This window comes from Cupriavidus oxalaticus (assembly GCF_038900635.1).
Taxonomy (GTDB): domain Bacteria; phylum Pseudomonadota; class Gammaproteobacteria; order Burkholderiales; family Burkholderiaceae; genus Cupriavidus; species Cupriavidus oxalaticus_B.
In genome coordinates this window covers 1-57,671 of the sequence record NZ_JAYMRX010000019.1, presented here as the reverse complement: position 1 = coordinate 57,671, position 57,671 = coordinate 1, and the positions used below count along the sequence as shown (strand labels likewise).

The following is a 57,671-nucleotide window of genomic DNA, read 5'->3' as shown; positions in this document are numbered from 1 at the left end:
GGGGAATCTCGCGCTCGCATTGTTCACGCTGTCGCTCGGCACCGCTGGTGTGTTGTCGATGATGCCCGTCTTCTGGACGTATCCGAGCAGCGTGCTGACAGGCACGGCCGCCGCTGCCGGCATCGCGATGATCAATTCGATCGGCAATCTCGCCGGCTTCGTCAGCCCGTCGATCATCGGATGGATGAAGGACGTGACGCATAGCACGAACGCCGGTCTGGTCGTCGTCGCGGCGGCGCTGTTCGTCGGCGCGGCGCTAACGCTGACACAGCGCGCGACGTCGGCATCGGCATCGGCGGCGGCGGCGGAGCCGAGCCGGGCTTGAAGTGGCTCTTTCGTTGATACGTGATCGAAGGTCATCATGTCAGACACAGCTTATTCCACCATTCCCCTCGGGGACATGCGTAGAACGTTGTTCGCGTCACTCGGCGATATCGTCGGCGCGCGCAACGTGCTCACCAGCGATGCGCAAACGCGCCGCTACCGCACTGGCTACCGTTTCGGAACGGGCCGCGTGCTGGCAGTCGTGCGCCCCGGCACGCTGGTCGAACAATGGCAGGTGCTCGCCGCATGCGTCGCCGCGCGCACGATCGTAATCACACAGGCGTCGAATACCGGACTAACCGGGGGTTCGACGCCCGATGGCGACGACTACGACCGCGACGTTGTCATCGTCAGCACGACACGCATCCGCCGCGTGCATCTGATCGGCGACGGGCATCAGGTGGTCTGCATCGGCGGCACGACGCTCGATCAACTCGAACGCACGCTGAAGCCGCTCGGACGGGAGCCGCATTCGGTGATCGGCTCGTCGTGCATCGGCGCGTCTGTACTGGGCGGCATCAGCAACAATTCGGGCGGGTCGCTGGTGCATCGCGGACCGGCTTATACGGAGATGGCGGTGTTTGCCGCCGTCGATGCATCGGGCACGCTGCGGCTCATCAACCATCTGGGTATCGAACTGGGCGGCACGCCGGAAGAGATTCTGTCGCGCGTGGAAAACGGCACGTTCACCGAAGCGGACATTCGCAACGGCGTGGCGGCTTCGGATCATGATTACGCGAACCATGTCCGCGATGTCGATGCGCCCACGCCCGCGCGCTTCAACGCCGATCCACGGCGCCTTTTCGAAGCCTCCGGCTGCGCTGGCAAGCTGATGGTGTTCGCTGTGCGCCTCGACACATTCGCGGCGGACCAGGGTGCGAAGGTGTTCTACATCGGTACGAACGATTCGTGCGTGCTGACCGAGATCCGACGTCACGCGCTCGCGAATTTCGAGCACCTGCCGATTGCGGGCGAATATCTGCATCGCGATGCTTTCGATGTTGCGCGCAAGTATGGCAAGGATCTGTTCGTCATCATCGACAGGTTCGGCACGGACCGGCTGCCGATGTTCTTCAATCTGAAAACGCGCTGCGATGCGTTGTTCGACCGCCTCGGTTTCATGCCAAAGCATCTGTCCGATCGCGTGCTGCAATGGATTAGCGAGTGTTTGCCGGATCATCTGCCTGGGCGGCTAAAGGCATACCGCGAGGAGTACGAGCATCATCTGATGCTGAAGGTGCCGGCAGCAGGCATCGACGAAGCGCGCGCTTTCCTGTCGAAACGTTTCGCGCAATCCGGCGGCGCGTATTTCGAATGCACCGAAGAAGAAGGCCGCAAGGCATTTCTGCACCGCTTCGCGGCAGCAAGCGCGGCCGTTCGATACCGCGCGGTCCATCATCGCGAGGTCGAGGATATCGTTGCGCTCGATATCGCGCTACGACGCAACGACCGCGACTGGTTCGAGCGGCTGCCGCATAAGATCGAACGTGCGATCGTGCTGAAGCTGTATTACGGGCACTTCCTGTGTCATGTCTTTCACCAGGACTACATCGTCGCCAAGGGCAACAACTGCCTTGCACTAGAACACGAGATGCTTGAGTTGCTCGACATTCGCGGCGCCGAGTATCCCGCCGAGCACAACGTGGGACATCTGTACGAGGCCAAGCCGCAGCTCGCCGCGTTCTACGAGAGGCTCGACCCATGCAATTGCTTCAATCCCGGCATCGGAAAGACTTCGAAGTTCGCTGCCTATCGCGACTGCACAGTTGAAGCATGATGGCAATCGTTCGGGATACGTTCAGAATACCGATATTGACGCAGTAGCTGCGAAAGCTTCCCACCCGAGGATCGATACCTAAATGTCGGCAATGAAGGTCGATAACTCGTCGACCAACTCCATGGGACGATTGACGCTTGTACCCGGGAAGCCGTCGTTGCAGTCGCACGAACTCGAACTGCGGCTTCGGGTCGGTAGTCGCCTCTGGCGCCGGCATGCCCCTGCCCAGGTCGGACCGAGGGCCGAGACCGACCAGAAGCTGCATTCCATCTGCCTCTAGACATGCCTTGCCGGTTAGCCGGCAAACACTGTATATTTATACAGTTGTCGTCGCATCCCCAAAAAGCTGGCTCCCTGAAGTCGAGCCGTGCGGCGCCCGCGCTTTCTCTCGCTACCTCCAAAGGCAATCATGTTCGTGGACCGCACCGAAATCATCAACGCCGCCAAGGCATTGCGCGCCAGCCAGGAAGAGTCCAGGTACAGCAAGCTCGTCGCGCTCGCGAACAAGCAACTCAAGGCAATGCAAACGGCAATCCAGAGGGGCAAGGAAGAATTCGAGACCAGACTGGTACTCGACATCAACGAAGACAATCCGGAAGCAGCGCTGGAACCTCGCGCGCAACGACTAGCCGACGACCTCAGAGCGCAGGGCTACACCGCAACGGTGACCACGTTCGCCGAGGTCAGCACCGACCGCAAGAACTGGACGCCGAATATCACGGTCGTCATCGGTCTGGGCGACATGGTTTCCGGAGACGACAAGGCGATAGCGAAAAGCACGGTGACCGACGAGACGGAAGTCGCGCTTGCTGGCGAAGCTGCCAGTGAAATGGCCTGACTGCAGGCTGGCAATCCGCGATAAGACTGGCATCACGGGGCTTCGCGCAGGGTCGCGTGCGTGATGGCTTTCACAACAAGGGAAGCGTGCACGCGATCTACCAGCGGCATCCGACAAGGATACCGTGGCGTATAGGGACGCAATAGCCTGCATCTTGATCAAACGAGGATTGTCACCACGCATGGCTGATCTCACTGCGCGGATCATGCTCGCGCAGTGAGCGGTCGGAAGCGGTCATGCTAGCACTCCTGTTTGTCATGCTTCGCGTGCTCAGTCCCGGCAGTAGCCTTCGCCCGTGCGAACCGTCAAACAGTTCTTCTTGCCGACGAGCCATTTCATGCCGGTCTCGGCGCCATCGGTGGCGCGAATGATCTCCCTGGTCCCGTCGCGGTCGAATTCGATTCCGCCATCGGCATATCGGCCTTCGAACTTGCGGGGACCATCGAGATTCTGCACGGTGACGTCGTACTTGCCATGGCCGCCGGCCAACTCGAGGAACGTGCCTTCCGGGCCGGTCCACTTGCCGAGCCATTCGTCAGCGCGCGGCGCGCTGGCGGTAGCTGGTGTGTTTTCCGCGTTCTTCCTAGAGGACGAGTGGCGGTCCGAGCATCCGGCCACGGACACGATGGAAACCAGCAATGCGGCGAGGGAGAGATGGGATGTCTTCATCAGTCGGTTGACACGGGAATGCATGCGCGGATTTTCGCACGGCGGTCGAACCGGCTCTGTCCCGCCCCGCTGACCGCCCGCCGTGCGGCCATGGACCGGTCAAACGCCATTTCTTGTGCCTGTTGGATAGCCCATCGAGCGCGTTCTTGTCCCTGTCATCTGTCACTTGCGAAAAAGGAAAGGGAAACGACATGACCCGCTTGTTGCCCCCGCGGGCGCCAACACTCCACGGGCCCGCCAATCCATCCGCATGTCTGCCTTGCCCATGATCTCGCGCCTCATCGCCGCCGTTGGGGGGCTAGCCGTGCTCTACACTTCAGGCTGGCAAAGGCAGTGATCTAGGTGGAGCCAGGTCGCGCGAGTGCTTCGGCTCTTGTTTTGCCCTTACTTCTTCTCGTTCATGTGTTGCAGGTTTTCGAGCGCTTGCTTTTCCGCCGCTCCGGTCATGGCGGTCTGGCGGTTCTGTTCGCTCATGTAGCAAGCATCGCGGCTGACGCCTTGGGCTTGGCAGTTCGCCATGCGTTGGGCGGGCGTGGAGCACGCGGCGAGCGTCACACAGGCGATGGCAATGATGGTGGCGGCTTTTTTCATTTTGTCGTCTCCGGTTGATGGAGAGACGATTCTAACCCCGGGCCGCGCATGATTTTTGTAGCACGGCAGTTCTTTCACCATGGCAAAGGATCAGGCGGCGGTGAGCTATTCCCGATGTTCTGAAATGCGAACAACGGGCTTCAGCCCCAATCGTCATCCCGGTCTTCGTTGCCGCCGCTCTGGCTGGTGTCGGCGTCAGTCTTCACCAGAGGTTTCACAAGCTGGCCAACACGGGCCTGACACAAGAGCAATTCGATTCTGTCGCGCTCGCTGGAGAGTTGAAGGACGAAAGGCGCTTGCCAGGAATCTGGACCCGCACGCATTCCAAGTTCCTTATTAGCCTCTCCATAGAGGTCCAGTTGATCTCTCCCGCCTTGGTGCACTCTCCGCCAACTTCGCCCCTGCCAAGGTTGGCAACTTGGCCCGTTGTTGCACGTTCCCTCCCTGGATCTCCGGTCTAGAATTGCTGATGAGACATCATCACAGCCTGTCCGATCAGCCATGCATGATGGGTCGTCAGCAAGTGGCCAAACGTAGCAGTCAGGGGGAGCGATGCGGTCGGCAGTGAGATCCGGCATGCGCCTTGGACGCTATGCAATCGCGGCTGTAATAGTAGTCGTCGGCCTGATCATCTTCGGGCTCTTGGCAGACATTCTGGTCGAATGGCTGTGGTTTTCCTCGATCGGCTACGCCAGCGTTTTCCGGGTCGTCCTTTCCGCTCAGGTGCTGGTGTTTATTGCCGTGTTTGCGATCTCGGCGGGCACCATATGGTTGGCAGGTTTGCTGGCGCATCAGTATGCGGGCAGCCCTCGCGTCCTGGCATCGCACGGCATTCCTTCCGGAAGGCCGCAATTCATTGGCGAGCCCGGCGACCTCATGGCGCGCATTCCCTGGAGTGCCAGCATTGCCAGCGCTGCTGTAATCCTCGGACTGGTCATCGCCGGGAGCGAAATCCCGCAGTGGGACATGGCGCTTCGCTTCCTGCATCAAGTGCCCTTCGGCGAGCGGGACCCGATCTTCGGCAAGGACATCGGCTTCTATCTCTTCTCGTTGCCCGTCTATATTGCGCTGAAGAACTGGCTGCAACTACTGCTGCTCTGCAGCGCGGCCATTTGGGGCGTGATCTATGGGGTGCGCGGCGACATCGCGCTCGCGCCGCCGACCCCGCGGCTCTCTGCCGCCGCTGCGGTTCACGGCTCTGTACTCCTTGGCCTGTTCTTCGTGCTGAAGGCCTGGTCCTACTGGCTCGATCGCTATCTGCTGCTTTACGGCGATAACGGCGTCGTAATTGGCGCCAGCTATACCGACATACACGTCGAGCTGCCGGTCCTGTGGCTACTTATGGGCCTTGCCATTGCCGCAGCCTTCGGATCGTTGGCCAATGTACGTCTGCGCGACTATCGAGTCCCCGCCGTCGCGGCCCTCCTGGTGTTTGGCGCCTCGTTTTTGCTTGCCCTGATCTTCCCGGCGCTGTTCCAGCGCTTCTATGTCAAGCCAAGCGAGTTGGAACTGGAGGCACCTTATATCGCCCACAATATCGCACTGACCCGGAGGGCCTACGGCCTTGAACAAATCACGGTCAAGGCGTTCCCGGTCGAGCAGGGGCTGAATCTCGCCTCGATCCAGTCCAATCGCGCGACCATCGATAATGTCCGCCTGTGGGATGTGGGGCCGCTGCTGGATACCTATGCACAGTTGCAGGAGATCAGGACCTACTACAAATTCCTCTCGCTGGACATCGACCGCTACCGGCTTGAAAACGGCTACCGACAGGTGATGCTGTCCGCCCGTGAGCTGGAGCAATCGAAGCTTCCTGCGAATGCCAAGACTTGGGTAAACCTGCACCTGCTGTTCACCCACGGCAGCGGCATCGTGATGTCGCCGGTCAACGAGAAATCGACGGAAGGCCTGCCTTCCCTCTATCTGCGCGATATTCCACCGGTCGCCAGTGGCGGCCCGGTCATCCAGGAACCGCGCATCTACTTCGGTGAAGGCCGTCACGACTATGTCGTCGTGAATGGCAGTGTGCCGGAGTTCGACTACCCGACCGGAAAAAACAATACCTACACGGTCTACAAGGGGCGCGACGGCATTGCCATCGGCGGCATTGCGCAGCGCACCCTCTTCGCCTGGCAGCTCGGCGATCCCAACATACTGCTTACCGGATACGTCACGGACAAAAGCCGGATCCTGATCCACCGTAACATCCAGGACCGGGTGCACACAATCGCCCCATTTCTGAGCCTGGACCAGGATCCATATATCGTCGCGAGCGACGGGCGACTTTACTGGATGCAGGATGCCTATACCACCAGCCGCTGGTTTCCCTACGCCCAGCCAGGTTTCGGCGCCGATTCCAACTACATCCGCAATGCGGTCAAGGTGGTGATCGATGCGTATGACGGCACCGTCGATCTCTATGCCAGTGATCCAGCCGACCCGATCCTGCGAACGTACCAGCGCATCTTCCCCGGATTGTTCAAGCCTCTGGCAGACATGCCGCCGGACCTGCAGCAGCATATCCGCTATCCCGAGGACCTGTTCCGGATCCAGGCGAAGCTCTACGGCGCCTACCACATGGACGCGCCCGAAGTGTTCTATAACCGCGAGGATCTTTGGCAGTTCCCGCGGGCGTTGGCCGGCATCGACAGCGGAAACGCCCCCGGCACGCCAATGTCACTCATGGCGCCTTACTACATGATCATGCGGCTCCCTGGTGAACTTCACGCCGAGTTCATCCTGATGCTGCCAATGGTGCCCAGTCAACGCGACAATATGATCGCCTGGCTGGCGGCACGTTGTGATCCGCCTGAGTATGGCAAGCTTGTCGTCTACGCTTTCCCCAAGGAAAAACTGGTCTACGGTCCCTTCCAGATCGAGGCGCGCATCCAGCAGAACACCGAGATCTCGCAACAGATCTCGCTGTGGAACCCAATGGGTTCCCGCGTCATCCGCGGCCACCTTCTGGTGGTGCCGATCGGGAATTCAATCCTGTATTTGTCTCCGCTCTACCTGCGCGCGGCGTCCGGCCAGTTGCCCGAACTGAAACGGGTAATCGGTGCCTATGGTGACCGTGTGGTGATGGAGAATACGTTGGACGAAACCATCGCGGCGCTCTTCAAGGAGGCCGGCCCCATGGCTTCACCTGCCGGTGGTTCGGCGGACGCGCGCGCCCGAGACGCTCTCGCACACTATGGCCGCGCCATCGAGCGCCTGAAGGCAGGCGACTGGAGCGGCTTCGGCTCAGAACTCGATGCACTCAAACCGCTGCTCGAAGAGCTTGGTGCCGGCCGCCCCGAGGATCGAAGGTGACTTCCTTCTGGCAGGCCAAAGTCCCTTCGCGGCCATGAAGCGTCATTCGCAGCGCCTTGATGCCGGCTCGTCGAGCGTCCGCTCCGCATTTCAATGCGGTCGTACCACCAAATCCTCCTCTGGCATTTGTGGAGATTTCGAGGTCACCCGACGGCGACACCGCTCTAATTGGCGTAGACACTTGCAGAACGAGACCGAGATCTCGCTTGAGGACGCCCGCCTACAATTGGCCGTGACCTCGGGCTATGGGGGAAGCCAGAGGCGATCGAGCAAGTCAGTCGAGCCGGGCTGCCAAAACAAGGCCGACAAGTGGCCATGAGACGATCTATCGTAGTCTCTACGTACAGGGTCGCCGTGGCAGGATTTTGTGCGCTTAACATGGCTCCCATGGGCTACATACACGATTGGGATTTATATCGAAGACGGATAAAGGACTGTCATGAACGACGAGAAAGGCAGTGTAGGCGGGTTACTCGACAACTACCGACTGCAATGGCAAGTGATGACGCTATACGAGCGCTTCGAGCAAGTCGTTGCCCACATCCTGAGCGTGATTGTGGCAGTCATCATTCTCGCCGCACTCTGGCAACTTGTCAGGACGATCATCGACCTGTTGTGGTCCGGTACTTTCACTCCGCTGAGCGACGGGACATTCCAATCGTTGTTCGGCATGGTCATGACACTGTTGATCGCCATGGAGTTCAAGCATTCCATCACCAAGGTCATGGTGCGCCACGAGCATATCGTTCAGGTGAAGACGGTCATTCTTATTGCCCTTCTGGCCATTGCGCGCAAATTCATCATCCTGGACTCTTCGGCCGGACCGCTGTACATCGGCGCTCTCGCGTTTTCGCTGGTCGCCCTCGGGATCGTCTACTGGCTAATGCGCCAGCGAGACGATGCTCTGGATGCGTTTCACTCAGACGACGCAATGCGAAAGCGGTCCACCGATAAAGGCGAATTGTGACTCAGTGGCGCGAAAGCGTCTCAGTCATTGCGCGTGCCGCAACAGCGCTCGCTACGACTCGCCGGACGAAGGCCGGCGTGATTACGGCTTCCCAAGATAAAGATAGAACGCATAGTGGCCAGCGGCGGCCCGCCCATAGGCAAAGTATAGTGGCCCTACGGGCGTGTCCAGAGCCACGAACAGTGATCCGGACTTGAGAAGGCCGGTCGGGCTCCCCGGAACAAGAGGCGCCCCCATCCTGCCGGCTTCGAGCGAGACACCTCCATAGATGCCTTCGAGCAGCGATTGCCTTGCCAGTTTGTAGTAGTACACGGCCCGTGCAAATTCGAGGTTGCCGCCCATCAGCGCGCCCGTGCTGTAGCCGGATTGCTGCAGGAGCCCGCCCCACTGGAACAGGTCGTAGCGGGGCAACGGATTGCCGCCGACATTGCTGCCAGCCTTGAATGCGAAATTCAGACTGTGCGGACCCTGCGACCAGACGTATGATCCATCGACTTCAGCCTTGACGTAGTTCTGATCCGCGCCGAGACCCCGGTCTGAGGCGAATACGTGCAAGGCTGCGGCATAGCCGGCGCGCGGGAAGCTCGCGCTGTCCAATTGGTCGACGAGAACCCGGGCTTCAAGCGCGCCCCGGCTGACGTGATCCCGTCCAGGCGACAACACAGGAGGACCAGTATTCAGCGAGGCATTCTCGCTACCCATGACTACGCCAATTCTGGCCTCGCCGTACTTCGTGAACTGGCGCCCCATGTCGAATGCCACATCGAAGCGCCGCAGGTCATAGCTGGCAATCCGGTTCGTGTCCTGAAATACGTTGACTCTGCGGCGCTCCAGCTCGACCCTGGGCGCTACAAAGATCGACTGCCGTGAATTCACGGGCTGATAGAACTCGCTGATAAGCCGAGCGGTCTGCCCGCCTTGAATATCCGTACGCCATTCTGCGCCAAGAGAATTGATCCAGGTGCGACGATGGCTTGCCACGACGCTGAAGTAGGAGTCGCCGCGAAAGTCCGTACTCAGGCCGACACCAAAGCGAAGGTAATCGGGGCCGTAAGACTTCTCGATGGCGTCAACGGCCAGTATCCGCTTGCCTGATTCTTCAAGGATGCGATAGTTGACCTGCTCGAAATCTCCATTGCCGAACAGGCGGCGCATGTCTTCGTCAAGTTGAAACTCGCGGATCGGTTCACCTGGCTTTGTTTTCATGGTGGCCGTCACGAATGCCGGATTGACACGTCCTGGTGAAGCCAGGCGGATCTCGTCGACCGGTCGCTGGTCCGGCAAGCCGATCTCGCACTGGCGCTGTCGCAAAGCTGCGTACACATCGGGTGACAGGCTGAGGCGCGCCAGCTTTTCCTTCTGCTTCCAGACCCCCGCCTCGCCATATGGGATAGCCTTGGATAGATGATCGAAGTCGGTTGCCGGAAAATCGCCCAGCTCCGGCTCGATCAGTATGTCTGCGGCTTGCAGAAGTGCCAGCGACTTGCGAATGTTCTGGGCCGTCATGATACTCAGCATCTGGCCGGCCACGCTGATCACCGATCCCAGTTGCTCACGCGGCATCAGTGGCGTCCCCAGATTGACGGCAATGATGACGTCGGCGCCCATCGCACGTGCCGCGTCTACCGGAAGGCCGTCGGTCAGTCCTCCGTCCACAAGCAGGCGATCCTCGTACTCGAGCGGCGCCACGATGCCGGGATCAGACATGCTCGCGCGCACGACATGCGCGAGTTCGCCTTGGCTGAATACCACCGCGCTGCCAGCCGCCAGATCTGTTGCCACGGCTCGGTACTGGATAGGCAGTGCATTGAAATCGCGATAGCCGGGCGCGCGCACAATCGTTCGCAGGACCCGCTCCATCTGAACGCCGGCGACTATCCCCGCGGCAAAACCAGGCTGCCGTCCTTCAGCCCAATTTCCGAGCTGACAAGGTTGGTGCGGTCTTCCAGCTTGCGCCGGATGGCAAGGTCTCTGCGCGGGGGACGATCTTTGAACAACTCACTGGTCGACAGCTCGCCGGCCAAAGTTTCCATTTCGCCGGTGGAGACGCCCGTTGCATAAGCAGCGCCGACCACCGCGCCCATGCTAGCACCCGCAATACAGTCAACCGGCACGCGTAATGCCTCGAGTGCCTTCAACACACCGATGTGGGCCGCACCCCGGGCACCGCCCGGACAGGACAAGACAGATGCGAGGTCGGCCGGGCGAACGGGAGATGTCCGCCGGCTGTGCATTCGCTGAGCGGGGCAGCGGAATCATGCCAAGCAAGGCGACCAGCACAATGCCCGCCCTGGACACACGTTCGCTATGACGCCATGTATGCATAGGTGGAGGGCGAAGCCAGAAAAAGGGCGGCTTGGCGGACTGTGTCGTCATGACAGCGGCTTTACGATGTCAAGCTCTTGCACGAAATGCCTTCTTGCATGCTGTTGCTTTCATCCCTCCTTTCCTTGCGCATCGTTATCAACCTTCGGCCACGGTTCGTCGAGCCTTGCTGCGTTCTGACAATATCGACAACAACTCGCGAGCGTGGTGGACTAAGAAATTTTTGGCGCACGTTACCTGTACAGGAAACCTCGCACTATCGGCGGACCTACACTACACTGGAAGACGCTCCGCTATCGCGAACTCCTTCTGATAGGACATACAAACGTCTCGGTTGATTGGGGTGTTCATGGCAATGTGAGCAGGTCCGCGCCGCGAAATAACAGGCACTTAACAAAGTACAGTTTGGGGATCCCCTTGTCATCCTCCAACAAGCTAACGACCTGGACAATTCTGGCTCCCCTGGCCGGCTGGGTGATCCTGATCGCGGGGATGCTTTCCGCTCAGGGATGGCTGCAGTGGTTGGCCGCGATTGCCTTGGCCGGCTCGGTTTTCGCAGCCGTTCACCATGCAGAGATGGTTGCCCACAGGGTGGGCGAGCCGTTTGGCACGCTGGTGCTGGCCGTAGCGATTACCGTCATTGAGGTGGCGCTGATTGTTTCAATGATGGTGTCGGCTGGACCAGAGAAGGCAGCACTGGCACGCGACACGGTGTTCGCCGCAGTCATGCTGGTGTGCAATGGCATTGTGGGCGTGTGCCTGTTTATGGGCGCGCTGCGACACCGCGAGCAGGTCTTTCAGGCGCCCGGCGCAAACGTTGCTCTGGCGGTGCTGGCCGCACTTGCCGTGCTGACCATGGTGCTGCCGAATTACACCACCGCCACGCCGGGACCTGAATTTTCCCGGTCGCAACTGGCATTCGCCGGCGTGAGTTCACTGGTGTTGTACTGCTGCTTCATCTTTGTGCAGACAATACGTCACAGGGATTACTTCCTGATCAAAGACAGCTCGGATGAAAGCGAGCACGCCCCGCCGCCAACCGCTGGTGTTGCACTGATCAGTGCAGTGATGCTGATCGTTTGCCTCGTGGCAGTGGTAGGGCTTGCCAAGCAGTTGTCGCCGACCGTGGAGACTGGGGTGGCGCTGATGGGTGCGCCAGAGGCTACGGTCGGCATCGTGATCGCATTGCTGGTACTCCTGCCAGAGGGACTGGCTGCCGTGCGCGCGGCAACGGCCAATCGTCTTCAGACCAGCCTGAATCTGGCGCTCGGCTCCGTTCTGGCCTGCATCGGCCTCACCATACCCAGTGTCGCGGCAGTATCGGCGGTCATCGATCGCCCGCTGGCGCTCGGACTTGAGCCGAAGGAAACCGTGCTGCTGGCACTGACATTGGTTGTCAGCACGCTCACGCTGGGCATGGGTCGGACGAATATCCTGCAAGGTGTTGTGCACCTGATCGTGCTGGCGGCTTACCTCTTCCTGGCGTTCGCACCCTGAGGCGTAGCCACGGCGCGGTCGAGCCGTGATCGGATGTTCCGGGAAGACCCGCAGGCTACGCCTTCGGCGGTGCGGGGGTTGTGCCCGTATCCGCTCTCTCCTCCCGCACGAAAACAGCAAGGTACAGCGTGGGCAGAAACACCAACGTCAGCATCGTGGCGACCAGCAGACCGCCCATGATGGAAAAGGCCATGGGCCCCCAGAACACCGTCGGCGCGATGGGAATCAGTCCAAGTACGGTCGAAATGGCGGTCAGCATCAGCGGCCGCAGCCGGGAGCGGCTGGCCTGGAGTACGGCATCCCGCACTCCCAGGCCTTCCTGGCGATCAGTTTCGATCTGCACCACCAGGATCACTGCATTCTTTGCGATCATGCCCAACAGTGACAGTATCCCGAGGATCGCCACGAATCCGAGCGGGCGGCCGGAAACCAGCAGCGCGAGCACCACGCCAACAATGCCAAGGGGCAGAAGAACCAGGACGATTGCCAGCCGCCGGAAGCTGCGCAATGCGACCATCAGCACGGTCAGCATCAACAACAACATTAACGGTAGGACCGCAAACACGGACGCGCTGGACTTTGTGCTTTCTTCCGCGATTCCCCCAAGCTCAACCTTATAGGCCTTTGGCAAGCGTTCTGCGATTGCCGTGATCTTCGGGCCTACGGCCGCTACTACTGTGTCCGGCAGCACACCATGGCGAATATCGGCCCGCACAGTGAGCGTGAGGACACGATTCCTGCGCCAGACCAGCGGATACTCTTGTTCGAACTCGAACGTGGCGAACTGACCCAACGGCACCGTACGTCCACCAGGAATCGGCACGCGCAAGTCGCGCAACGCAGATATCGTCGCGCGCTCGGGCTCTGTGGCGCGCGCCACCACGTTGATGAGATAGATATCGTCGCGGACCTGCGTGACTTGTGTTCCCGTGACGGTCGCATGGAGCACGCTGGCCAGCGTCGCCGAACTGACGCCAAGACGCCCCGCCTGGTCCTGGTCGACCCTGACGCGCAACTGTCGCGCCGGCTCCAGCCAATCGTAGTTGAGGTGCCGCACGTTGGGGTCTGAAGCGATGACCTGTGCCACATTCTGGGCGATCTTGACCAGTTCGTCCTTGTCGGGCCCGCTCACACGCCATTGCAGCGGCCAGCCAACCGGTGGCCCGAGTTCCAGGGGGGACACTCTGGCCACCACCTCGGGGAACTGTTCCGCCAGCATTGCCTCTAGCCGTCCCTGAACTCTGGTGCGGGCATCGACGCCCTTCGTGATGATCACAAACTGAGCAAAGAACGGATTCGGCAATTGCACATTGAGCGGGAGGTAAAAGCGCAGTGCACCGCGTCCGACATAGGTACTCCAGTGGTCGATGTCGGGGTCACTCGCGAGGACCCGCTCCATTGATCGGGCCACTTCGTCGCTGGCCAGGATCGAAGCATTCTGCCGAAGGGTCAGGTCCACCATGAGGTCCGGCCGATCAGAGGCTGGAAAAAACTGGTTCGGCACAAACCGCATGAGGAGGATTGCAGCAATAAATACGGCGGCGGTCAGGCCGAAGACAAGTCCTCGAGCGCGCAGTGCCGCCACGAGGAGCGTTGTGAAGCCCCGCGAAAAGCGTCCCGGCTCCGGCGCTTCGCGCGAGGACTGTGCAGGCGCCTTGAGGGTTGCGATGCCGATAAGAGGCGCGAAGATGACAGCAACAAGCCACGACGAGATCAACGCGATCGTGACGACCGCAAAGATAGAAAAGGTGTATTCGCTTGCCGAACTTTTGGCAAAGCCGATCGGCACGAAACCGGCGATCGTGATGAGCGTGCCAGCCAGCATCGGGGCTGCCAGGGTGCGATAGGCAAAGGTGGCTGCCTGCTCCATCGTGTCGCCGATGGCAAGCCGGCGAATCATCGCGTCTACGGTGGTCATCGCGTCATCCACCAGCAGGGTCAGGGCGATGATCAGGGCACCCAAGGAAATCCGTTGCAGATCAATCCCCGTGATCTGCATCACTGCAAAGACGATCGCCAGCGTGAGTGGAATGGCGCAGGCAACCACGGCGCCGGGACGAACGCCAAGGCTAAGAAAGCTAACGACGAGGATGATCAGAATGGCTTGCCAGAGCGAATCGATGAAGTCCCCGATGGCAGTGTCGACGGTTTCTGCCTGGTCGGCGATCAGGGTCGGTTCGATGCCGTGGGGAAGATTTGCGCGGATAGCAGCCATCTCTCGCCGTATGTTGTTGCCTAGCGCCAGGATGTCCCCACCGTCCCGCATGGCGATGGCAAGCCCGATTGCCGGTTTGCCGTTGACTCTGAACAACGGCTGCGGAGGGTCATCGTAGGCGCGACGGACCTGAGCAATATCACCGAGGCGGATATTGCGGCCTCCAACGACAAAGTTGACAGCACGGATGTCGCGTTCGTTGTCAAATGCCCCCGAGACCCGCAGGAACACACGCTCCCTGCCGGCTTGCAGCACGCCGGCGGGGCGGACGACGTTCTGCGCCTGAAGGGCAGCAATCAGGGCACTGTAGTCAAGGCCAAGTCCGGCAAGGCGCTCTGTGGAAAATTCGATATAGATCTGCTCATCCTGAGCACCCAGCACTTCGATCTTGGAGACGTCGCGTACGTTGAGCAATTGCGACCGAGCAACTTCGACGTAATCACGCAGTTCCCGCTGCGAGAATCCTTCCGCTGTAAAACCGAAGATAATTCCATAGGTGTCGCCGAAGTCGTCGTTGAAGGCCGGTCCCATTACGCCTGCCGGCAACGTGCCGCGGATGTCGCCAATGTTCTTGCGCACCTGATACCAAAGATCGGCAATCTTGGACGGTGGTGTCGCCCCTTCGAGGTCGACGAAGATCGTCGTGGCGCCCGCCGTTGTGTAGCTCCTGAGCTTGTCGAGATGCGGCGTCTCCTGAAGCTTGCGCTCGATGCGCTCCGTCACCTGCAACAAGGTTTCCTCGACCGTCGCCCCCGGCCATGCCGCAGTCACGACCATGGTGCGAATGGTGAATGCAGGATCTTCGGCACGGCCGAGGCTACGGAATGCGTAGATTCCGGCGGCCACCGAAACAATCATCAGGAAGACAACCAGCGAACGGTTTCGAATCGACCATTCCGAAAGGTTCGGGCCGATCATTGCCGGGCCTCGAGAAGGCGCACCTGCTGTCCAGGCCGCAGTGCCTGAACCCCTGCTGTCACGACCACATCGCCAGGCTTGACGCCGGTAGCAAGAATCCAGTCCGGGGCGAACTCCTTCACCTCCACCGTCTGCATCGCCACCGTAGACGTCTTTGGGTCCACTACCCATACGGCAGCCTTCCGATCCGTGCGAACCAGTGCAGACGCCGGAATGACGAAGCCCTCCCCCGCACTTCGATTCATCCGGGCCGTGACAGTACTGCCCAGGCGCATGGCGCCCGGCGGGTCCACGAGGCGCAAGTGCACCCGAAACGTACCGGTCACCGGATCCGCTCGCGGAGAAATCTCTCGCACGCGGGCGGTCGCCTGGACCTTGGGGTCAATGGTCAGGGAGACCGTGAATTCAGAGTCCGGCGGCATGCTGTCCTTAAGCATGGCCGAGAAGTCGAATACTGCATCGCGCCCGCTGTCCGTGGCTAGCTCGACGATCTTCTGTCCGGCCCTGACTACCTCGCCTGGCTCGGCGTCGACTGCCGTCACGACGCCGGGCGCATCAGCCACGAGGCGCGTGTAGCTTAGGCGATTGCGGGCAAGATCGACCTGGGATCGCGCTGCGTCCATGGCCGAATCCGCTGTCTTCATCAGCGCCTCGGCCTGTTCGTATTGCAAGCGCGACACGGCATTCTTGGCGACGAGATCGCGCATGCGCGCGTAAGCTCCCCTGGCCTCGACTTGCTGGGCAGTCGCGCCGGCCAGTTGCGCCTGGGCCTGCTGCAGCGAACTTTGCTCGTTAAGGGAATCCAGCCTCGCGACCAACTGGCCCCGACGAATCTTGTCTCCCACGCTTACGCCGCGTTCGATCATTCGACCGTCGATCCGGAATGACATGCGGACCTCGCTGCGGGCCTGCACCGTCCCCGTAATCGCGACCGTCTCTGGAGCGGATTGCCTGTCAACCGTAATGACTCGGACGGGGCGGACCTCCGGGACTGTCGGTACTTTTTCACCTTTGCACGCTGTCAAAAGTGACAGTGTTGCTATTGCGAGCAATATGCCGGCGGTCGAAGCGCAGCGTCGCATTTTCCTTGCGAGACCTGGTTGCACTTTTCACCTCCAGCATCCTGAAAAGGACTGTGAGTTGACTCGCGGCCCGCACAGGATGCCCACACGCGCATCCGCCTTTTTGCGCGTTACGCAGCTAGTTGGGCACTTTGCGGGAAAGCCAGCGTCCGTCGCTTTGCTTGCAGAACCAGCCTGTCCAGTTCCCGCTTTTTTGGGCACGTTGCAATCGGATGTTGAGCTGTCGGCAGGACTGCCCCTGATCGGTCGTTGACTTAATAGGCGTAAGTTTCCCCTTGATCTCCGTACGGGAGCCGGTTGCAGGGTAGCTCCATGGCACCGCCGTGCGGTCCGCCCCGTCATCCAGAACCCCATTGACGGCCCGCAAGAGTTCGTCCTTTTCGGTCTTGTTCATGCTTCCGATCACGGTGCCACTCAGGGGATGCTCGAAGTAGGCATCAACGGGTGTGGTCACACCACTCAAGGTTGCACAGAGAGCAAGCGCTGTCAGCAAATTTCTTGAGGTCATATCTGGATCCTTTGCCAACAGTCCTGTGAACGTGGGCTTTCCGTCCACGATCGGCTGTCGGGTCCGCTTTGCCATATGAGCATAGGCCACAAATCCCTGAAAGTACTGCGCTCAGCGCTTGCCACCCACGAGGGAATCAACGTACCCAAACGCGTCGAACTCACCAGTGCGCAGGGAAATGATTCGCCACTAATGTGCTTTGTCGCGTACCAGGTTGGCAGGACGCCACGACAATGGCTAGGATCTGGAACCGCTGAGACATCCACGCCGCCGCCACATGCGAGCGGCAGGCTGAGAGTCTGCGTTTGATCCGTATCGACGCCCTTCGTGGTGTCACAGTCATGTTCAGTGCGTCGCACGCCCGGAATCGCCACCGCGCTGCGCAACTTGCGCGATCCGTCTCCTTAAGCCCTCTAGCTCTTCCCACAAGGCACATGCCAGCCGGTTTTGTTCAAGTGCGATGGCGCGCAAGCTATCGGGATCCGTAGGAAGATCTGAGGCGACCAAGGCGCCAGGTCTGGCGCCTTGGTCGCCGATCACAGTGCTGTGCAATCCGGATAACGGCTCGGCGTCCCTATTCCTGGATACTGGCGAGTCGCCGCCTTTGCTCCGCCATTTCGAGACGCTACACCCGAAGCGGCGCCCGAACCAACGGGAAAACGCGCTCAACGATGAGAACCCCACAAGCGTCGCGACTTCCGACAGAGACCGATTACTACTGGCAAGGTATCCCTTGACCAGATCCTCTCGTACGTCATCAACAATGGACAGATAGGTCTCGCCTTGGTGTGCAAGGCGGCTAGATATGGTCCTGCGACAAACGCCCAGATGCTGCGCCACGCGATCCAGTGAACAGGTGCCTGACGGAAGTTGCATGATGACTAGCTTCCGTACCTGGTCAGAAATCGTGGCATTGGACTGAGCGAGCAGCGTATCGAGATGCCGGCGCACTTGCTGCGCCATGACCGGGTCGTAAGCCGGGATGCCAACCTCGATATCGGACGCCCGGCAAACCAGGCCGTCGAAATCCTGCTTGAACTGAACAGAAGCGCCGAACACCTTCTCGTACATGGCAACGCTTGAGGGGGCGGCATGTGTGAAGCAAACGGCTCTGGGCCGCCAGGCGGTGCCGAGAATAGTCGTCAGCGTCCGATGCAGCACCCCAAGCACCAACTGCATCGCCTGCCGAACGGTGCCAGCAAAGCCATCCAGCACGTCCTCTCGGATGATGACAGCGCCTTCCGTCTCCTCAATCCGCATGTGAAGCGCCTCGTTTTGCAACCGCAGGTAGCGGCCCGCGGAGTCGAGCGCTTTGCGCAGCGTGGGCTGCTCCTGCATCACAAAGGCAAGAGGCCCAAGGTTGGAGAGCTCACGGGTCTGCGCCATGCGCAGGCCAAAGTCCTCGATGCCCGCTGCCTCGGCGGATGCTTCCAGAAGGTGGGCAACGGCCTCGGCGGGGATCATCACATCGGAGGTCAGTACAGACGAATCAATCCTGGCATCCCTCAGGAGCCGATAGGGATCGATATCGACGGATCTTGCCACCTTGAGGTAATCGGTCAGGGCAGAACTGCGAACGAGATAGGCCATATGGTTTTCCCTTGCTGCCTAATTTGTAAATAAAAACGCCTGGAAGGTCAAATCGATCCGTCGACGGTCTCCGATACTTGGACCCAAGGCGCCATGACGCGGCGCCGGTTCAAAACTGTCAGGAGACAAACGATGAGCGACAAGGCCGTACCTACCCCAATCTGCGACCAACTGCGCAAGACGGGCAACTGGAATGCGGCATGGGATCCGATCGCGGAACTGGATCCCGTCTGGACGGAAAAATTCATGGCAATGGGCGCGCACACGATGACGTCGGGCGTCCTGGAGCCGAAGGTGCTCGAGTTCCTCGCGATTGCGGTGGACGCGTCATGCACCCACATGTACGCACCGGGCACGCGGCGTCACATCCGCAGGGCGCTTGAACTCGGGGCCACTCGGGAAGAGATCGCCGCCGTGCTGCAGGCGGTCAGTGTTCTGGGGATTCACTCCAGCAGCCTGGGTGCTCCGATTCTCCTCGAAGAGCTGGCCGCGCTGGAACGGGAACAGCCCGTCGCCGAGCGGGCCGCAGCCTGATCAACCTTCCCCAATCACTTAATCAAGGACTTTACCCATGCAATTCCTCGACGACTCCCTGCTGCCCGAGAACCAGGAAAAACTCGTGATCCAGGTAGCGCCGTATGGTCCGCAATGGATCCCCGGCGACTCGGACGATATCCCGGTCACCATGGACGAGCAGGTCCAGAAGGCGGTGGACTGCTACAACGCCGGCGCCACCGTGCTGCACGTCCATGTGCGCGAGGCGGACGGCAAGGGCAGCAAACGGCTGTCGAAATTCAATGAATTGCTCGCTCTCCTGCGCGAGGCCGTTCCCAAGATGGTATTGCAGGTCGGTGGTTCGATCTCATTCGCACCCGAAGATGAGGGCCAAGCCGCCAAGTGGCTGAATGACGACACGCGTCATATGTTGGCTGAACTGGACCCCCGTCCGGACCAGGTGACGGTGGCAATCAATACCAGCCAGATGAATGTGATGGAGTTGATGACCGAAGCGGACATCGCCGGCACCTCGCTCCTGAATCCCGCGCTGCAGGCGGCCTATCGCGACATGATCTCGCCGTCCAACCCCTCATGGCACGTCGAGCACCTCAAGCGGCTGGTCGAAAACGGCATTCAACCGCAGTTCATGCTAGGCAACGTGACGCAACTGGAAACACTCGAGCGCCTGATCCGCAAGGGCCTCTACACCGGACCACTGAATCTGAACTACGTGGCGATCGGTGGCGGTGCGGCCGGGTTGCATCCGGCCGACATGCTCGAGTTCGCGCGTCGTACCCCGGATGGCGCTGTCCTCACCATCGAAACCCTGAACCGCAATGTGGTGCCGATGAACACGATGGCAATCGCGCTTGGCCTGCATGTGCGTGTCGGCATCGAAGACACGCTGTTCGGCCCTGACGGCAAGCGCGCGACCTCGGTCCAGCAGATCGAGCAAATGGTACGCATTGCCCGCGAACTGAACCGCGACATTGCTACCGGAGAGGATGCGCGCCGCATCTACCAAATCGGTACCCAGTGGAAATCCGCGGAAGAGACGCTGAACGCCTTGGGCATGGTCCCCAACCGTGCGCCGGCGCAGCGCGGTGTTCCCTTGCGCAAGGCGGCCTGACACGTGTGTCCCCGGACGGCGCGCGGCAGCGTACCGCATGCCGTCCGCCTGTGACGACAGTTCCTAGAAGTGGAGACATCCAATGCTGTGGAAGAAAAGCCCTTCAGCCGTTCTGGCGACCCTGTTGACCATCCACCTGCTTGCGCACATCGATCGCAACATGTTGCTGGGATTCTCGCCCCAGATCATCAAGGACCTGGCGATCAACAACGCGCAATATGGCTTCCTGGTCGGCGCGGTGTGGGTGCTGAGCTTCGGTGGCATGGCGATGATCATGGGAACGCTTGCGGATCGCTTCAGCCGTACGCGGATCATCGCGGCCGGCGTGCTGATCTGGAGCGGCTGCACCTGGGCTTCCGGGCATGCACAGAGCTTCGAGCAAATGGCCATTGCACGCTTCTTCGTTGCTAGCGGCGAAGCGGCGCTCGTGCCAGCCGCGGTGAGCCTGCTTGCCGAGCTTTTCCCGGAGAAGCGGCGTGGCACGGCGATGGGCCTGTTCTTCATGGGCATTCCTCTCGGTATCGGTTGCAGCTTCTTGCTGGCCGGCACGCTTGGTGCCACCCACGGCTGGCGCGACACCTTTTACATTCTGGGCATGATCGGCGTCGCCATCGCCGTACCGCTGGCATGGCTCAAGGAAGATCGTGGAGAGGCCACGCCGCAGGAACGTGGCGCCCCTGCCATGCAACAAGTCCGGGCTGTCCTTGAACTGATCAGGGGCCACCGCGCGCTGCGATTCACCATTGTTGGCTTCGTGCTGATTCACATCGCGTTCGCAAGCCTCTCTTTCATGCAACTGTGGCTAGTGAATGAGCGCGGCATGGAAGCCAACGGCATTGCCACGCGCATCGGTGCGCTGCAACTGTTGTTCGGCACACTCGGCGCGGTGGCAGGCGGCGTACTCAGTGACCGCGTGGCCCATCGGATCCGTGGTGGACACGCAAGTTTTATCGCGTTGCTCGTCGTATTGTGCGCGCCGCTCGTTGTTGCCTATCGTCTTGCGCCCGCCGGCTCTGCTCTGTTCTATGTCGGCATGTGCGTTGCGTTCTTTCTGCCGCTGGCCGTTTATGGGCCTGCCAACGCGGCCATTGCGAGCATGACGCCGCAGAATATGCGCTCAACGATCTCCGGCTTCACGATGCTGTGCATCAATGTCTTCGCGCTTGCAATTGGCACCGTGGTCGTTGGTGCGGCGACGGACTATCTCATCGCCAATGGGGTGACTGTGCCGTTGACAAGGGTGCTGCTGACCACCGACGCGCTGGCCATTTCTTCTGCACTGTTCTTCGCACTGGCTGCACGCATGTCGTGCAAGCAGCCGCCCATCGACATGCCCTCCCTGCAAACGGCGAAGTAAGGAATCATGATGCAACACCAAAGACAACATCTAGCGGGTCGCGTGGCCCTGGTCACCGGCGCCGGTCGGGGTATGGGCGGCGCGATCGCGCTCGACCTCGCGCGGGCAGGCGCGGACCTGGTCATCTGCGACATCGACATGCCCGCACTCGAGCAGACGCACGCGCAAGTCGAGGCCGCCGGTGCACGGTGCCTGTCGCTGCGCTGCGACGTGTCCTCGAGTATTGAAGTCGACAACATGTTCGCCGCTATCGTCGAGCGATTCGGCACATTGCACATCCTGGTCAATAACGCCGCGCTGGTGCCCAACCGGCCGGTTGACACCGAGCGTCGCAACAAGCACTACGCCTATGTCACGTCCCCAGTACCGCGGCAATCGCTCGGCTTCACCAGTGCGATGAGTGACCAGGAATGGCATCGCTATTGGGACGTCAATGTGCACGGCCTTTTCTACTGCACCCGCGAAGCACTCAAGCTGATGGAGCCGCAGCGGGATGGCAGGATCATCAACATAGCGTCGATTGCCGGCATTTCTGCAATGAGCGCGCACAGCCCCCATTACAGCGCCACCAAGGGGGCTGTCATCGGCTTCACCAAGTCGGTCGCCGCCGAAGTGGCGGGTGCCAACATCTTTGTCAATGCGATGGCGCCTGGCGGAGTGGCAACACCGGATTTGACCGCCTACATCGAAAGCATAGGCGATGAGAAGCGGAATCAACTCTGGCAAGCCTGTCCTGCGGGTCGTCTAGGCACGATGCAGGAATACGCATCGACAGTGACCTACCTGGCCGGCGACCACTACCTGGTCGGCCAGGTGATCAGCCCAAATGGTGGTGTCGTGATCTGACGACGCGCACCCGATGCCGCGGCCAGCGACATTGAAACACGACCCGCGGATAAGTCGTCAGGGCCAGATTACGCCGGAATTGCATTGAGTTTCGAGCGTGGCCCGAACACTTGCGCAGGCCAGGATCGGTCAGCAGCGCGGTTTCAACATTCAAGTATACGGAAGACGAGTTGACCTATGAACGGTTTGATGATGCGCAAGCAGTTGTTGATTTCCTCACTGATCATGCATGCCGATCGGCACCACGGCGACACCGAGATCGTGTCGCGCCGGGTTGAGGGCGACCTCCACCGCTACACGTTCCGCGACTGCCACCGTCGCGCTCGGCAATTGGCCAATGCGCTGACCAGCCTGGGGGTCAAGGCCTCCGACCGCATCGGTACGCTGGCATGGAACGGCTATCGTCATATGGAGTTGTACTACGGCGTCTCTGGCATGGGTGCGGTGATGCATACCATCAACCCTCGCCTGCACGAGGACCAGGTCGTCTATATCGCCGATCATGCCGAAGACCAGTACATCTTCTTCGACCTGACCTTCCTGCCGCTGGTCCAGGCCATCGCAAAACGCTGCAAGACCGTCAAGGCCTTTGTGGCGATGACGGATCGCGCGCATATGCCAGAGGATTGCGGCATTGCGAACCTGCTGTGCTATGAAGACCTGCTCGAGCGGAGTTCGGCTGCCTATACCTGGCCGGACTTCGACGAGGACATCGCCAGCACGCTGTGCTACACGTCGGGCACGACCGGCAATCCGAAGGGTGTCCTGTATACCCATCGCTCCACGTTGCTGCATACCTTTGCCGCAGCGCTTCCCGATGCATTGAACTGCTCGTCACGGGACGTGATTCTGCCGGTGGTGCCGATGTTCCATGTCAATGCCTGGGGCATTCCGTATATCGCGTGCATGGTTGGCGCCAAGCTGGTGTTTCCCGGTCCCGCGCTGGACGGGAAATCGCTTTATGACTTGTTCGAGGCCGAACAGGTCACACTATCCGCTGGTGTGCCAACGGTCTGGCAAGGTCTGCTGAGCCACGTCGAACAGAACGGACGCGAGTTTTCGACCATGAGGCGCACTGTCATTGGCGGCGCGGCCTGCCCGCCGACCATGCTGAACAAGTTTCAGGAGGACTATGGGATCCAGGTGCTGCATGCATGGGGGATGACCGAGCTGAGTCCGCTTGGTACGGTCTGCGCATTAAAGGCCAAGCAGTTGGCTATGCCCCCAGAAGCCCGCCAGGCAGTACAGTCCAAACAGGGGCGCGCAGTGTTTGGCGTCGACATGAAGATCGTCGGCCAGGACGGCGCCGAATTGCCTTGGGACGGCGAGACTTCCGGAGACCTGTTGGTGCGCGGGCCATGGGTGGTCCGCAATTACTTCAGGAATGAAGACCGCAACCCGCTGCAGCTCGATGGCGAAGCGCGTGGCTGGTTCCCGACCGGAGATGTTGCCACCATCGATGCCGATGGCTTCATGCAAATTACCGATCGCAGCAAGGACGTGATCAAGTCAGGAGGCGAATGGATAGGTTCGATTGAACTGGAGAACATCGCCATGGCCCATCCGGAAGTAACGCAGGCGGCGTGCATCGCGGCGAAGCATGCCAAATGGGATGAGCGCCCCCTGCTGATCGTTGTCAAGAAACCAGAAGCTGAGCTGACGAGTGCGCAGTTGCGCGCATTCTATGATGGCAAAGTCGCAAGATGGTGGATCCCGGACGACGTAGTCTTCGTCGATGCCGTCCCGTTGGGCGCCACGGGCAAGATCTTGAAAAACCGCTTGAGAGAGCAGTTCGGTGATCACCTGCTTGGCCAACGTCAGCATTGAGCGAAATCGGACATGGCTGGCTTCCGCCAAGCGGTCACGAGTCTGGACAAAGGTCAGCATCCGATCTGCAAAAATCCCGATGCATCTGAGGCGCCTGTTTGATTTCATCGTTCATTACTGATGCAGAGCGGGCGTGATCATTTCTTGTTGGAATAGCGTCTTGGGGGTGACCCGCTCTGTCTCGGCGAGGGAAGTTTTGTTCTAGTAGTGTCCGGCGGTGGGCCGCTATGAACTGGAGCAATCTTGTTGAGCACGTAATGTCCCTGTATTGAGGAGCATACCTTGGCCTACCTGTTGCGTAGCGCGAGCCTTGCCATTTACGTCGAGGTTGCTCGATCCGTTGGGTTGAATCCCCATCAGCAGCTCAGCGACGCGCGGCTTGGCGCCCATGCTCTACTTAATGCGGAAGTCATGCTTCCCGCGGAAGCAGTGAGCAATCTACTCGAAGCCTCCGCGCGCGCGTCAGGGTATGTCGATTTTGGGTTGCGGATGGCGGATTCCCGCCAGCAATCAAAGTTGGGCCCATTGGCCCTTGCACTGAGAGAGGTGCCCACTTTACGTAAGGCGATCGGTCGGTTGGCACGATACTCCAGATTGCACAATGAAGCCCTACGTGGGGGTACCTTCGCCAGCATCCCGGCGGGGAACGACGGCTCTGAACTTGGAAGCGGTCGTTGCGATCAGGCGGGCTCGAAGGGCCGTTCAGGGTCGGACAGCGACCTCGCGCCTCCCGGATTTAAGGAACCAACCCATCAACCGCACGGATCCTGCCTGACCCGATGCACGGCAATCCCCTCTATCGGATCCAGCGGCTCGCGCCAAGGGGCACGCTCCAGCGCGCATCGCGTGTCCTAGTACCCGGCCATCCAGCGACGCTCGATTCCGCAAGTGGAGAAGTCGATATCGCGGAGAATGTCGTTGCCGTCGAGTTGCGGCGCATCCAGCTCTACCACGTGCATGGTCGTCCCACATCCCCAGCCGAGCAATTCCTGCACGGCAGCCTGCTCGAGTTCGCTTTCCGGAAGGTGCTTGCCCAGTTCGCGGATGACGTGCCGCAGGCGGTGGATCTGCCGTTGGCGCTCCAGATGGGACTCCGCCCGGCTGGAATACTGGAAATCCCGCAGCCGGCTCATTACCTGCCAGATGGAATCGAGCTCCGGGCCGCTAACGGGCCAAAGCTGCACGGCGAAGATCAGCGAGCTGCGGCGCGGGCGGTCATCGAGAATCGCTTCCAGCGGAGTGTTGGAATAGATGCCGCCGTCCCAGTATGGCTCGCCCTCGACCTGTACGGAAGGGAACCCAGGAGGGAACGCCGCCGAGGCCATCACGTGATCGACGATCAGCGGCGCGGCGCGGTTTGTGAAGTAGCGCATGCGGCCGCTGCGGACACTGACCGTGCCGACCGTCAGCCTTGTCTGTCTGGCGTTCACGTAGTCGAAGTCAACCAGTGCGGCCAGGGTCGCGCGCAGCGGCGAAGTGGAGTAAAACGCCGCCCTGGCGAGGCCGACAGTGGCGCCTACGCCCGGCCACCAGGCATCGGGCTTGGCGTGAAGAACGACGGAATGCCCTAAGTTGTGATTTTCACCACCGGCAGCCAGTCTTCGAATTGGCGAAAGCTGCTGCTCCCCTGAGCGGCGCCGCGACACGCAACGCTATCCCAGAACTGCTTGAGCCGGGGAAGCCGCTCCTCTGGCGGATTGCCAGCGATGATGGCCACGTTGATCGCCCCGATCGAGGTGCCGATCACCCACTCCGGCTCGAGACCCGCCTCATGCAGGGCCTGATAGACACCCACCTGGTACGCGCCATGCGCGCCACCACCTTGCAGTACCAGCACGACCTGGCCCCGTAGCTCCGCGATCGGCGCTTCAGCTTGCGCGGGGCTGGCGCCTGGTGTCTTCTCGTCCAACGCTGTCCCCCTTTCGTGGCACACAAGCGCCATTTGTGGCCAGTATCGCCCTGGCGCGTCAGGGCTGGGAATCCGGGGCCGATAATCGCCACTTCGACCGCACCACAGCGTGCTTCTCACCAGAGTGGCGTTTCAAATACCGGAGCCCTTGCCCTTGATGACACAGCCGATGGCGCAGGCAAGCTCTCCGGATCTACACAGAAGCCGGCGGCGCCGCGACGATCGGCGATGACTATGCTAGATGGAAGCGGCGAGCCGGACGGCCAGCCCCGTGTTCCCATCCCATTACAAGGAGACAACCATGAACCAGCGCTTGAGTGAAGAAGGCATGGATCTGGTCTTTCGCGAGGCACGCACGCACAACGCATGGCTGAACCAGCCCGTGAGCGACGAGACCCTGCGACAGCTCTATGACTTGATGAAATGGGGCCCAACCAGCGCCAACTGCTCTCCCGCGCGCATTCTGTTCCTGCGTACCCCTGAGGCCAAACAGCGCCTGTTGCCCGCGTTGGCGCCGGGCAATGTGGAGAAGACCATGGCCGCGCCGGTCACCGCCATCATCGCGTATGACATCAAGTTCTATGAACTTCTGCCCAAGCTGTTTCCGCATGCGGACGCACGCTCATGGTTCACTGACACACCGGAACTCGCACTCACCACCGCGAGGCGGAACAGCTCCCTGCAGGGCGCGTACTTCATAATTGCCGCACGTTCGCTGGGGCTCGACTGCGGGCCGATGTCCGGCTTCGATAATGCCAAGGTCGATCACGAATTCTTTCCCTCGGACCCGAAGGAGAATGCCTTTCAGCTCGAATATTTCCCGGACAGCCACGTGAAATCGAACTTCCTGTGCAATCTGGGCTATGGCGACCCAGCCAAGCTGTTTCCGCGCAGCCCTCGCCTGGAATTCGACGAGGCATGCAAATTGCTTTGAAGGAGGTTATATCGTACGCTTGGCGCGCGCGAACGCACGACCGCGGTTGAGTCGGTTCACCAAGCATCAACGCCCTTGGTCGGTTGATGCGCCGGGCACGGGTTGACCTATGCTCTTCCCGGCCATAACGGGTCACTGATCCAGCAAAACCTTTCGGCGTTGGAGAACGTCGGCTTTCGCCCACCCATCTGACGTTCGAAGTCGCGTCCATTCATGGTCCAGAAACCGAGCTGGACTCCGGCGGACCACACACGCCTGCTTGAGTTCTTGATCGCCCACCTTGGCGCAGATAACGTCCGCCAGCCACTAAAAGAAACCAACCACCGACTTAGAATTCCCGGACCAATTCTTCGGCTTGCGCCCAGGCGCCAAAACCATCGGCCGGCGAGAGATGTCCGACTTCGCCGCCATCGACGAAGCGGCTGCCCCAGGCCTGCGCCAGACCACGAACTCTCTCGAAGCCTCCAATAGGGTCATTGCGGCTGGCAACCACGATACTCGGAAATGGCAGGGGCTCTCGGGGTACCGGCGTCCAGCCGTTGTTGGCGAGCGTCTGCGGATCCGAGTAGCCAGCAGGCAGAGGTGTATCGAAATCGGCGGGTGCCGCAAGCAGGGCACCCTGGACTTTACGCGTTACCTGACCAGCCCAATGGACAGTAATCAGACAGCCAACACTATGCGCCACCAGAACGATGGGGCTGTCAATGCCACTCACGACGCGCTCCAGGTTGGCCACCCTGGCGCTGCGCAGCCGCTGATCCTGATAGATTTGCGGCACGATATACACCGCCCTGCCCTGTTCGCGCAGGCGCTCGGCCAGCAATGTCTGCCAGTGGTCCGGCATATGGTCACGAAGGCCCGGGACAATCACGACTGCAGGCAATGTTGCAGAATTCATTGGGTTCAGGCTCCTTTATTAAGATTTAGTGCTTGAGAATTTCCTGCAGGCCGAGACCAGCCTCCCGGCGGTTTCGTGCAAGACAAGCAGGTGCTTAAAAGATATGGCGGATGCCGATCGCGGCGCCAAACATGGAGGACTGCCCGTTGGCTAGCGCATATGAATTTCCCAACGCCAGGCTCGAAGGGAACCCGCTCGCTGCAGAATCAAGGGTCAGGCCAGCGTTCTTGCTATAGGCCGTGGTCAGATAGACGTCCGTGCGCTTCGACAGTGAATAGTCGACAATCAGCGCGATCTGCCAGGGATTGGAGATGCTGGTGCTGCCACCGAGGTTCTTGATGTTCTGATAGTCATACTCGAGCGTGAAATCGAGTGCCGGCGACAGCCGATATTGCCCGCCGACCCAATAAAAATCGTCACGGACCACCAGCCGGCCAGTCTGGTCCTTGTTCTGCCCCCAGCGATAGCCGCCCATCACCTTCGCGGAATCATTGAAGGCGTAGCTGGCCATCACGGCAGCCTTCTTGAATGTTCCGGTACCAGTGCCCATCGTCGGGTTCCACTGGTCATAAGCAAGGCCAAGGCCGACCGGCCCGGCAAGATAGCTCAGGCCCGCACCATAGGCCGTGTCACGTCGGAACTGGCCCGGCACTTCGCCGCTCCCGCCTGCTCCCGGGACCGTGGCATTGGTCTGAGGAAGGGTCGTGCCCACGCCAAATGACCAATTGGCCTGTGCCGTAAAGGACCCGAACTTTCCCGTGTACTTCACCACGTTGTCCTCGCGGAAATTCGCGCCGGCAATGACGGCCGCCGGCTCGTACTGCGTGGCAAATCGTGCCGGCACAAAATTGGCCAGCGTCGAAAACAGTGATTGATATTGCCGGCCAAAGGTGATCTGGCCAATCTGCGTATCGATGCCTGCGAATGCTTGGCGACCAAACATGCGACCACCCTGCTGCTGCGTGCCTGTATCGACGTTAAAGCCGCTCTCCAGCGCGAAGACTGACTTCAACCCGCCCCCCAGATCCTCAGTTCCGCGCAGACCCCAACGCGATCCGGAGTAGCCGCCCGAGTTTTCGCGAAATACCTTCTGAGGCCTGCCGGAATTAAATCCGTTGCTGGCCTGTGGCACTACGCCGACATGGTTGACGTATTCGACATTAACGTCGGCAACACCGTACACCGTTACGGTGGATTGTGCCGTTGCCGCCCCGCAAACGAAAACGGCAGCAAGAAAAAGTACCCTCTGCTTCATCAGTTCCCTTCCTCCATGGTTTTGGTCTATTTCTTCTACTTCTTTGCCAAGTATCTGGTCGAGACGGCTGTCCCCGCTTGCCGATCTGGGACATTTGTTTGCCAAATTGGGACATAGGCATGGCCGACTGGCACGCTGGCTGGGAGGCTCGATAAGATGGCAGGGTCATGCGAGGATCGTGTGGCCACACTGGAACCGCCTTATGCATAACGTCGGACGACTTGCTCGTAGCGCGAGCCTCACTGGCTACATCGAATTGATGGAGTCGCTCGGATACGACCCTGGAACATTTCTGCGCAAGGCTGGGCTATCGCGACGGATGCTGAAGGAGTCCACGACGCAAATTCCCAGCCATTCCCTGCGCGAACTGCTGGAGGTGACGGCAAGCGCCACGGGTCTGGAAGACATTGCGCTGCGGATTGCGGCAAGGCGCACGTTTTCCAGCCTGGGTCCAATCAGTGTGGTGTTGAAGGAAGAGCCTTCGCCGCGGCTGGCACTGGATGCCCTGTGCCGTTACCTGAAACTGATCAGCCCCTCGCTGATCATGCGGATCGAGGAGACAGCGCAAACGGTGATCATCCGGGAGGATCTGCTGCCCACGCCGGGTCAACCGACTCGACAGGCAATGGAGCTGACTGTCGCCATGATGTTCCGCATCCTGGGCGAACTGATCGGATCCCATTGGCGCCCGCAGCAGGTTTGCTTCACCCACCGGCCGCCGGCCGACCTGTCAGCCCACCGCGCATTCTTTGGCCGCAATCCAAAGTTCGGCCAGCCGTTCAATGGCATCGTGTGCGGGGCGGCCGACCTCGACCGGCCGCGCACCCCGGACAATTCGGGCGCAACGCAACTGGCGCGGGACTACCTTGACGCTGCGCTGATGCGGCGCGGCGAAGGCATCCGCGACTCGTGCCGGGACCTCATCATGGCGCTGCTCCCCGGGGGCCGCTGCACCGCGCAGCAGGTGGCGCGGCACCTGCGTATCGATCGCCGCACGCTGCATCGCCATCTCATCGCCGAAGACCTGACCTTTACCGCCCTGCTCAACGAGGTGCGGACAGACCTGGTGAAGCGACACCTGGAAGAGAGCGACCTGCTGATCGGCGAGATCTCGGGCCTGTTGGGATTCGCCAACCAAAGCAGTTTCAGCCACTGGTTCCGCGCGACCTTCGGCTGCAGCGTTACACAATGGCGCAGCCAGGCGGCGGAGCGCCGCCCGGCTGCCACCCTCAGTCAGCAATAAGCACCAGCTTGCCCATATGCTGGCTGCGCTGGATGTAGGCGTAGGCTTCGCCGATGTCATCCATCCGGAAGGTCCGATCGATCGGGAGGCGCAGCTTGCCTTCACGGAAGTACGGCAAGAGATCACGCGCGCACGCCTGGATGCAGGCGACCCGTTCCGCCTCGCTGCGCGTGCGGAATGTGGCACCGATGAGCTTCAGGCGGTTCAGCCACAACAGGTTGATGTCGATCTCCGCCGTGGCGGCCCCGCCCAGGCGGGCAAGGTTCACCAGGCGTCCCTTTACCGCGAGGCTCCTGATATGGTCGGGGAACGCCGTGCCGCCGATGGTATCCATGATGACGTCAACGCCACGCCCGTCGGTGGCCGCCATGATCGATTCGACCTGCGGGTCAACGGACGAATTGATACCGACATCGACGCCATGACCGGCCAGCCGCTGGAGCTTCCCGGCCGAGCGCGACGACGCGATCACCGGCCGGGCGCCCATCGCCGACGCGATCATGATGGCAGCCATGCCGACACCACCGGAAGCGCCATTGATAAAGACCGACTCGCCCGGCTTCAGCTCAACGTTGCTCACCAGGGCGTCATGGGCAGTGATGAATACATTGGGGAACGCCGCCGCATCGACCCAGGATACATCCTCAGGAACCGGCATCAGCGCCAGGGGCGCCGCGACCGCATATTGCGCATGGCAGCCACGGCCATGGCCCATGACACGGTCGCCTTCGCGCCAGCCGCTGACCTGGTCGCCAACGCTGGCGACTTCGCCCGCGAACTCCACGCCAGCGGTCATCGGGCTCCCGGTCCGATGCTCCCGCATGTACTTGATCTCGCCGAAGTTGATGCCGGATGCACGCACCCGCACCAGCACCTCGTCGGGCCCCGGTTTTGGCACCGGAATGTCGTCTACCTCAAGCCGACCGCCGTCGGCGCCGGGTAGTACCCTGACTGCCTTCATCTTGCCTCCTGTTGCTCTCTTTGCGGTGGCGTCAGAACGCCACGCCTTGTCTGCCCTTGAGCTGCAGCATGTCGCGCGTCTCGTTGGGGGTGGCGATCGCCAGGTTCAGAGATTTCAGCACCGAGACGATGCGCCGGACCTGGTCGACGTTGCTCGTCGCGAGACGACCGGGTCCGTCCCATAGTGAATCCTCGAGCCCGACGCGAACATTGCCACCCATCGAGGCGGCCATCGAAGCGAGCGGAATCTGGCTGCGCCCGGCGCCCAGCACCGACCAGTAGTAATCGTCGCCAAACAGGCGTTCCGCCGTCCGGCGCATATGCATCACGTCATCGGGATGCGTGCCGATTCCGCCCAGCAGGCCAAAGACGGACTGGATGAAGAAAGGCGGCTTAAGAATGCCACGGTCGATAAAATGCGCCGCCGTATAGAGATGGCTGGTGTCGTAGCATTCGATCTCGAAGCGCGTGCCGTGGTCCGCGCAGGATTCGAGGATATAGCGGATGTCCTTGAAGGTATTGCGGAACACGCGGTCTTCCGAGCCCTCGAGGTACGGACGCTCCCAGTCGTGCCGGAACTCCCGGTAGCGGTTAAGCATCGGATAGAGACCGAAGTTCATCGAACCCATGTTCAGCGAAGCCACCTCTGGCTTGAGCTGCAAGGCCGGCTGTAGCCGTTCATCCACCAGCATGTTCGGGGCGCCTCCCGTCGTAAGGTTGATCACGACATCCGACTGCTCCGCGATGACCGGCAGGAAGGCGCGGAACAACTCGGGATCCTGGGACGGCTGGCCATTCTCCGGCTTGCGTGCATGAAGGTGGACGATCGACGCACCGGCTTGCGCGGCCGCGATCGCCTCCTGCGCAATCTGGTCGGCCGTGATCGGAAGGTATGGCGACATGGTGGGCGTGTGAATCGCTCCAGTCACGGCGCAGGTCACGATGACTTTGCTTTGGATGGCTGCCATGGCACGTTTCTCCGTTCGGTTCCGGGGTCATTCCGGCGTGAAATTGATGGAGCGCAGCAGCTTGCCCTGGCGCTCGTGCGATTCGCGTACGTCCTTGGCGAGCTCTTCGGAAGTCGCCGCCGAGCCGACCTCCATCCCTAGCTCCTCGAGTTTCTGCCGCAGCTTTGGCGACTGCATTGCCTTGAGGGTCGCGTCGCGCATCCTGGCGATGACTGCCGGCGGTACGCCGGGGGTCGACCAGAGTCCCATCCAGCCCACTTCATTCAGGTCCGGATAGCCCAGTTCGGCAAACGTGGGAACGTTGGGAAGCGCCGCCATCCGTTTGGGGAACGCCACGGCAAACGCCTTGAGCTTGCCCGACTTGATAAACGGCAACGACGTGGCGGGGCCATCGAACATGAGCGGCACCTGCCCACCCATGACGTCCTGCAATGCCTGTGGCGAGCCCTTGTAGCTCACAGTGCCGGTATCGAGTCCCGCCAGCCGGTTGAATTGCACGCCAATCGTCTGGCCACGTGTGCCAATGCCGAAATTGGCGTAATCAACCTTGCCGGGGTTCGCCTTGATATACGTGACCAGTTCGGAAAGATTCTTCGCGGGCAGGCCTGGATTCCCGACAAAGATCAGGCCCTGCCGGGTAAGCTGGGCAATCGGAACAATGTCCTTGAACGGGTCGTAGGACACCTTCACCGCGTGGGGCACTTCCGAAGCAATCCCCTTCTGGATCAGCAGGAATGTGTATCCGTCCCGCGGCGCCGACATCAGGCTCTGGACGGCGATGGTGCCGCCAGCGCCCGTCTTGTAATCGACGATGACAGTCTGGCCGAGCGGCCCCTGCAACTCATGCGCATAGAGCCGCGCCACGATATCCGCGGTACCTCCCGGCGGCCCGCCAACGAGTATCCGCACGGGCTTTGCCGGCCAGTCGGCGGCCCGGGCCGCGTCCATGGCCGGCATCAGTGCGCCTAAGGCAAATGCGAGCGCCATCGTCTGGCGTCCAATTTTTCGGGGGCATCTCATTGCAGTCTCCGTCTTGCCGGATCGGCAGCTTTCATCGCGCGGGGCGACGATCGTCGGCATGCCGTCCGGCTGTCTTTCTGTATTATTTCTTCGCGTCCGCCGGATCGCTTCACTGCGTCTTGCGCAGGTAACCCTGGGTGCCGCCATTCCGGTTGGGCGCAAAGCCATTGGCCTGCAGGGTTTCCTCCACCGAGTCGTAGAACACGCCGATCTTCGAGATCTCGCGCGCCTCCCTGGCGGTGGCGATCTCGCGCCCGAATTCATGGGAAATGCGCACCAGTTGCTCGATCTGCTTTACGGTACTCTGCTTCGCCGTGCGTTTCTGGTTCCACAGTCCATCCTCGATACCGCAGCGCACGTGCAGGCCCATGGCGATGCCCATCATATTGACCGGCAGCACGTTGCGCACGTTGCTTTCCACCGTCACGACCGCGCCATCGGGCACGCCGCGGATGAAGTTGGCAAGGCTGTAGACGTTGGGCGTATCCATGCTGCCACCAATTGCCACCCAGTTCATGACCAGGGGCCCTTTGTAGAAGCCGCGGCGCATCAGCCGCTCCACTGACTCGAAGCTGTTCGTGTTGTAGCACTGGAAGGCGCTCTGGATGCCCTTGGCGGACAACCGGCGGACGTGCTCTTCCACCCATCCCGGCTGCGCGGGCACCGTCATTTCCTTGTAGGCATTGAAGACGGCGGGATTTTCGCGGGAGGTGCCCTTGAAGTCCGCATCTTCTGCGTGGTCGGTCACGTTCATTTGCGACGTGTTCACCGTTACCGTCACCTGGTCCGGCGTGGGCTCAAGTTCGGCCAGCATGTGGCGCGTATCGTCCGACAACCACTTGGCGGCCTGCCCTTCGTCCTCGGGGGCGAAGGAAATGGAGCCGCCCACCTGGATAATCATTTCCGGGACCGCCTTGCGCACCCCGGCAATCAGCTCGTTGAACTTGGAAAGCCGCTTGCTGCCCTTGCCGTCCAGCTCCCGTACGTGCAGGTGCAACACGGTGGCGCCGGCGTTATAGCAATCCACCGCCTTCTGGATCTGCGCTTCCATCGTGACGGGAATGTCCTCAGGGAAGTCGGATGGCACCCAGCCCGGGGCGTAGGGGGCGGCGGTAATGATCAGCGGCTGCTGGTTTTCGGGAAAAAGGTGACCGTCGAGAAAATTCATCGTGATTCTCCGGGGGAAGATTGCGTGCGGATCAATACGGGATATCGCCCACGATGCCGGCGCGTTCCATCTTGCGAGGTGCCGGCCAGTAGTCGTTGAGTGCGTAGTGCTGCGTGGAACGGTTGTCCCAGATCGCAACGTCCCCCTCCTGCCACGACCAGCGCACCTGGTATTCGGGAATGGTGGCGCGGCTGATCAGGTAGTTGAACAGCAGCGCAGCGCCCGGCGCCTTGTCGATGCCGTGGCGGACGTTGGCCGGCGTGCTGTAGTTGGTGAAATGCGTCGAGAACCCCGCGCCCACGAACAGGATCTTCTCGCCGGTTTCCGGATGCGTGCGCACCACCGGATGTTCGACGGACGGATGCTCCTGCACCAGCTTCGCGCGCGCTTCCGGGGTCATGACCGCGCCGAAGCTGTGCTCGATGCTGGCCCGCGCACGCAGGCCGTCGATCTTCAGCTTGATGTCCTCCGGCAGTTCCTCGTACGCCTTCACCATGTTCACCCAGATGGTGTCGCCGCCGATCTCCGGGCATTCGATGCAGCGCAGGACCGCACCCATCGCCGGGTTGGGACGCCACAGGCCGTCACAGTGGTAGTTGTTCTCGTAGCTGTGCGGGTTGTCGCTCCGGTAAACCCGCACCAGACCCGGATGGTCGGGATCGCTGCCGACTACGGGATGGTCTTCCAGCTTGCCGAAGCCGCTCGCGAAGGCAACATGCTCGGCACGCGTGATGTCTTGCTTGCGGAAGAAGAGGACACGGTGCCTGAGCAGCGCCGCCCTGATCTCGGCAAAGCGCACCGGGTCGCGCGACACGTCGCCAAGATGCACTCCCGTGATCTCGGCGCCGATGGCGGGAGTAATTTGCCTGATTTTCATTTTGATGTCGTCTCCAGTCTGGTGATGCTCGGACCAGGTCAGTGTCCGGCCTCGGTATGAATGAAGTGTGGAGCGATCAGCGCCCACCAAGTTTGCTTACTTGGGACTTACATTTGCTAATTTGGGGCATTCGTCAAACAACCGTGGCGGCCCGGCGCAGAAGCTCATTAAGATGGCACCGCCCCGTAATAAACGAGTCGCCTATCCCTACGTTGGAGACACCCTATGGAAACCCTGATCCCCCCTCCCGTCGTACTGGTAACGGGCGCCACGGCGGGAATCGGCCGGGCGGCCGCTCTCGCCTTCGGCCGTGAAGGTGCCCGAGTTATCTGCTCGGGCCGCAATGCCATTGCAGGAGCAAAGCTGGTTGACGAGTTAAGGCAACTGGGCGCAGAAGCGGATTTTGTGGCGGCGGATGTCAGCCGCGAGGAAGATGTCCATCTACTGGTCGCGCACGCCGTTGCACGCTTTGGTCGTCTCGATATCGCCGTCAACAGTGCCGGCACGGAAGGGACACCTGGGCCGGTCGTGGATCAGACCGTCGAGTCCTACAGCGCGACTTTCGACGCCAATGTGCTCGGCACCTTGCTTTGCATGAAGCATGAGTTGCGCGTGATGCAGGCGCAGCGACATGGCGCCCTGATCAATCTCTCCTCCACGATGGGAAGCCGGGGCAATCCACAGAATCCGATCTATGTAGCGAGCAAGCATGCGATCGAGGGCCTAACCAAGTCCGCCGCGCTCGAAGCGAGTAAATTCAATGTCAGGGTGAACGCGGTGGCACCGGGTCCGATCGAAACCGACATGCTCGAACGCATTGCCGGCGGCGCCGAAAAGATCGCGGCGGTCGCCGCGACCATCCCGGCAGGACGTATCGGGACACCAGATGAAGTTGCAGATGCCATTACCTTCCTTGCATCCGGCAAGGCCAGGTACATTACCGGCCAGATCCTTCATGTGAATGGCGGCAAGACGGCTTTATAAGATCTGCGGCGAGGCGGGACGGACTCCATTTTCGACGTCAGGAGTCCGGTCGCGGAATTTTACTTCCGGCCTCGGCCCCGTTTCTGGAACTTGCCGCGCACCGGATTCAGCAGACGTCGTCAATTCCCTCAGAGGCCGCCCCTGGTTGCCAGCATTACGTTCGCGGGCAGGATAGCCCCTGTTATGGGCTGCGACCGCTTTCGCCCCCGATCCGGACGCCGCCCTCAGTTGCCAAGAAGGGTGCTTCAACGCAGGGGACTTCAGGCCAAGGCATTGATAGTCGCGATAGTCCGCTGTGCGGCAGGCGACAGCGTACGGTGCGCCAGGTGAACAATATCAAAGTCCATGGCTATATCATCGGCACTGCCTGCAATCTCCAACCTTGCAAGCGCGCCAGCCTCGACAGCGGCAGTCAATGCCCGGACCGGCCCGAGCAGCACCGCATCGGACTGGCAGGCCAGTAGCGTCAGGGCATGGAAATCATTGCTTTCAAGTTGCAGCGGGAGCCTTTCGTCACTACGACAGCCCAATAGCTTTCGCAGCGGGCCTGCACCCCGGATGGGAAACGGCACAGATATCAGTGTGGCCTCGCGTAACTGCGCTGGCGTGATCCGGCTGCTGTGACGAAGCGGATTTGATGGACGTACAAAGAAGCCGGCGGCCTCCGGACGCAGACGATGCACCGAAAGATCCTCATTCTGCGGAACGGTGCGACGTTCGACAACAACGAAATCGAGCGATTCTGCCTGTAGGGCAGCGAGGAGCACAGGCGGACTGTTGACCTCTGCTGCAACCTGCAACTGCGGCCATTCGGCATGCAGCTTCCGCAGGGTGTCAGCCAGTAAGGTTGCGGCGGGAAAAGGGCCAAGCCCAAACTGGACATTTCCGATCACATGCTCGCGCATGAGGGTCAGATCGCGGGTCAGGCAACGCGTCTCGAACATGATGCGCTTCGCACGCTCGACGACCATCTTTCCCACAGCGGTGAGGGTGACGCCGCGCGTGCCGCGATCGCACAACTGCATGCCAGTCTCTGTCTCCAGGGCCTGGATGCGGCCTCTCACTGCCCTGCAGACGAGGGCAGACATCGAACAATCCTTAACGATCTCAGCCAGTCGCCAGCCACATCAACAGCTACTGACCAAGTTCGCCTGCAGACTCAACCGACCTGTGCTACCTCCGAAGCCCCAAAGGAAAATTGCGAATCGTCTGATCGCCCTCCCCCACTGAAAAGGCAAAACTAAGCCCATCACCGAAACAACGGTGATCGGGCGTCGCAACCCGCTTTTCTCTCTGACGGATGGTCGCCCATGCGACCATCCCCACACGCACGCGCGCGTCGCTTCACCATGGCGGGCCGGGCGGGGCAGCCGATAAGGCTGGCCGGTGTTCGTCAGAGAGCCGGTATTGCGACCCCCGCTGTCAGGCCCGCCACCCTCTACTGTTTGCATCAGGCGGGTCTCCCAACCTTCTTCAGGAGAGCGCAATGCAAGAGAAAACCCATCCCCAGCACGAAACCATCTTCGTCGGCATTCCGGCGGCAACCCTGGAATCACTCGACCGGATCCAGGCCGGCCTGGGTAGCGTCCTGTCGCTGTTGGAAGTGGAAAGCGAACGGTCCGAGGGATGCCACGGCGTCCATTGCCTGCTGGCGATGATCAAACTGCACGTGGATCAGATCGCAGAGGCGTTGCATCCTGAGGCTGAGTCGTTATGAGACCCGGTCATCCGGTTCTGCCCCTGCCGCAGGCGCATCTTCGCGCAGCCAGACGATAAACTCCGCACCCTGCCCCACCGTGCTTTCCACGGTAATCCGGCCACCATAGCGCTCCACCAGCGCGTAGCTGATGGACAGGCCGAGGCCGGTCCCCATCTGCTTCTTGGTGGTGAAGAACGGATTGAACAGGTTGGGCAGGTCTTCCGCGCGGATGCCGCGGCCCGTGTCGCGCACATGCAGCGTCACGCCGCGCCCTTCCCAGTCGCGCGTGGTCAGCGTAAGGTTGCCGCCCTCGGGCATGGCGTGGATGGCATTGGTCAGCAGGTTGACGATGACCTGCTGCAGTTCGCTGCGGCTGATGCGCACGCGGCGGGTGGCCAGGCAGGCCAGTTCGATCTGGATGGCCGCATCCTTCAGCATATGCCGGACGAGGTCCACGCAGCCGGCCGCGACCTCGCCCACATCCAGGCGCTCGGTATTGCCGGCGTATGCCTCTGGCCGGACGAACTGCAGCAGCCGGTTGGTCAGCAGGTAGATGCGTCGCACCTGCTCGTCGATCAGCCGCAATTCATGCCGGACCGGCTCGGCGGCCGGGCCGAGAATATCACGCGCCACGTCCAGGTTGCCCTGGATCACTGCAATCGGATTGTTGATCTCATGGGCCACGCCCGCCGTAAGCTGCCCCGCGAGAGCAAGCTTTTCCGATGTAATCAGTTGCTGCCGGGTCGCGCGAAGCACCGCGTTCGCATCCTCGAGCTCGCGGGTCCGCTCGGCGACCTTGCGATCGAGCGAATCCGCCCAGTCCCTGAGTTCGGCATTGCGCTGCTGCAGGTCATTCAGCAGTTGGTCGAACTGGCCGGCCAGCTGGCCCAGTTCATCCTCGCTGCGCACCGGGCCGACGCGCGCATTGTCGTTGCCGGCCTTGAGCGCGCGCATGGTGCCGACCATCTGCGTCATCGGCGTGAATACGCGCCTGGCCCACTGCAGCGAGAATAGCGCGCCCGCCACGGCCAGCAGCAGGAACAGGCCCACCAGCACGCCCAGCGCAAGATCCTTGGCCTGGCTGATCGGCCTGGCCAGGTAGCCGACGTACAGCATGCCGATGCGCTGGCCGCGGCTGTCCAGGATCGGCTCATAGGCGCTCATGTAGCGGTCGTTGACGACGAACGCCAGGTCCAGCCATTTCTCGCCACGCAGCAGCACCTTGTCGCGCACCTCGCGCGAGACACGCGTGCCCAGCGCGCGTTCGCCATGGAACAGCCGCACATTGGTGGCAATGCGGGTGTCGTCCAGGAACAGCGTGGCGGTGCCCTGGCTGCCGCGCGGCAGCGATTCCGGCTGGTAGACCAGCGCGTTGATGGTGTCGATGAAGGCCAGGTTATGGTTCAGCAGCGTGCCGCCGTGCAGGATGGCCACCAGCCTGCCCGCCGCGTCGAACACCGGCGCCGCCGCGTGCATCACCATGCCACGGGTTTCCATGGTCTTGTCGGTCGATGCCGCATTGGCGGTGGCGCGCAGCGCCACCTGGGCGCGCCTTGCAAGGTCACCGGAGACGGCAGCCAGCTGCGCGGCGGACCAGGCGTCGGTGGCGCCATCCGCGCGGCCGGTCGCGGCGCTTTCCACCACGCGCCAGCCGACGTAGTCTGTACCCGCTGCACCAGCCGGCGCAGCGGCAAGCAGCCGCCCTTTGGGGTCGAGCAATTGCAGGAAGTCGAGTCCGTGCGTGCGCCGCGCGTCGGCCAGGATGCCGGGCATGGCGCTGCCGCGGTCAAGCCCATCCACCAACGCATGCGACCTGGCCTCCTGCAAGACCCGATCTTTCACGCCGCCGACCATATGCTCGAAGTATTCATGGGCGACCAGCAGGTCGCTGTTGACCTTGTAGGCCAGCAGCGCCTGGAACACCCGGTCGCCCCACAACGCCATCAGCAGCAGCAGCGCCACCAGCGCCACCAGCAGCGGCGCGATCACGATCGACACCAGCTTGGCGCGCAGCGACGCGCGATAGCGGCGCACCAGCGCGGCCCAGGCGGCCGGGCGCACCCGCGTCAAGGACGCAGCCCCCACTGCAGGCATTTCCGGTCCAGCGTACGCCGCGAGATGCCCAGCCGGCGGGCCGCTTCCGCGCGGTTGCCGCCCTCGGACGCGAGCACGTGCAGGATGTGCCGGCGCTCCACCGATTCAAGCAGCACGGCATCGTCGGCCGGCACCGGCGCATGGTCGGGTGCTACGGCCTGCCCGGCCTGCGCCGGCTCGCCCGGCTGCGCCAGCAGCTCGACCGGGTACTCGCCCAGGATCAACGCCCGCTCCACCAGGTTGCGCAGCTCGCGCGCATTGCCCGGCCAGTCATAGGCCTCTAGCAGGCGCACCAGCGAGGGCGAGAGCGGCACCGCGGGCAGGCCCAGCTGGGCAGACAGCTGCTCGGAGAAATGCCCGGCCAGCGGCACGATGTCTTCCGGCCGCGTGCGCAGCGGCGGGATCGCGACCGACACCACGTCGAGCCGGTAATACAGGTCCTGGCGGAAGCGCCCGGCCGCCACCTCATGGGCCAGGTTGCGATTGCAGGCCGCGACGATGCGCACGTCCACCACGATCTCGCGCTCGGTGCCGAGCGGGCGGATGCGCCGGTCCTCGATCACGCGCAGCAGCTTGGCCTGCATCGGCAGCGGCAGTTCGGAAATCTCGTCGAGGAACAGCGTGCCGCCGTCGGCATAGAGGAACAGGCCATGGCGCGCGCCGGCGGCGCCGGTGAACGCGCCCCTGGCGTGGCCGAACAGCTCGCTTTCGATGAGCTCAGGTGCCATCGCGCCGCAGTTCAGCGGCACAAACTGGCCCTGCCGCCCGCTCAGGCGGTGCAGCTCGCGCGCCACCACTTCCTTGCCGGTGCCGGACTCGCCCGTGACCAGCACGGTCGACGGCATCGGCGCGACCCGCGCGACCAGCGCCATCACCTTCCTCATGGCTTCGGAGGTGCCGATGACATGCTTGTGGATGGTGTACTTGTCCAGCTCGCGGCGCAGCAGGTAGTTCTCGCGCGCCAGGCGCGCGCGGTCGAAGCAGCGCCGGATGGCATTGAGCATCTGGTCGACGCGGAACGGCTTGACGATGAAATCCGCCGCGCCGGAGCGCAATGCCGCAATGGCGGTCTCCATGTCGGCGAAGGCGGTCATCAGGATCACATCGGCGGGGTTGCCCGCGGCGCGCAGCGCCTTGAGCCATTCCACGCCGCTGGCGCCCGGCAGCGCCACGTCGAGCAGGATCAGGTCGACATGGCGCTGCTCCAGCAGCGCCGCGCCGGCTTCGGCGCTGTCGGCGGTCATCACGCAATCGACCTTGCCCTCCAGCGCCCGCGACAGGAACGAACGCATGCCGGCCTCGTCGTCCACCACCAGGATGGTGCGGCGTTGCCAGTTGTCGGAATCGGCAGCATTGCTTTGTCGTTCGCTCATCACTTTCGTTGTTGCGGGCGGAGGGACGGAGAGTGGGAGAGTCTAGCGACAGTCGGCGCCCCCACTGTATTGGGAATTAAACCGAGCCCGCGCCGGCGGCCCCGGCAGCCCCAGGCGGCGGATGGACATTTTGGCCGGGGCAAGGGACCGGCGCCCGGACAATTTGTCCATCGCGCCGGGGCCGTGGTGCCGGCCGCGCGCCGTCATCCGTTGAAGGCAAAGGGATTGCGCTCTGGGCACAGGATTTGCGGAACGACGCGCTCCAGCCCACCGCACCCCGCGCAACAAGAGGCTGCCACTTCCAGGTAGGAGACAACTTCATGTCATATCCCGCGCAAGCGCAGACGCCCTCGCCAACCTCACCCACCTCGCAGCATCGGTCCCGCCACGGCGCCGACCCCTCGCCATCCCAGCCGACGTCGCGCCCGTCTCCTTTCTCCAAGGAGGCCATCATCGCGCGCCCCGGCTTCAACCGCTGGATGGTGCCCCCTGCCGCGCTGGCGGTGCACCTGTGCATCGGCCAGGCCTACGCCTTCTCGGTCTTCAACGAGCCGCTGACCCGCATCCTCGGCGTCACGCAATCCGCGCCCGGCGACTGGCAACTGACCACGCTGGGCTGGGTGTTCTCGCTGGCAATCTTCTTCCTCGGCATCTCGGCCGCGTTTGCCGGCAAGTGGCTGGAGAAGGTGGGCCCCCGGCGCACCATGTTCACCGCCGCTTGCTGCTTCGGCGGCGGCTTCGTGGTCTCGGCGCTCGGCATCTGGCTGCACCAGATCTGGATGCTCTACCTGGGCTACGGCGTGCTGGGCGGCATCGGCCTGGGGCTTGGCTACGTCTCGCCGGTCTCCACGCTGATCCGCTGGTTTCCGGACCGGCGCGGCATGGCCACGGGGATGGCGATCATGGGCTTTGGCGGCGGCGCGATGATCGGCGCACCGCTGTCGGTGGCGCTGATGAACCATTTCAAGACCGCCACCAGCGCGGGGGTGGCAGAGACCTTCCTGGTCATGGGCTTGATCTACTTCATTTCGATGTCGATCGGCGCGCTCGCCATCCGCATCCCCGCCCCCGGCTGGACCCCGCCCGGCTACGTTCCCCCCAGCAAGCCAAGCAAGATGGTGACGCACGCCAACGTGCACATCGACCAGGCCCTGAAGACGCCGCAGTTCTACCTGCTGTGGCTGATCCTGTTCCTCAACATCACGGCCGGCATCGGCGTGCTGGGCCAGGCCGCGGTGATGATCCAGGAAACCTTCAAGGGCACCATCACCGCCGCGGCTGCCGCGGGCTTCGTCGGCCTGCTCAGCATCGGCAACATGACCGGGCGCTTCCTGTGGAGCTCCGCCAGCGACTATTTCGGCCGCAAGATCACCTACGCCATCTTCTTCGCCTTCGGTGCCGCGCTCTACATGGCGGTGCCGGCGGTCGGCGCGTCCGGCAACGTGACCCTGTTCGTGGTTTGCTACTTCCTGATCCTGACCATGTACGGCGGCGGCTTCAGCACCATACCGGCCTACCTGGCGGACATGTTCGGCACCGCCTACGTCGGCGGCATCCATGGCCGCCTGCTGACCGCGTGGGCCGCCGCGGGCATTGCCGGGCCGGCGCTGGTCAACTACATCCGCGAGTACAAGCTCGCGCTCGGCGTGCCCAGGTCCGAGGTCTATGTCGACACCCTGCATATCATGGCGGGCCTGCTGGTGGTGGGCTTCGCGTGCAACCTGCTGATGCGGCCCGTGCATGCACGGCACCATCTGCGCGAAGCCGCCAGCGCGGCCTGAGCGCCGATTTCCCATCGCACGGAGACTACGCTATGCAAGACGATCGCACCTTCGGCAAGACCCTGCTGCTGTTCGCGTTCTGGGCCTATGTACTGATCCCGCTGGGCACGGGCATCTGGTCCACCCTCGGCAAGGCGCTAGCGTTGTTCAGCTGAACGCGCCCGCCGCGGCGGTCCGCCGCGTGCCCATGGTCGTGGCGCCGGGCTTGCCGATTGGGTACTCCCTCTCCCTCTGGGAGAGGGTCGGGGTGAGGGCGGGCGCTGCCACGAAGTGCAAGTCCTCGCTATTGCCAACGCCGGCCCTCACCCCCTGCCCCTCTCCCGCAAGCGGGAGAGGGGAGCAAACAGTCGGAAGTCGAGGGCCATCAGGTCTCCGCCTGGACAACTGAGCTTGAACAGTTCCACGAAAACTGTATCCCTGGCGGACACGCTGTAGTCCTTACGCTTGTCCGTAGTGTCGCGCGACATGCCGTCGTGCCGGCGGCAACCCCACGGAGAGCACATCGATGCACGGACTCACAGCCCTGGAACTCGCCAGGATCCAGTTCGGATTCACGGTTTCCTTTCACATCCTGTTTCCCGCCATCACCATCGGGCTGGCATGTTTCCTGGCCTTCCTGGAAGCGCGCTGGCTTTACACCCGGGACACGGTGTACCGGACCCTGTACCAGTTCTGGATCAAGATCTTCGCGCTGAACTTCGGCATGGGGGTCGTTTCCGGCCTGGTCATGGCCTATGAGTTCGGCACCAACTGGTCCGGCTTCTCGCAGTTCGCCGGCAGCATCACCGGGCCGTTGCTGACCTACGAGGTGCTGACCGCCTTCTTCCTGGAAGCGGGCTTCCTCGGGGTGATGCTGTTCGGCTGGAACCGCGTCGGGCCCGGGCTGCACTTCTTCTCGACGGTGATGGTGGCGCTGGGCACGCTGATCTCGTCCACCTGGATCCTGGCGTCCAACAGCTGGATGCACACGCCGGCCGGCTATGTCATCGTGGCAGGCAAGGTCGTGCCGACCGACTGGCTCGAGGTGATCTTCAACCCGTCGTTCCCCTACCGGCTCGCGCACATGGTGATTGCGGCGCTGCTGTCGACGGCGCTGTTCGTGGCGGCGGCGTCGGCCTGGCAACTGCTGCACGGGCGCGCCGTTCCCGCCGCGCGCAAGATGCTGTCGATGGCGCTGTGGATGGTGCTGGTGGCCGCGCCGCTGCAAGCGGTGGTGGGCGACGCCCACGGCCTGAACACGCTGGCGCACCAGCCCGCCAAGATCGCGGCGATGGAGGGGCACTGGAACACCGCGCCCAGTGGCGACAAAGGCGGCTTCCCGCTGATCCTCTTCGGCATTCCCGACATGGAACGCGAGCAAACCCGCTACGCCGTCGAGATCCCGCGCCTGGGCAGCCTGATCCTCACGCACAGCCTGGATGGCCAGATCCGCGGGCTGAAGGACTTCCCGAAGGAAGACCGCCCCAATGCCACCGTGGTGTTCTTTACCTTTCGCGCGATGGTCGGCCTGGGCGTGGCGATGATCCTGTTCGGCCTGCTTGGATGGGTCTTGCGCCGCAACGGCGCCGTGTACCGCTCGCGCGCCTTCCTGCGGCTGGCGGTGGCAATGGGGCCCGCCGGCCTGATCGCGCTGCTGGCCGGCTGGATGACCACGGAGATCGGGCGCCAGCCGTGGGTGGTCTACGGACTGATGCGCACCCACGATGCCGTCTCCGCGCATGAGGCGGGCCCGGTGGCGCTGTCGCTGGCGCTGTTCGTGGTGGTCTATTTCGTCTGCTTCGGCGTAGGCATCCGCTACATGCTCAAGCTGGCCAGCGCCGGCCCGGCGCCAGACGCGCACCCGCACGACGCGCCGTCCTACGGCCCGGGCAGCGTCGTTCCGGCCGCCATGGCCACCGCTTCCACACCCAACGCGATGGCCCCGCATGGCCGCCGCGAATCCTGAACAGGTGATCGACATGGGTATCAACCTTCCCGTTATCTGGGCCGCCCTGATCTTCTTCGGCGTGATGATGTACGTCATCATGGACGGATTCGACCTCGGCATCGGCATCCTCTTCCCCTTCGTCGGCGACCGCCATGACCGCGACGTCATGATGAATACCGTCGCGCCGGTCTGGGACGGCAATGAAACCTGGCTGGTGCTGGGCGGCGCCGCGCTGCTGGGCGCTTTCCCGCTGGCCTACTCGGTGCTGCTCAGCGCCTTCTACCTGCCGCTGGTGTTCATGCTGCTGGGGCTGATCTTCCGCGGCGTGGCCTTCGAATTCCGCTTCAAGGCCAGCGACCGCAGCCGCCCCTACTGGGATGCCGCGTTCACCTGGGGCTCGGTGGTCGCGGCCTTCTTCCAGGGCGTGACGCTGGGCGCCTATATCGACGGCATCGCCATGGACGGCGCCACCTTCACCGGCGGCGCGCTCGACTGGCTGGCGCCGTTCCCGGTCTTTTGCGGCGTGGGCGTGGTGATCACGTATGCGTTCCTCGGGGTCACCTGGCTCATCATGAAGACCGAGGGCCGGCTGCAGTGGACCATGCTGCGCGTGACCAACGTGCTGACCGGCGTGATGCTGGCGATGGTGGCCGCGGTGAGCATCTGGACGCCGCTGACGCACCCGGAGATCGCGCAGCGCTGGTTTGCGCTGCCCAACCTGTTCTTCTTCCTGCCGGTGCCGCTGCTGGTGCTGGGCTCGGCCTTCGGCATCTACCGGTCGCTGCGCCGGCAGCCGAATGTGTCGCCGTTCCTGTACGCGCTACTGATGATCTTCATGGGCTATACCGGGCTGGCCATCAGCATCTGGCCCAACATCATCCCGCCGTCGATCTCGATCTTTGACGCCTCGTCGCCTCCGCAAAGCCAGGGCTTCGCACTGGTCGGCACGCTCTTCATCGTGCCCATCATCCTGGCCTACACCTCCTGGTCGTATTACGTGTTCCGCGGCAAGGTCCGGCGCGGGGAGGGGTACCACTGATGTCCGGGACCCCGCGTACGCAGGCCACGGCGCGGCTGGCGGCCCGCCTCGGCTGGCTGCTGGCGTTGTGGCTGGCCGGTGTCGGCACGGTCTTTGTCTGCGCCGGCCTGATGAAGCTGCTGATGCGCGCCGTTGGCCTCTCGCACTGACGCCATGCCAGCTTCCGGCCAACTCTCCCGCGACACACCGCGCCCGCGCCCGGCCCGGATCGCCGGCTCGCTCGCCACGGCGTGGGCGGGCGCCCCGGACCTTGCGCCCTGGCTGCACTCGCTCAAGGTATTCGGCGCGGCGATGCTGGCGCTCGGCACGGCGCTGGCGCTGGGCCTGCCGCGGCCCTACTGGGCCATGGCGACGGTCTACCTGGTTTCCAGCCCGCTCGCCGGCGCCACGCATGCCAAGGGCACCTACCGCGTCATCGGCACGCTGCTGGGCGCCGTCGGCGCCGTGGCGCTGGTGCCCTGGCTGGTCGACCAGCCGGTGCTGCTGATGGCGGCGATTGCCTGCTGGACCGGCACCCTGCTCTACGTGTCCTTGCTGGAGCCGGCACCGCGCAACTACATCTGCCTGCTGGCGGCCTATACGCTGCCGATCGTGGCACTGCCAACCGTCACCGATCCGGCCACGGTCTTCGACGTGGCGCTCACGCGCATCGAGGAGATCGTCATCGGCATCGTCTGTGCCAGCGTGGTCAGCGCGGTGGTGTTCCCGTCCCGCACCGCGCCGGCGCTAACCGCGCGCGCATCGGCATGGATGGACCACGCCTCGCGCTGGACCACCGACATGCTGGCCGGCGACGCCAGCGCGGGGCAGCGCCACGACAGCTTCAGCACGCTCGCCGCCGATATCCTGGCGATGGAAACCCAGATGGCCCAGCTCGCCTATGAATCCGGCAGCGCGCAGACGCTGCGGCGCGCACGCGCGCTGCACCAGCGCATGACCGCGCTGCTGCCGCTGGTGCTGGCGCTTGCCGATGCCGCGGGCGCGCTGCGCCGGCATCGCGCCGGCATGCCCGACAGCGTCGCGCAGCGCCTGCGCACCATGCTGGCATGGATCTCGGGCGCTGCCGGCGCGTCCCGCCCGTCGCCATCGTGGTACCCGGCAGGCACAGCGCCGGCCGCACCCGCCGACTGGCATGCGCGGCTGGTCGCGGCCACCTGCATTTACCTGGACGAACTGGGCGAGCTCTGGCATGACTGCCGCCTGCTGCAGGCCAGCCTGCGCCAGGGCGGCACCGAGCCGGCGGCGCTGCGCTACCGCGTGGAGCCGGCCGGGCAGGCCCGGCATCATGACCACGCGCAGCTATTGTTCCGCGCCGCCACGGCGGGGTCGGCCACCCTGGTTGCCGGCATGCTGTGGATGGCATCCGGATGGGTGGACGGCGCGGTCCCGGTCGGCCTGGCGGCGCTGGCCAGCTGCTTTATCGCCAGCACGCCCGAGCCGCGGCTGGTGGCCGGCCGGGTGATCGCGTGGAGCGTCGCCTGCGCGCTGCTGTCCTGGTACTACCAGTTCGTGGTGCTGCAGCTGGCGCATGACTTCGGCTCGCTTGCCGCCCTGCTGTTCGGGCCTTACCTCGTCATCGGCGCGATGACGACGCAGCCGCGCTTCGCGCTGTTCGGCGTGCTGCTGGCCGTGACCGCGGCATCGTTCCCCGGCCCGCAGAACCACGGCGCGGCAAGTCTTGCCAACATCTTCAACAGCAGCCTGGCCAGCCTGGCGGCGCTGGTGTTCGCCGCCCTGTGGGCGGTGCTGATGCAGCCGTTCGGGCAGCAGCTGGTGGCATACCGGCTGGCGCGCGCGAACTGGAACGAGATCGCACTGGCCGCCCACCCGCGCGCGCCGGTCAACAGCGCGCGCCTGCGCGGCCGCATGCTGGACCGCCTGCTGCGCCAATGGCCGCCGTTGACGCGCCGCAACCATGCCAGCGACAGGCAGGCCGGCAACGCCGCGGCCGACTTCCTGGTGGAATCCGCCGCGCTGGCGCTGCGGCGCGCCACGGTGCGCGCCCCGGCCCGCGCCGTGGCCCGCGTGCTTGCAGGCGTGGCGCGGCACTACCGCCAGTGCGCGCGCGCCGGCCATGCCAGCCCGCCCGCGCCGGCACTGGCCGCGCAGATCGATGCGGCGTTCGCGGCGCTGGCGGCGCCCGCGCACGGCAGCCCGCGCGCCACGCTGGCGGCGCTGGCCACGCTGCGCCTTGCCCTCTATCCCCATGACGAGGAAAGACGCCATGCACGCCACTGAATTCGACCTGTATGGCGTGTTCGTGCCCGCCACCGTGGTGTGGATGCTGGCCGCGTTCGCCGTCACCGCCGGGGTGCGCGCCGTACTTGCCCGGATCGGCTTCTACCGTATCGTGTGGCACCGGTCCTTGTTCAACCTCTCGCTCTATCTCCTCGTACTGGGCGCGCTCGTCGCGCTCGTCTCGCAGGCCCCATCATGATTCGCAAGCTTTCGCTGCTCGGCCCGGTCGCCGTGACCCTGGCGGCCGTGGCCGCCGCCGCGCTGACCGCCTGGCATCTGTGGCAGTACTACACCGCGGCGCCATGGACCCGCGACGGCCACGTGCGCGCGGCCGTGATCCAGGTCGCGCCCGATGTCTCCGGCCCGGTCACCGCCGTGCTGGTCGGCGACAACGCCCGGGTGCAACGCGGCCAGGTCCTCTTCGTGGTGGACCCGGAGCGCTTCCGCCTGGGCCTGAAGCAGGCGCAGGCCGAGTCCGCGTCGGCGCGCGCCGCGCTGGCGCTGGCCAGGCGCCAGCCTGGCGCGGCCGCAGTGGCCGCCGCGCAGGCGCGCCTCGATCAGGCCGAGGCCGCGGTCGACGCGGCCCGGCTGGACCTGGCGCGCTGCCGCGTGACCAGCCCGGTCGACGGCCAGCTCAGCGACCGCCTGCCGCGCGCCGGCGACTTCGCCACCCGCGGCAAGCCAGCGCTGTCGGTGGTGGCGAGCGGCTCGCAGTACGTCGAGGGCTATTTCGAGGAGACCAAGCTGCCCGCGATCCGGATCGGCAGCGCCGCTGAAGTGCATGTGATGGGCCAGCGCACGCCGCTGCACGGACATGTGCAGAGCATTGCGCCCGGCATCGAAGACCAGGACCGCGCGGTCGGGCCGAACCTGCTCCCGAGCGTCAACCCAACCTTCAACTGGGTGCGCCTGGCGCAGCGCATACCGGTGCGCATCGCGCTGGACCCGGTCCCGGACGGTGTCCAGCTGATCGCAGGCCAGACCGCCACGGTGCGCATCCGAGAGCCGCGCCACTGACGCCGCGGCGGCGCCGGGCCAACTGTTCTGCTTGCGCGCCAGCCGCTTTGTACGCCCGCGGCGCGGCCCCCCGCGCCTACGATGGACAGCACATCCCCACTCCATTGCCCCACGGAGATTCGTCATGCAAGCAGCGCTTGTGCAAGCCTTGCCGGCCACGTCCGGTCATCCGACCATCGAGCCCGACCCGACCGCGCCGGCCGTGCTGGACCAGCTCGGCCGTCCGCTGCGCGACCTGCGCCTGTCGGTGATCGACCAGTGCAACTTCCGCTGCACCTACTGCATGCCCAAGTCGCGCTTCGGGCGCGACTATCCGTTCCTCACGCCCGCGCAACGCCTGTCCGACGCCGAGTTGCTGCGCATCGTGCGCACCTTTGTCGGGCTGGGCGTGGAAAAAGTGCGCCTGACCGGCGGCGAGCCGCTGCTGCGCAAGGGCATCGAGTCCCTGGTCGAGCGCATTGCCGCGCTGCGCACGCTGGACGGCCGGCCGGTGGCAGTCGCCATGACCACCAATGGCAGCCTGCTGGCGCGCAAGGCCCGCGCGCTGCGCGACGCGGGCCTTGGCCGGGTCACGGTCAGCCTCGACAGCCTGGACGACGGCATCTTCCGCGCCATGAACGATGTGGATTTCCCGGTCGGCCGCGTGCTGGAGGGCATCGACGCGGCCCGCGCCGCCGGCCTGGTGCCGGTCAAGGTCAACTGCGTGGTCGAGCGCGGCACCAATGACGGGCAGGTGCTGCCGCTGGTCGAACACTTCCGCGGCAGCGACGTCACCCTGCGCTTTATCGAATATATGGATGTGGAGGGCCCCAGCGGCTGGTCGCAATCCCGCGTCGTGCCGTCGGACGAGCTGCGCGGCATGGTCGAGCGCGCGCATGCGCTGCTGCCGCTCGCCAGGCGCGACGGCGAGACCGCCAGCAATTTCCTGCTGGCTGACGGCAGCCTGAAGCTGGGCTTTATCTCCAGCGTTTCGCACCCTTTCTGCGGCGACTGCACCCGCGCCCGCGTATCGGTCGATGGCCGGCTCCACCTGTGCCTGTTTGCCACCCGCTCCGTCGACCTGCGCCAGCACCTCGGCGCCGCCCACCCGGAGCCAGCCCTGGCGGACGCGATCCGGCAAGCGTGGCAGGCCCGCGGCGACCGCTACTCGGAACTGCGCGCGCAACGGCTGGCCAGCGGCAAACGGCAGTATCCGACGGTGCGCATGTCGCTGGTGGGGGGCTGAGCCTCGGGCACGGGCCCGGCGACGCCATCACGATTCGGGGAAGACCTGCGCGGCGAGCTCCGCGCCGGCTGGCGTCAGGCTCGCGTGGCCGCGGCCGTCCTCGTCGATCGACATGTCGGCCAGTCCGGCCGACTGCAGCTGCGTCAGCACGCGCCGCAGCGCGCTCATCGGCAGTCGCGAGCGCTTGGCGATCCTGGCAAGCGACCAGGGGCTGCCGCCAGCGTCGCGGCTGGCCTGGCACAGGACCTGGAGCACGGCGACGATGGCGGGATCGATGTCGGCGTCTTGCATGCTAGTGCTCTTCCTCGTCCGCTTCCCGGCTGCGCGCCAGCAGGTGCTGCGCGATCTTGCCCAGCGTCTGCACGGCGGACTCGATGCCGGGCGACCATTCCCCGCTGTAGTTGAGCCGGATGCAGTGCCGATAGGTTGCGCCCGGCGCAAACATGTGTCCCGGCGCCACGGTGATGCGATGCTCCAGCGCCGCGTGGTACATCTCCATTGCATCGATGCCCGCCGGCAGCTCCACCCACAGTACGTAGCCCCCCGCGGGGCGCGAGGTGTTGGTGCCGTCCGGGAAGCACCTGCGCACCGTGGCCGCCATGATGCTGGCCTGCTGCGCATAGGCCTTGCGCACGCGCCGCAGGTGGAAGTCGTAGCCGTCGTTCTTCAGGAACTCGGCGATCGCCAGTTGCGGAATGGCCGGCGTGGTCAGCGTGTTGAGGAACTTGAGCCGTTCCACGGCCTCGCGGTAGCGCCCCGGCAGCGCCCAGCCGATACGGTAGGCATTGGTCAGGGTCTTGGAGAACGAGGAACAATGCAGCACGATGCCGGCCTGGTCATAGGCCTTCAATGAACTCGGATGGGCCTCGCCGTAATAGAGTTCGCCATAGACATCGTTCTCGATGACCGGGATGTCCTTCGCGGTCAGCATGGCCACCAGCGCGCGCTTCTTCTCGTCGGGCATCTGGAAGCCGAGCGGATTCTGGAAGTTGGGCATCACCATGCAGGCGGCCACGTCTTTTTCATCGATCAGCCGCGCCAGCGCCTCGATGTCGATGCCCTCGGCGGGATCTGTCGCTACTTCGATGGCGCGCATGCCCAGGCGTTCGATGGCATGGAGCATGGCGTAGTAGGTCGGCGACTCCACCGCGATGGTGTCGCCCGGCTTGGCCACGGCCTGCAGGCAAAGGTTGATCGCCTCGGTCGCGCCGATGGTGACGATGACCTCGTTCGGGTCGATGGCGTAGCCGTTCTCGAGGTAGCGGCGCGAGATCTGCCGGATCAGCTCGGGGCTGCCGGGCGGCAGGTCGTCCAGCATGGTCCACTTGGCATAGCGGCGCGCAATGTTGTTGGCGTACTGGTTGATGCGCTGCCACGGGAACAGCGAAGGATCCGGATAGGGCGAACCCAGCGGCACGGCCTCGTCCGAACGGATCGAGCGCAGCGTCGACAGCACCAGCGCGCTGACATCCACGGCCGAGGGCTTGGCGCTGGGCCTGGACGGGCGCAGCGTGGCCACCGGCTCACCCGCCCGCGCGCGCACAAAGTAGCCGGACTGGGGCCGGCTTTCGATGATGCCGCGGCTCTCCAGCAGGACGTAGGCCCGGATCACCGTGGTGATGCTCATGCGGTGGTGCTGGCTGGTCTGCCGCACCGAGGGAATCCGCTCGCCGGGCAGCAGCACGCCCTGCTGCACCAGGGCCTCGATATCCGCAGCCAGCTTTTCATAGAGTTTCACGCTGCGCTCCCCTTGCTTGCCGTGTCCAGCGGGCCCGGCCAGTGCCTGAACCGGTTCCGCGCCGCAGCCATCAGCTGAGCCAACGGTGGAGATCATAGTACGGCAAGGGCACGTTTTGCAGGGATCCTGCGCATTGCGGTTCCACTCGCACAAAGCCGCAGGCCTGGCCGAGCGCGGACACGGAAGCCGCGCCCTGCTGTGCATTGACCTGCACGAAACTCTCGCGGCCACCGAGGTTGCCGATCTCGCCCACGCGCCAGAACGCGTCGCCCCGGTGCGGGCGCGTGCTCGTCAGTGCCGCCCTGACCCGGCCGACTGGCGGAAACAGTTCTGACCGCCCTTGCAGGCGGCGCAGCAATGGCGTCACCAGCAGCGCGAAGGTGGCATAGGCGGCGGCAGGATTGCCTGGCAGGCACACCACGGGCTTGCCGCGCAGGCGCCCCACCGTGACCGGCTTGCCGGGCTTCATGTTGACACCGCGGCAAAGCAGCTCGCCACCGGCGGAAGCCAGCGCCGCCGCCACCAGGTCGCGCTGGCCGACCGAGGCCCCGCCCGTAACCAGCACCAGGTCGGCGTCGCATGCCAGCTCGCGCAGCATGTCGTGCAGCGCGCGCTCGTCGTCGCGCACATGGCGGTGGCAGCTGACCACCGCGCCCATCGCCTGCACCAGCGACTCCAGCATGGGGCCATTGACGTCGTGCACCTGGTACACGTCGCGCGGCTCGTCGTGCGCGGCGACCTCGTCGCCGGAGGTCAGGATGGCCACCTCCACCAGGCGGCAGACCTCAGCCTCCGCCAGGCCCTGCGATGCCAGGGCGGCAATATGGCCGGCATGCAGCAGGGTCCCGGCCGACAGCAGCAGGTCGCCGCGGCGGGCATCCTCGCCCTGGCGGCGGATATGCTGGTTCGCCACCGGCGCCCGTGCGCTCACCACGCCCTGGTAGCTCTCCTCGGCATCCTCCAGCGCGACCACGGCATCGGCGCCGGGCGGGATCACGCCGCCGGTGTAGATGCGGATGGCATGGCCGGGCAGCAGCGGCTGCGGCTGGGTGCCGGCATAGACCACCTGCTGCAGCGGCAGGCAGGCGTCGGCGCGGCAATCCACGCAGCGCACGGCGTAGCCGTCCATGGCGCTGCGGTCCGCCACCGGCGTATCGATCACCGCGGCCACGTCGCGGGCCAGCACGCGGCCGCTCAGCTGGCCCAGCCACACGGTCTCGGTCTCGCGCACTGGCTGCGCGCACATCGCGAAGACGGCCTGGGCTTCGTCGAAGCTCAGCATGCCGCGCCTCCGCGCGCGCCTTCGAGGGCCGCCCCGGTGTAGTCGACATAGCCGTCCTGCCGGCAGAAGCTGAGCAGGCGCAGACCGGCCTGCTCGGCGATGCGGATGGCGAGCGCGGTCGGCGCCGAGATCGTCGCCAGCATCTGGATGTTCATGCGCGCCACTTTGCGCACCAGTTCATAGCTGGCGCGGCTGGACAGCAGCACGAAGCCGTCCTCCATGTCTACGCGCTGCATCGCCAGGTGGCCGATCAGCTTGTCCAGGCCATTGTGGCGGCCGACATCCTCGAAGACATGGAGGATCTCGCCGTCCGCACTGCACCACGCCGCGGCATGGACGCCGCCGGTGGCCTGCATCAGCCGCTGGTGCGACGGCAGCGCCGCGACGGCGCGCTCGATCATGCCGCGCGACGGGACCAGGCGGGTAGCCGGTTCCGGCATGCGCGCGGGCTCCAGGTCCAGCAGCGCGATGCTTTCGATGCCGCACACGCCGCACCCGGTGCGCCCGGCCAGCGCGCGCCGGCGGGCCCGCATGGTGGCAAAGGCGTGTTCGCTGATCTCCATCTGCACCTCGGCGGCGTGCGCATGCATGCGCACCTCGAGATCGTGGATTTCCGCGTTGTGGCCGACGATGCCCTCGGTCAGCGAGAAGCCGACCGCGAAGGCCTCCAGGTCAAGCGGCGTGGCCATCATCACGGCGTGCGAGATGCCGTTGTACACCAGCGCCACCGGCAGTTCTTCGGCCACGTTGTCGGTGGCCGGCTGCGCCACGCAGCGCTTGTGCCGCACGATGCCGCGCGCTTCAAAGCCTGTGTGTTCAATTTGTTCGGTGGATTCCATGTGGGGTATCTTGAAGAAGATTGATGCGGCGCTTGCATGCGATCGGCTTCTCCCCTCTCCCGCCTGCGGGAGAGGGGAGCGTTCACCAGGGGCGTCAGTCGCTTGACGAACGGTCTTGCGCGCAGCGTGGGATCAGCTCGTCGCCGCGTCCTGGCGACGGGACGGCGTCAGCAACACCGGCACCGACTTCGACGTGGGCGTGCCGCAGCCATCGCCTGTGCTTTCCAGCGGCACCAGCGGATTGGTCTCGGGGTAGTACGCACCAAGGCAGCCTTGCGGGATGTCGTATTCGACCAGCACGAAGTCCTCGACCCGGCGTTGCACGCCGTCGTCCCAGACGCTGGTGATGTCCACGCGCTGCCCCGCCTTCAGGCCGAGGCGGGCCAGGTCCGCGGCGTTGATGAAGACCACCCGGCGCAGGCCGAACACACCGCGGTAGCGGTCGTCCAGGCCATAGATCGTGGTGTTGTACTGGTCGTGCGAGCGCGTCGTCATCATCACCATCAGCTTGTCGCCATACTGCTGGCGCGCACGGTTGATGGGGGTGTCCTTGTCGATGCGGTTGGCAAGGAATTGCGCCTTGCCCGACGGCGTATGCCAGACCCGGTTGCACGCCGCGGGTGTCAGGTGGAAGCCGCCCGGCACCGCCACGCGCTCGTTGTAGCTTTCGAAGCCGTCGATGACCTGTTCGATGGCATCGCGGATGCGGGCATAGTCCTGCGCATACCAGAGCCAGTCGATCTTCTCCGAGCCGAGCGTGGCAGCCGCCATGCGCGCGACGATGGCAATCTCCGACAACAGGTGCGGCGATGCCGGGGCGTTCATGCCGAAGGAGATATGGACCATGCAGACCGAGTCCTCGACCGTCACGCCCTGCGCCACGCCGTCCTGCTGGTCGATCTCGGTGCGGCCCAGCGTCGGCAGGATCAGGGATTCCTTGCCATGCACCAGGTGGCTGCGGTTGAGCTTGGTGGCAATGTTCACGGTCAGGTCGCACTGGCGCAGCGCCTCGAAGGTGCGCGGCGTATCCGGCGTGGCGGTGGAGAAATTGCCGCCCAGCCCGACAAAGACCTTGACCTTGCCCGCCAGCATCGCCGAGATGGTGTGCACTACGTCATAGCCATGCTGGCGCGGCGGCTCGAAGCCGAAGGCTGCCTGCAGGCGGTCCAGGAATTCCGGCTCGGGCTTCTCTTCGATTCCCACCGTGCGGTCGCCCTGGACGTTGGAATGACCGCGCACCGGCAACAGCCCGGCGCCCGGGCGGCCGATGTTCCCGCGCATCATCATCAGGTTGGACAGGATCTGCACCGTCGGCACGGAATGCTTGTGCTGCGTCAGCCCCATGCCCCAGCAGGCAATCACGCGCTTGCCGCGCGCGTAGACCTGGGTCAGCGCGTCGATATCCTCCTGCGACACGCCCGACTCCGCAATGATGTCGGCCCAGCTTTGCGTACGCAGGTCATCGACAAAGTCGCCGAAACCGATGGTGTGCCCGCGCACGAAATCCACGTCGATCAGCCGCTCGTGGCCGTGACGGATGGCCTCGTCATCCAGTTCGACCAGGCGCTTGGCCATGCCCTTGATCAGAGCAAAGTCGCCGCCCAGCCGTGGCTGCACGAACATCGACGCGATTTTGGTGCTGGAGCCGGTCAGCATCTCCACCGGGTGCTGCGGGCTGGTGAAGCGCTCCACCCCGCGTTCGCGCAGCGGATTGATCGACACAATGGTGGCGCCGCGCCGCGCGCACTCGCGCAGCTCGCCCAGCATGCGCGGATGGTTAGTGGCTGCGTTGTGGCCGAACAGCAGAATGGTGTCGGCATGCTCGAAGTCATCCAGCACCACGGTGGCCTTGCCCACGCCGATGGTTTGCGGCAGGCCGCGGCTGGTCGCCTCATGGCACATGTTGGAGCAGTCGGGGAAGTTGTTGGTGCCATAGGCGCGCACGAACAGCTGGTAGAGAAACGCGGCTTCGTTGCTGGCGCGGCCCGACGTATAGAACGCTGCCTGGTTCGGGTCCGGCAGCGCTCGCAGGTGGCGCCCGATCAGCGCAAAGGCCTCGTCCCAGGCGATCGCGCGGTACTTGTCGGTCTGCGCATCGTAGACCATGGGGTGCGTCAGGCGCCCGTGCTGCTCCAGTTCATAATCCGTCTGCGTCATCAGCGACGTCACCGTGTGCTGCGCAAAGAACTCGGGGGTCACGCGCAGGCTGGTGGACTCGGCCGCCACGGCCTTGACGCCGTTTTCGCAGAACTCAAAGGTGGAGGCGTGCTGCCGGTCCGGCCAGGCACAGCCGGGGCAGTCGAAGCCATCGGCCTGGTTCTGCTTGAACAGCATCTTGTACTTGCCGCCGCCCACCTTCTCCTTGATCAGGTTGATGGCAACGTACTTCAGCGCACCCCAGCCGGCGGCGGGGTGGGTATAGGGGGCGATGTGGCCTGCTTCAGGTTTGGGGGTGCTCATTGGCGTGGTGTCCTGTAACAACGGGGGCAATCCGGACCGTCTGTATTGCGGGCCAGGGGGGCCGGATCGTTGCGATGACACCAGAGTAGATTTCCGGCAGGCTGGCCGGTGTGTACAAATCGGAGAGTGGGCAGGGAGCACAGTATTGCGCTGTGCGCGGGACGCAGTTCAGGATCGCCAAGACATTTCAGAAGGACAGCAATGTCTAGGAAGGAACTTTAATGTTTAAGAAGGACTTTAATGTCCGAGGTGACCCGTCCTGAATATGGTTGACACTTTTCCAACCGGGATGAGGAGAGTGCCTTGGAGACGGATCGAAAGCGAACACAACGCGATTACACGCTGGCTTTTAAATTGGCGGTGGTGGAGGAAGTTGAAAGAGGCGATCTGACGTATAAGGAGGCGCAACGCAAGTACGGGATACAAGGCAGCGCCACAGTGCTGGTATGGTTGCGCAAGCACGGACTACAGGA

General features: G+C 63.4%; 46 protein-coding genes and 3 pseudogenes (1 of these 49 running past the window's edge). 26 read left to right on the top strand and 23 right to left on the bottom strand.

The window, feature by feature from the left end:
* From VSR71_RS25175 to VSR71_RS25165, 3 genes are all read left to right on the top strand, one after another.
* On the top strand, positions 1-325 hold the 3' end of the coding sequence (locus tag VSR71_RS25175; protein ID WP_342916499.1) for an MFS transporter. The gene continues 1,052 nt to the left of window position 1, outside the view; the window shows 325 of its 1,377 coding nt (coding positions 1,053-1,377); its start codon lies off the left edge, out of view; it ends in the stop codon at positions 323-325.
* Positions 326-361: 36 nt separating this feature from the next.
* Positions 362-2,101, top strand: a complete 1,740-nt coding sequence (dld, locus tag VSR71_RS25170; RefSeq protein ID WP_342916498.1) for a D-lactate dehydrogenase — start codon at positions 362-364, stop codon at positions 2,099-2,101.
* Positions 2,102-2,510: 409 nt separating this feature from the next.
* The gene (locus VSR71_RS25165; protein WP_342916497.1) at positions 2,511-2,939 is read left to right on the top strand and encodes a hypothetical protein; all 429 of its coding nucleotides are present in this window, start codon (positions 2,511-2,513) and stop codon (positions 2,937-2,939) included.
* 270 nt (positions 2,940-3,209) lie between these two features.
* Here VSR71_RS25165 and VSR71_RS25160 read toward each other — a convergent pair whose 3' ends face one another.
* Positions 3,210-3,608 carry a hypothetical protein gene (locus VSR71_RS25160; protein ID WP_342916496.1) on the bottom strand — a complete coding sequence of 133 codons (399 nt, stop codon included), beginning with the start codon at positions 3,606-3,608 and terminating at the stop codon, positions 3,210-3,212.
* A gap of 384 nt (positions 3,609-3,992) precedes the next feature.
* Positions 3,993-4,199 carry a hypothetical protein gene (locus tag VSR71_RS25155; RefSeq protein WP_342916495.1) on the bottom strand — a complete coding sequence of 69 codons (207 nt, stop codon included), beginning with the start codon at positions 4,197-4,199 and terminating at the stop codon, positions 3,993-3,995.
* A gap of 552 nt (positions 4,200-4,751) precedes the next feature.
* Between VSR71_RS25155 and VSR71_RS25150 the strand changes: the two genes are divergently transcribed.
* Together VSR71_RS25150 and VSR71_RS25145 are read left to right on the top strand one after the other, a co-directional pair.
* On the top strand, positions 4,752-7,511 hold the full coding sequence (locus VSR71_RS25150) for a UPF0182 family protein (protein WP_342916494.1): 2,760 nt from the start codon (positions 4,752-4,754) through the stop codon (positions 7,509-7,511).
* Between the two features lie 439 nt (positions 7,512-7,950).
* Positions 7,951-8,478: a phosphate-starvation-inducible PsiE family protein gene (locus VSR71_RS25145; RefSeq protein ID WP_342916493.1), complete on the top strand. Its 528-nt coding sequence runs from the start codon at positions 7,951-7,953 to the stop codon at positions 8,476-8,478.
* An 81-nt stretch (positions 8,479-8,559) separates the two neighbouring features.
* On the opposite strand, the pseudogene VSR71_RS25140 reads toward VSR71_RS25145, so the two are convergent.
* A pseudogene (locus tag VSR71_RS25140) lies at positions 8,560-10,737 on the bottom strand (patatin-like phospholipase family protein).
* A gap of 483 nt (positions 10,738-11,220) precedes the next feature.
* On the opposite strand from VSR71_RS25140, the gene VSR71_RS25135 reads away from it, so the two are divergent.
* The gene (locus tag VSR71_RS25135; RefSeq protein WP_428979459.1) at positions 11,221-12,300 is read left to right on the top strand and encodes a calcium:proton antiporter; all 1,080 of its coding nucleotides are present in this window, start codon (positions 11,221-11,223) and stop codon (positions 12,298-12,300) included.
* Positions 12,301-12,355: 55 nt separating this feature from the next.
* Here VSR71_RS25135 and VSR71_RS25130 read toward each other — a convergent pair whose 3' ends face one another.
* From VSR71_RS25130 to VSR71_RS25115, 4 genes are all read right to left on the bottom strand, one after another.
* Positions 12,356-15,433, bottom strand: coding sequence for an efflux RND transporter permease subunit (locus tag VSR71_RS25130; RefSeq protein ID WP_342916492.1), 3,078 nt, complete (start codon positions 15,431-15,433; stop codon positions 12,356-12,358).
* Complete coding sequence (locus tag VSR71_RS25125; protein ID WP_342916581.1) at positions 15,430-16,515, bottom strand: efflux RND transporter periplasmic adaptor subunit; 1,086 nt, start codon at positions 16,513-16,515, stop codon at positions 15,430-15,432. The genes VSR71_RS25130 and VSR71_RS25125 overlap by 4 nt, the downstream gene beginning before the upstream one ends.
* A 118-nt stretch (positions 16,516-16,633) precedes the next feature.
* Positions 16,634-17,023 (bottom strand): RT0821/Lpp0805 family surface protein, encoded by a 390-nt coding sequence (locus VSR71_RS25120; RefSeq protein ID WP_342916491.1) that lies wholly within the window; start codon positions 17,021-17,023, stop codon positions 16,634-16,636.
* A 345-nt stretch (positions 17,024-17,368) separates the two neighbouring features.
* Positions 17,369-18,613 (bottom strand): AraC family transcriptional regulator, encoded by a 1,245-nt coding sequence (locus VSR71_RS25115; protein WP_342916490.1) that lies wholly within the window; start codon positions 18,611-18,613, stop codon positions 17,369-17,371.
* A gap of 132 nt (positions 18,614-18,745) precedes the next feature.
* Here VSR71_RS25115 and VSR71_RS25110 point away from each other — a divergent pair, with 132 nt between their 5' ends.
* The 6 genes and pseudogenes from VSR71_RS25110 to VSR71_RS25085 form a co-directional block, all read left to right on the top strand.
* Positions 18,746-19,147, top strand: coding sequence for a carboxymuconolactone decarboxylase family protein (locus VSR71_RS25110; RefSeq protein ID WP_342916489.1), 402 nt, complete (start codon positions 18,746-18,748; stop codon positions 19,145-19,147).
* 37 nt (positions 19,148-19,184) lie between these two features.
* Positions 19,185-20,240, top strand: coding sequence for a 3-keto-5-aminohexanoate cleavage protein (locus tag VSR71_RS25105; RefSeq protein WP_115688987.1), 1,056 nt, complete (start codon positions 19,185-19,187; stop codon positions 20,238-20,240).
* A gap of 82 nt (positions 20,241-20,322) precedes the next feature.
* Positions 20,323-21,597: an MFS transporter gene (locus tag VSR71_RS25100; RefSeq protein WP_342916488.1), complete on the top strand. Its 1,275-nt coding sequence runs from the start codon at positions 20,323-20,325 to the stop codon at positions 21,595-21,597.
* Between the two features lie 6 nt (positions 21,598-21,603).
* Entirely contained in the window at positions 21,604-22,443 is an 840-nt protein-coding gene (locus VSR71_RS25095; RefSeq protein WP_342916487.1) for an SDR family NAD(P)-dependent oxidoreductase, read from the top strand.
* A gap of 177 nt (positions 22,444-22,620) precedes the next feature.
* A complete protein-coding gene (locus tag VSR71_RS25090) occupies positions 22,621-24,270 on the top strand; it encodes a 3-(methylthio)propionyl-CoA ligase (protein WP_342916486.1) in 1,650 nt (549 codons plus the stop codon).
* 282 nt (positions 24,271-24,552) lie between these two features.
* Positions 24,553-24,873, top strand: a pseudogene (locus tag VSR71_RS25085) (AraC family transcriptional regulator ligand-binding domain-containing protein); the annotation flags it as partial.
* A gap of 149 nt (positions 24,874-25,022) precedes the next feature.
* On the opposite strand, the pseudogene VSR71_RS25080 reads toward VSR71_RS25085, so the two are convergent.
* Positions 25,023-26,212, bottom strand: a pseudogene (locus tag VSR71_RS25080) (patatin-like phospholipase family protein).
* A 268-nt stretch (positions 26,213-26,480) separates the two neighbouring features.
* On the opposite strand from VSR71_RS25080, the gene VSR71_RS25075 reads away from it, so the two are divergent.
* Positions 26,481-27,113 carry a malonic semialdehyde reductase gene (locus VSR71_RS25075; protein WP_342916485.1) on the top strand — a complete coding sequence of 211 codons (633 nt, stop codon included), beginning with the start codon at positions 26,481-26,483 and terminating at the stop codon, positions 27,111-27,113.
* A gap of 328 nt (positions 27,114-27,441) precedes the next feature.
* Here the strand turns inward: VSR71_RS25075 and VSR71_RS25070 are convergent, their stop codons facing one another.
* Positions 27,442-28,011, bottom strand: coding sequence for an RBBP9/YdeN family alpha/beta hydrolase (locus VSR71_RS25070; RefSeq protein ID WP_342916484.1), 570 nt, complete (start codon positions 28,009-28,011; stop codon positions 27,442-27,444).
* A 94-nt stretch (positions 28,012-28,105) separates the two neighbouring features.
* Positions 28,106-29,266: a porin gene (locus tag VSR71_RS25065; RefSeq protein ID WP_342916483.1), complete on the bottom strand. Its 1,161-nt coding sequence runs from the start codon at positions 29,264-29,266 to the stop codon at positions 28,106-28,108.
* Positions 29,267-29,468: 202 nt separating this feature from the next.
* On the opposite strand from VSR71_RS25065, the gene VSR71_RS25060 reads away from it, so the two are divergent.
* Entirely contained in the window at positions 29,469-30,509 is a 1,041-nt protein-coding gene (locus VSR71_RS25060) for an AraC family transcriptional regulator (RefSeq protein ID WP_342916482.1), read from the top strand.
* Here VSR71_RS25060 and VSR71_RS25055 read toward each other — a convergent pair.
* The 5 genes from VSR71_RS25055 to VSR71_RS25035 form a co-directional block, all read right to left on the bottom strand.
* A complete protein-coding gene (locus VSR71_RS25055) occupies positions 30,496-31,470 on the bottom strand; it encodes a quinone oxidoreductase family protein (protein ID WP_342916481.1) in 975 nt (324 codons plus the stop codon). The genes VSR71_RS25060 and VSR71_RS25055 overlap by 14 nt on opposite strands.
* A 31-nt stretch (positions 31,471-31,501) precedes the next feature.
* Entirely contained in the window at positions 31,502-32,437 is a 936-nt protein-coding gene (locus VSR71_RS25050; RefSeq protein WP_342916480.1) for a 3-keto-5-aminohexanoate cleavage protein, read from the bottom strand.
* Between the two features lie 27 nt (positions 32,438-32,464).
* Positions 32,465-33,424, bottom strand: a complete 960-nt coding sequence (locus VSR71_RS25045) for a tripartite tricarboxylate transporter substrate binding protein (RefSeq protein WP_342916580.1) — start codon at positions 33,422-33,424, stop codon at positions 32,465-32,467.
* A gap of 142 nt (positions 33,425-33,566) precedes the next feature.
* On the bottom strand, positions 33,567-34,625 hold the full coding sequence (locus VSR71_RS25040; protein WP_342913738.1) for a 3-keto-5-aminohexanoate cleavage protein: 1,059 nt from the start codon (positions 34,623-34,625) through the stop codon (positions 33,567-33,569).
* Between the two features lie 31 nt (positions 34,626-34,656).
* Complete coding sequence (locus VSR71_RS25035) at positions 34,657-35,502, bottom strand: TauD/TfdA dioxygenase family protein (protein ID WP_342913739.1); 846 nt, start codon at positions 35,500-35,502, stop codon at positions 34,657-34,659.
* A gap of 225 nt (positions 35,503-35,727) precedes the next feature.
* Here VSR71_RS25035 and VSR71_RS25030 point away from each other — a divergent pair, with 225 nt between their 5' ends.
* Positions 35,728-36,486, top strand: a complete 759-nt coding sequence (locus VSR71_RS25030; protein ID WP_428979458.1) for an SDR family NAD(P)-dependent oxidoreductase — start codon at positions 35,728-35,730, stop codon at positions 36,484-36,486.
* Between the two features lie 260 nt (positions 36,487-36,746).
* Here VSR71_RS25030 and VSR71_RS25025 read toward each other — a convergent pair whose 3' ends face one another.
* A complete protein-coding gene (locus tag VSR71_RS25025) occupies positions 36,747-37,574 on the bottom strand; it encodes a LysR family transcriptional regulator (protein ID WP_342916479.1) in 828 nt (275 codons plus the stop codon).
* A gap of 398 nt (positions 37,575-37,972) precedes the next feature.
* Here VSR71_RS25025 and VSR71_RS25020 point away from each other — a divergent pair, with 398 nt between their 5' ends.
* Entirely contained in the window at positions 37,973-38,203 is a 231-nt protein-coding gene (locus tag VSR71_RS25020) for a DUF1484 family protein (RefSeq protein WP_342916478.1), read from the top strand.
* On the opposite strand, the gene VSR71_RS25015 is transcribed toward VSR71_RS25020, so the two are convergent.
* Both VSR71_RS25015 and VSR71_RS25010 read right to left on the bottom strand, forming a co-directional pair.
* Positions 38,198-40,279: a sensor histidine kinase gene (locus tag VSR71_RS25015; RefSeq protein WP_342916477.1), complete on the bottom strand. Its 2,082-nt coding sequence runs from the start codon at positions 40,277-40,279 to the stop codon at positions 38,198-38,200. The two genes, VSR71_RS25020 and VSR71_RS25015, sit on opposite strands and share 6 nt — an antisense overlap.
* Positions 40,252-41,652: a sigma-54 dependent transcriptional regulator gene (locus VSR71_RS25010; RefSeq protein ID WP_342916476.1), complete on the bottom strand. Its 1,401-nt coding sequence runs from the start codon at positions 41,650-41,652 to the stop codon at positions 40,252-40,254. Before VSR71_RS25010 ends, VSR71_RS25015 begins: the two co-directional genes overlap by 28 nt.
* 320 nt (positions 41,653-41,972) lie before the next feature.
* On the opposite strand from VSR71_RS25010, the gene VSR71_RS25005 reads away from it, so the two are divergent.
* The 9 genes from VSR71_RS25005 to moaA all read left to right on the top strand — a co-directional run bounded on the left by VSR71_RS25005 (position 41,973) and on the right by moaA (position 50,879).
* Positions 41,973-43,433, top strand: coding sequence for an L-lactate MFS transporter (locus VSR71_RS25005; RefSeq protein ID WP_342916475.1), 1,461 nt, complete (start codon positions 41,973-41,975; stop codon positions 43,431-43,433).
* Between the two features lie 32 nt (positions 43,434-43,465).
* Complete coding sequence (locus tag VSR71_RS25000) at positions 43,466-43,588, top strand: MFS transporter small subunit (protein WP_256504671.1); 123 nt, start codon at positions 43,466-43,468, stop codon at positions 43,586-43,588.
* Between the two features lie 350 nt (positions 43,589-43,938).
* The gene (locus tag VSR71_RS24995) at positions 43,939-45,378 is read left to right on the top strand and encodes a cytochrome ubiquinol oxidase subunit I (RefSeq protein ID WP_342916474.1); all 1,440 of its coding nucleotides are present in this window, start codon (positions 43,939-43,941) and stop codon (positions 45,376-45,378) included.
* A 13-nt stretch (positions 45,379-45,391) separates the two neighbouring features.
* Entirely contained in the window at positions 45,392-46,399 is a 1,008-nt protein-coding gene (gene cydB / locus VSR71_RS24990) for a cytochrome d ubiquinol oxidase subunit II (RefSeq protein WP_342916473.1), read from the top strand.
* Positions 46,399-46,548: a DUF2474 family protein gene (locus tag VSR71_RS24985; protein ID WP_342916472.1), complete on the top strand. Its 150-nt coding sequence runs from the start codon at positions 46,399-46,401 to the stop codon at positions 46,546-46,548. Before cydB ends, VSR71_RS24985 begins: the two co-directional genes overlap by 1 nt.
* A 4-nt stretch (positions 46,549-46,552) precedes the next feature.
* Complete coding sequence (locus VSR71_RS24980) at positions 46,553-48,637, top strand: FUSC family protein (protein WP_342916471.1); 2,085 nt, start codon at positions 46,553-46,555, stop codon at positions 48,635-48,637.
* The gene (locus VSR71_RS24975; RefSeq protein ID WP_342916470.1) at positions 48,624-48,836 is read left to right on the top strand and encodes a DUF1656 domain-containing protein; all 213 of its coding nucleotides are present in this window, start codon (positions 48,624-48,626) and stop codon (positions 48,834-48,836) included. Before VSR71_RS24980 ends, VSR71_RS24975 begins: the two co-directional genes overlap by 14 nt.
* Entirely contained in the window at positions 48,833-49,654 is an 822-nt protein-coding gene (locus VSR71_RS24970) for an HlyD family secretion protein (protein ID WP_342916469.1), read from the top strand. The genes VSR71_RS24975 and VSR71_RS24970 overlap by 4 nt, the downstream gene beginning before the upstream one ends.
* A 124-nt stretch (positions 49,655-49,778) precedes the next feature.
* Positions 49,779-50,879 (top strand): GTP 3',8-cyclase MoaA, encoded by a 1,101-nt coding sequence (moaA, locus tag VSR71_RS24965; RefSeq protein ID WP_342916468.1) that lies wholly within the window; start codon positions 49,779-49,781, stop codon positions 50,877-50,879.
* 27 nt (positions 50,880-50,906) lie between these two features.
* On the opposite strand, the gene VSR71_RS24960 is transcribed toward moaA, so the two are convergent.
* The 5 genes from VSR71_RS24960 to VSR71_RS24940 all read right to left on the bottom strand — a co-directional run bounded on the left by VSR71_RS24960 (position 50,907) and on the right by VSR71_RS24940 (position 57,198).
* Complete coding sequence (locus VSR71_RS24960; protein WP_342916467.1) at positions 50,907-51,170, bottom strand: transcriptional regulator; 264 nt, start codon at positions 51,168-51,170, stop codon at positions 50,907-50,909.
* A 1-nt stretch (position 51,171) separates the two neighbouring features.
* The gene (locus VSR71_RS24955) at positions 51,172-52,617 is read right to left on the bottom strand and encodes a PLP-dependent aminotransferase family protein (protein ID WP_342916466.1); all 1,446 of its coding nucleotides are present in this window, start codon (positions 52,615-52,617) and stop codon (positions 51,172-51,174) included.
* A gap of 70 nt (positions 52,618-52,687) precedes the next feature.
* Entirely contained in the window at positions 52,688-53,899 is a 1,212-nt protein-coding gene (locus tag VSR71_RS24950) for a molybdopterin molybdotransferase MoeA (protein WP_342916465.1), read from the bottom strand.
* Positions 53,893-54,738: a formate dehydrogenase accessory sulfurtransferase FdhD gene (fdhD, locus tag VSR71_RS24945; RefSeq protein WP_342916464.1), complete on the bottom strand. Its 846-nt coding sequence runs from the start codon at positions 54,736-54,738 to the stop codon at positions 53,893-53,895. The genes VSR71_RS24950 and fdhD overlap by 7 nt, the downstream gene beginning before the upstream one ends.
* A 132-nt stretch (positions 54,739-54,870) precedes the next feature.
* Entirely contained in the window at positions 54,871-57,198 is a 2,328-nt protein-coding gene (locus tag VSR71_RS24940; RefSeq protein ID WP_342916463.1) for an FdhF/YdeP family oxidoreductase, read from the bottom strand.
* 303 nt (positions 57,199-57,501) lie between these two features.
* On the opposite strand from VSR71_RS24940, the gene VSR71_RS24935 reads away from it, so the two are divergent.
* On the top strand, positions 57,502-57,671 hold a 170-nt coding region (locus VSR71_RS24935), incomplete at its 3' end, for a helix-turn-helix domain-containing protein (protein WP_342916578.1).

Excerpts from the sequence above, each read along its gene's own strand:
- VSR71_RS25000 (WP_256504671.1), top strand. The coding sequence starts at position 43,466 with ATGCAAGACGATCGCACCTTCGGCAAGACCCTGCTGCTGTTCGCGTTC.
- VSR71_RS24970 (WP_342916469.1), top strand. The coding sequence starts at position 48,833 with ATGATTCGCAAGCTTTCGCTGCTCGGCCCGGTCGCCGTGACCCTGGCG.
- VSR71_RS24995 (WP_342916474.1), top strand. The coding sequence starts at position 43,939 with ATGCACGGACTCACAGCCCTGGAACTCGCCAGGATCCAGTTCGGATTC.
- VSR71_RS25155 (WP_342916495.1), bottom strand. The coding sequence starts at position 4,199 with ATGAAAAAAGCCGCCACCATCATTGCCATCGCCTGTGTGACGCTCGCC.
- VSR71_RS25070 (WP_342916484.1), bottom strand. The coding sequence starts at position 28,011 with ATGAATTCTGCAACATTGCCTGCAGTCGTGATTGTCCCGGGCCTTCGT.
- VSR71_RS25105 (WP_115688987.1), top strand. The coding sequence starts at position 19,185 with ATGCAATTCCTCGACGACTCCCTGCTGCCCGAGAACCAGGAAAAACTC.
- VSR71_RS25115 (WP_342916490.1), bottom strand. The coding sequence starts at position 18,613 with ATGGCCTATCTCGTTCGCAGTTCTGCCCTGACCGATTACCTCAAGGTG.
- cydB (WP_342916473.1), top strand. The coding sequence starts at position 45,392 with ATGGGTATCAACCTTCCCGTTATCTGGGCCGCCCTGATCTTCTTCGGC.
- VSR71_RS24975 (WP_342916470.1), top strand. The coding sequence starts at position 48,624 with ATGCACGCCACTGAATTCGACCTGTATGGCGTGTTCGTGCCCGCCACC.
- VSR71_RS25145 (WP_342916493.1), top strand. The coding sequence starts at position 7,951 with ATGAACGACGAGAAAGGCAGTGTAGGCGGGTTACTCGACAACTACCGA.
- dld (WP_342916498.1), top strand. The coding sequence starts at position 362 with ATGTCAGACACAGCTTATTCCACCATTCCCCTCGGGGACATGCGTAGA.
- VSR71_RS24940 (WP_342916463.1), bottom strand. The coding sequence starts at position 57,198 with ATGAGCACCCCCAAACCTGAAGCAGGCCACATCGCCCCCTATACCCAC.
- VSR71_RS24980 (WP_342916471.1), top strand. The coding sequence starts at position 46,553 with ATGCCAGCTTCCGGCCAACTCTCCCGCGACACACCGCGCCCGCGCCCG.
- VSR71_RS25130 (WP_342916492.1), bottom strand. The coding sequence starts at position 15,433 with ATGATCGGCCCGAACCTTTCGGAATGGTCGATTCGAAACCGTTCGCTG.
- VSR71_RS25125 (WP_342916581.1), bottom strand. The coding sequence starts at position 16,515 with ATGCGACGCTGCGCTTCGACCGCCGGCATATTGCTCGCAATAGCAACA.
- VSR71_RS25025 (WP_342916479.1), bottom strand. The coding sequence starts at position 37,574 with ATGTCTGCCCTCGTCTGCAGGGCAGTGAGAGGCCGCATCCAGGCCCTG.
- VSR71_RS25100 (WP_342916488.1), top strand. The coding sequence starts at position 20,323 with ATGCTGTGGAAGAAAAGCCCTTCAGCCGTTCTGGCGACCCTGTTGACC.
- VSR71_RS25035 (WP_342913739.1), bottom strand. The coding sequence starts at position 35,502 with ATGAAAATCAGGCAAATTACTCCCGCCATCGGCGCCGAGATCACGGGA.
- VSR71_RS25120 (WP_342916491.1), bottom strand. The coding sequence starts at position 17,023 with ATGACCTCAAGAAATTTGCTGACAGCGCTTGCTCTCTGTGCAACCTTG.
- VSR71_RS25005 (WP_342916475.1), top strand. The coding sequence starts at position 41,973 with ATGTCATATCCCGCGCAAGCGCAGACGCCCTCGCCAACCTCACCCACC.
- VSR71_RS25045 (WP_342916580.1), bottom strand. The coding sequence starts at position 33,424 with ATGGCGCTCGCATTTGCCTTAGGCGCACTGATGCCGGCCATGGACGCG.
- VSR71_RS24960 (WP_342916467.1), bottom strand. The coding sequence starts at position 51,170 with ATGCAAGACGCCGACATCGATCCCGCCATCGTCGCCGTGCTCCAGGTC.
- VSR71_RS25075 (WP_342916485.1), top strand. The coding sequence starts at position 26,481 with ATGAACCAGCGCTTGAGTGAAGAAGGCATGGATCTGGTCTTTCGCGAG.
- VSR71_RS25165 (WP_342916497.1), top strand. The coding sequence starts at position 2,511 with ATGTTCGTGGACCGCACCGAAATCATCAACGCCGCCAAGGCATTGCGC.
- VSR71_RS24985 (WP_342916472.1), top strand. The coding sequence starts at position 46,399 with ATGTCCGGGACCCCGCGTACGCAGGCCACGGCGCGGCTGGCGGCCCGC.
- VSR71_RS25030 (WP_428979458.1), top strand. The coding sequence starts at position 35,728 with ATGGAAACCCTGATCCCCCCTCCCGTCGTACTGGTAACGGGCGCCACG.
- VSR71_RS25160 (WP_342916496.1), bottom strand. The coding sequence starts at position 3,608 with ATGAAGACATCCCATCTCTCCCTCGCCGCATTGCTGGTTTCCATCGTG.
- moaA (WP_342916468.1), top strand. The coding sequence starts at position 49,779 with ATGCAAGCAGCGCTTGTGCAAGCCTTGCCGGCCACGTCCGGTCATCCG.
- VSR71_RS25110 (WP_342916489.1), top strand. The coding sequence starts at position 18,746 with ATGAGCGACAAGGCCGTACCTACCCCAATCTGCGACCAACTGCGCAAG.
- VSR71_RS25090 (WP_342916486.1), top strand. The coding sequence starts at position 22,621 with ATGAACGGTTTGATGATGCGCAAGCAGTTGTTGATTTCCTCACTGATC.
- VSR71_RS24950 (WP_342916465.1), bottom strand. The coding sequence starts at position 53,899 with ATGCTGAGCTTCGACGAAGCCCAGGCCGTCTTCGCGATGTGCGCGCAG.
- VSR71_RS25010 (WP_342916476.1), bottom strand. The coding sequence starts at position 41,652 with ATGAGCGAACGACAAAGCAATGCTGCCGATTCCGACAACTGGCAACGC.
- VSR71_RS25095 (WP_342916487.1), top strand. The coding sequence starts at position 21,604 with ATGATGCAACACCAAAGACAACATCTAGCGGGTCGCGTGGCCCTGGTC.
- VSR71_RS25065 (WP_342916483.1), bottom strand. The coding sequence starts at position 29,266 with ATGAAGCAGAGGGTACTTTTTCTTGCTGCCGTTTTCGTTTGCGGGGCG.
- VSR71_RS25015 (WP_342916477.1), bottom strand. The coding sequence starts at position 40,279 with ATGCCTGCAGTGGGGGCTGCGTCCTTGACGCGGGTGCGCCCGGCCGCC.
- fdhD (WP_342916464.1), bottom strand. The coding sequence starts at position 54,738 with ATGGAATCCACCGAACAAATTGAACACACAGGCTTTGAAGCGCGCGGC.
- VSR71_RS25050 (WP_342916480.1), bottom strand. The coding sequence starts at position 32,437 with ATGGCAGCCATCCAAAGCAAAGTCATCGTGACCTGCGCCGTGACTGGA.
- VSR71_RS25060 (WP_342916482.1), top strand. The coding sequence starts at position 29,469 with ATGCATAACGTCGGACGACTTGCTCGTAGCGCGAGCCTCACTGGCTAC.
- VSR71_RS25020 (WP_342916478.1), top strand. The coding sequence starts at position 37,973 with ATGCAAGAGAAAACCCATCCCCAGCACGAAACCATCTTCGTCGGCATT.
- VSR71_RS25040 (WP_342913738.1), bottom strand. The coding sequence starts at position 34,625 with ATGAATTTTCTCGACGGTCACCTTTTTCCCGAAAACCAGCAGCCGCTG.
- VSR71_RS25150 (WP_342916494.1), top strand. The coding sequence starts at position 4,752 with ATGCGGTCGGCAGTGAGATCCGGCATGCGCCTTGGACGCTATGCAATC.
- VSR71_RS25055 (WP_342916481.1), bottom strand. The coding sequence starts at position 31,470 with ATGAAGGCAGTCAGGGTACTACCCGGCGCCGACGGCGGTCGGCTTGAG.